This is a genomic window from Rhodoferax sp., from assembly GCF_013297935.1.
GTDB lineage: Bacteria > Pseudomonadota > Gammaproteobacteria > Burkholderiales > Burkholderiaceae_C > Allorhodoferax.
The window spans coordinates 400,375-456,960 of the sequence record NZ_JAAFIX010000002.1; the positions used below are offsets into that span (position 1 = coordinate 400,375).

Consider the following 56,586-nt stretch of genomic DNA (forward strand, 5'->3'; position numbering starts at 1 on the left):
ACTGGCGCAAGTGATTTTTTCCAAAGGCCCCATCGGTTACGACAAGTGGGCCGGCATTTTTTCCTCGCAATGGATGAAGTTTTTGACCTTCGCGGTCATCGTTGCCATGCTCTACCACGTGTGGGTGGGCGTGCGCGACATCTGGATGGACTACGTCAAACCGGTCTCCATCCGCTTGTCTTTGCAAGTCTTCTCCATCGTTTGGCTGGTTGGCTGCGCCGGCTGGGCTATCCAGGTTCTGTGGCGTCTTTGATCCCCTCCAACAGGCACTAATTCATGTCTTACTCCGTTTCTAAACGTAAATTCGACGTCGTCATCGTGGGAGCCGGCGGCTCCGGCATGCGCGCATCTCTCCAACTGGCCCGCGCCGGTTTGAACGTGGCTGTGTTGTCCAAAGTGTTCCCCACCCGCTCGCACACTGTGGCAGCGCAAGGCGGGATCGGCGCCTCCTTGGGCAACATGAACGACGACAACTGGCACTACCACTTCTACGACACCGTCAAGGGCTCCGACTGGCTCGGCGACCAAGACGCTATCGAGTTCATGTGCCGGGAAGCCCCCAAGGTCGTGTACGACCTGGAGCACATGGGCATGCCGTTCGACCGCAACCCAGATGGCACCATTTACCAGCGCCCCTTCGGCGGCCACACCGCCAATTACGGCGAGAAGGCTGTGGAGCGTGCTTGCGCGGCAGCCGACCGCACAGGCCACGCCATGTTGCACACGCTGTACCAGCAGAACGTAGCAGCGAAAACCAGTTTCTTCGTGGAGTGGATGGCGCTCGACCTGATCCGCGACGCTGAAGGCGACGTGGTCGGCGTGACCGCACTGGAAATGGAAACCGGCGACATCCACATTCTGGAAGCCAAGACCACTTTGCTGGCCACCGGTGGCGCAGGCCGCATTTTTGCCGCTTCCACCAACGCCTTCATCAACACCGGCGACGGCTTGGGCATGGCAGCGCGCGCTGGCATCCCGCTGGAAGACATGGAGTTCTGGCAGTTCCACCCCACCGGCGTGGCCGGTGCCGGCGTGCTGCTGACTGAAGGCTGCCGTGGCGAAGGTGCCATTTTGCTCAACAGCAATGGCGAACGCTTCATGGAGCGCTATGCGCCCACCTTGAAAGACTTGGCACCGCGCGACTTCGTGTCCCGCTCCATGGACCAGGAAATCAAGGAAGGCCGTGGCTGCGGCCCTAACAAGGATTACGTGCTCTTGAAGCTGGACCACTTGGGTGCTGAAACCATCCACAAGCGCCTGCCATCGGTGTACGAAATCGGCGTGAACTTCGCCAACGTGGACATCACCAAAGAGCCTATCCCCGTGGTGCCGACCATTCATTACCAGATGGGCGGAATCCCCACCAACGTGAACGGCCAAGTCGTCATCCAGAATGGCGACGTCCACAACCAGGTGGTGAACGGCCTCTACGCTGTGGGCGAATGCTCCTGCGTGTCGGTACACGGTGCGAACCGCTTGGGCACCAACTCCCTGTTGGACTTGCTGGTGTTCGGCCGCGCGGCTGGCAACCACATCGTCAACTACATCAAAGGCAGCAAAGAGCACAAGCCTCTGCCCAAAGACGCTGCAGACCGCACGCTGGAGCGCGTGTCCCGTCTGGACAACGCCAAGAGCGGCGAGTACGCTCAAGACGTTGCCAATGACATGCGCGCCTCTATGCAGCAACACGCCGGCGTGTTCCGCACCCAGAAGAGCATGGACGAAGGTGTGGTCAAGATCGCTGCACTGCGCGAGCGCGTCAATGCCATCAACCTCAAAGACAAGTCCAAGGTCTTCAACACCGCGCGCATCGAAGCGCTGGAAGTAGAAAACCTGATCGAAGCTGCCCAAGCCACCATCGTGTCCGCTGCCGCGCGCCACGAGAGCCGCGGCGCCCACACGGTGGACGACTATGGCGATACAGCTGAGAACCCCAATGGCCGTAACGACAAAGAGTGGCACAAGCACACGCTGTGGTACAGCGAAGGCAACCGCTTGTCCTACAAGCCCGTGCAGATGAAGCCTTTGACTGTGGACTCCGTGCCACTCAAGGTTCGTACGTTCTAAAGCGAGATCCAGATCATGACCAAACGCACTTTCTCCATCTACCGCTACGATCCGGACAAGGACGCCAAGCCTTACATGCAGGACATCGAGGTCGAACTTGATGGTTCCGAACGCATGTTGTTGGACGCCCTGATGAAGCTCAAGGCCATCGACCCGACCATCTCCTTCCGCCGCTCCTGCCGCGAAGGTGTTTGCGGCTCTGACGCCATGAACATCAATGGCAAAAACGGTCTGGCTTGCCTGACCAACATGTTGACGCTGCCGGGCAAGATTGTGCTCAAGCCACTGCCGGGCCTGCCAGTCATTCGCGACCTGATCGTCGACATGACCCAGTTCTTCAAGCAGTACAACTCGATCAAGCCTTACTTGATCAATGACACCGTGCCGCCTGAAAAAGAGCGCCTGCAGTCGCCCGAAGAGCGCGAAGAGCTCAACGGCCTGTACGAGTGCATCTTGTGCGCCAGCTGCTCCACTAGCTGCCCGAGCTTCTGGTGGAACCCCGATAAGTTCGTCGGCCCTGCCGGCTTGCTGCAGGCCTACCGCTTCATTGCGGACAGCCGCGACCAAGCCACCGGCGAACGTCTGGACAACTTGGAAGATCCTTACCGTTTGTTCCGCTGCCACACCATCATGAACTGTGTTGACGTCTGTCCTAAGGGATTGAATCCCACCAAAGCCATCGGCAAGATCAAGGAAATGATGGTCCTGCGTGCTGTTTAACGCAGACCACGGTACACGCGCATGACTGAAGAAAAAATCGATGAGCGGGGTCTCAGCAAGCTGCAATGGCGTTGCCGGCGTGGCCTGCTGGAGAACGACTTGTTCATCGAGCGCTTTTTTCGCCGGCACAGCGAGACCTTGACGGTCCGCCATGCCGACGCCCTGTCTGCGCTCATGGACCTGAGCGACAACGACCTGCTCGATGTACACCTGGCACGAAAAACGCTGTCACAAGTGGACGCTGCACTCGACCGTGCGGATGTCCATGAAGTTTTGAAAATGTTGAGAGAACCTCTCTGAAAGGCGAAAGATGAAACTAGCTGATAACAAAGCCACCCTGTCGTTCAGTAACGGCAGTCCTAGCGTGGAAATGCCCGTGTACCAGGGCAACATCGGACCGGATGTGATCGACATCCGCAAGCTTTACGCCCAGACCGGCATGTTCACTTATGACCCCGGTTTTCTCTCCACAGCATCCTGCCAATCCGGTATCACTTACATCGACGGCGACAAGGGCGAACTGCTGTACCGCGGCTACCCCATTGAGCAGTTGGCCACCAACGTCGACTACCTCGACACTTGCCACCTGTTGCTGAAGGGCGAACTGCCCAACGCTACCGAGCGCGTGGATTTCCACAAACTCGTGACCAACCACACCATGGTCAACGAGCAGATGCAGTTCTTCCTGCGTGGCTTCCGCCGCGACGCGCACCCTATGGCCGTGTTGACCGGCTTGGTGGGCGCTCTGTCTGCGTTCTATCACGACAGCACCGACATCAACAATCCTGAGCACCGCGATATTTCTGCGATCCGTCTGATCGCCAAAATGCCAACGCTGGTCGCTATGGCCTACAAGTACGGCGTGGGTCAGCCCTTCATGTACCCGCAGAACGACCTGAGCTACTCCGGCAACTTCCTGCGCATGATGTTCGGCACACCGTGCGAAGAGTACAAGGTCAACCCCGTGATCGAACGTGCGATGGACCGCATCTTCATCCTGCACGCTGACCACGAGCAAAACGCTTCGACCTCCACCGTACGCCTGTGCGGTTCTTCCGGCACCAACCCGTTTGCAGCGATTGCAGCCGGCGTGGCCTGCTTGTGGGGCCCGGCACACGGCGGCGCGAACGAAGCCTGCCTGAACATGCTGGAAGACATTCAGCGCCAAGGCGGTGTGTCCAAGGTCGGTCAGTTCATGGAACAGGTCAAGGACAAAAACTCCGGCGTCAAGCTCATGGGCTTCGGTCACCGCGTTTACAAGAACTACGACCCCCGCGCCAAGCTCATGCAGGAAACCTGCAACGAAGTGCTGGAAGCCCTCGGCTTGCAGAACGACCCCCTGTTCAAGCTCGCCAAGGAACTCGAGAAAATTGCACTGGAAGACGACTACTTCGTCCAGCGCAAGCTCTACCCCAACGTGGACTTCTACTCCGGTATCGTGCAGCGCGCTATCGGCATCCCTGTGAACCTGTTCACCGGTATCTTCGCTTTGGCCCGTACCGTGGGCTGGATTGCCCAGCTGAACGAAATGATCAGTGACTCCGAGTACAAGATCGGCCGCCCACGCCAGTTGTTCACCGGTTCCGTCAAGCGTGACGTCAAGCCTCTGAACCAGCGCTAAGCCCTCCCCGGCTGGCCCCGAAACCCCGCCGCCTGCAAAGGCCGCGGGGTTTTTTAATGAAATAGCACTCCAGCCCAAGCGCCATCTGCGCCAGACGCTACTGATTTCATAGCACTCTGCAACTCTAGGCCCATGAGCGTTAGCCCTGTGGCCTTCATCGGCCAAGAAACATGGCATCGCTAATTGCGATGGCGCAATCATCAATAAGTGGGAAAATTGCACCATCACATCGTATTTAACGATGTAGCTGCTCAATGACGCCCACCGACCGCCCCCTTACCCGCCGCATGGACCTGACATCGCTTCAGATGTTTGTGGCCGTCTGTGAAACCGGCAGTATCGGCAAGGCGGCAGAGCGCGAATTCATTGCACCGTCCGCGCTCAGCAAGCGACTCAGCGACTTGGAATTGGCATTGGGCAGCCCGCTGCTCCAACGCCATTCCCGCGGAGTGCACCCCACGCCGGCGGGCCAAAGTTTGTTGCACCATGCGCGCAGCGTGCTGTTCAGTCTGGAGCGCATGCACTCCGAGTTGAACGAATACGCCGATGGCGCGCGCGGCCAGGTGCGCATCCACGCCAGCATCTCGGCCACCGTGCAGTTTCTGCCGGAGGACTTGGGGGCTTTCATCCACGCACATCAAGGCATCCGGATTGACCTGGAAGAACACCTGAGCACCGAAGTCATCCGGGCCGTGCAAGAGGGTGCTGCCGACCTCGGAATATGCAACACCGCCGATGGCGTGGGGGAGCTGCAAACCCGGCCCTACCGCCATGACCAGTTGGTCCTCATCGTGCCCAGCCCCCATGCCTTGGCGCGCGAATCCGCGGTAGCGTTTGCGGACACGCTCGCGCTGGACCATGTGGGGCTGCACTCCAACAGCTCTATCTATGTGGCCATGCGGCAAGCAGCCGCCCAGCTGGGCCAAAGCATCAAGCTGCGAATTCAGGTCACTGGGCTGGACGCCATGTGCCGCATGATCCACAACGGACTGGGCGTGGGCGTCATGCCCCTGCGCGCATTCACCCTCATGCACAACACCGGCGCACTGACTGCCGTGCCTCTCTCGGACTCTTGGGCCCACCGCCGTATCGAGCTGGTGGCCCGCGACTTCTCGACCCTGCCGCGCAGTGCGCGGCTGCTGGTCGACCACCTAAAATCGTCTCTCTAAAGGAAGCACACCCATGGCCACTGGTTCACGCACGCTCTACGACAAACTCTGGGACGACCACGTCGTCCACACCGAAGACGATGGCACCTCCATCCTCTATATCGACCGCCATTTGGTCCACGAAGTCACCAGCCCCCAAGCGTTTGAAGGCTTGCGCGAAACCAAGCGCAAGGTCTGGCGTGTGAGCTCCATCGTGGCCACCGCGGACCACAACACCCCGACCACCGGCTGGGAACTGGGTTACGACGGCATCACCGACCCCACCAGCAAAGAACAGGTCACCACGCTGGACAGCAACATCAAAGAGTTTGGTGCTGCGGCGTTTTTCCCCTTCTTGTCCAAGCGCCAAGGCATCGTGCACGTCATGGGGCCTGAGAACGGTGCCACCCTGCCCGGTATGACCGTGGTGTGCGGCGACTCCCACACCTCCACCCACGGTGCCTTCGGGGCGCTGGCCCACGGTATCGGCACCAGCGAGGTCGAGCACGTCATGGCCACGCAAACCCTGCTGGCCAAAAAAGCCAAGAACATGCTGGTGAAGGTGGAAGGCACTGTCGCCCCCGGCATTACCGGTAAAGACATTGTGCTGGCCATCATCGGCAAAATCGGGACCGCAGGCGGCACCGGCTACACCATGGAGTTCGGCGGCTCCGCCATCCGTGCGCTCAGCATGGAAGGCCGCATGACCGTGTGCAACATGGCCATTGAAGCCGGCGCCCGCGCTGGCCTGGTGGCAGTGGACCAAAAGACCATCGATTACGTCAAAGGCCGCCCCCTGGCCCCCGGCGCTAATGCAGCCACACCTGAAGCTGCTGCGGTGGAATGGAACCAAGCGGTTGAGTTCTGGAAGACGCTGCACTCCGACGCTGGCGCCCATTTCGACACCGTGGTCGAGCTGGATGCCACGCAAATCGTGCCGCAAGTCACCTGGGGCACCTCGCCTGAAATGGTGCTCGGGGTGGACGCCTCGGTGCCCGACCCCGACAAAGAAAAAGACGCCAACAAGCGTGGCGCCATTGAACGGGCTCTCACCTACATGGGCCTGGAGCCCGGCAAGGCGCTGAACGATTTGTTCGTCGACAAAGTCTTCATCGGCTCCTGCACCAACAGCCGTATCGAAGACATGCGCGAAGCCGCTGACGTGGTGAAGAAGCTGGGCCAGAAAGTGGCCAAGAACATCAAGCTGGCCATGGTCGTGCCCGGCTCCGGCTTGGTAAAAGAGCAGGCCGAGCGCGAGGGTCTGCACGAGATCTTCAAGGCGGCCGGCTTTGAATGGCGCGAACCCGGCTGCTCCATGTGCCTGGCTATGAACGCCGATCGGCTGGAGCCCGGCGAGCGATGCGCATCCACCAGCAACCGCAACTTCGAAGGCCGCCAAGGCGCCGGTGGTCGCACCCACCTGGTGAGCCCTGCCATGGCGGCCGCTGCTGCCATTCATGGCCATTTTGTTGATATCCGCAAGTTCGCCTGACCCATTGAAAGGACTGAATATGAAAACCGCACTGATCGCCGCCTGCGCCGCTACCCTGCTGTTGCTGTCGGCCTGCAACACCGTCAAAGGCATGGGACAGGACCTGCAAAAAGCGGGCGAAAAAATTGAAGGCGCTGCCAAGAAATGAAAAACTTTACCGTTCACCAAGGGCTGGTTGCGCCCATGGACCGCGAAAACGTGGACACCGACGCGATCATCCCCAAGCAATTTCTGAAATCCATCCGCAAAACCGGATTCGGCCAAAACCTGTTTGACGAGTGGCGCTACCTGGACGCGGGCTACCCCGGCCAGGACCCCGCCAGCCGCAAACCCAACCCGGACTTTGTGCTCAACCAGCCCCGCTATGCAGGTGCCTCGGTGCTGCTGGCCCGCAAGAACTTCGGCTGCGGCTCCAGCCGCGAGCACGCGCCGTGGGCGATTGACCAATTCGGCTTTCGCGCCATCATCGCGCCGAGCTACGCTGACATTTTTTTTAACAACTGCTTCAAGAACGGCCTGCTGCCTATCGTGTTGAGCGAAGCCCAGGTGGACCAGCTTTTCAACGAAGCGCTGGCATTCCCCGGCTACCAGCTCACCATCGATCTGGAGCGCCAGGTCATCGTGAAGCCCCAGGGCGAAGAAATCCCGTTTGAGGTGCAGGCCTTCCGCAAATACTGTCTGCTCAACGGTTTTGATGACATCGGCCTCACCCTGCGCCACGCCGACAAGATCAAGGCCTTCGAAGCCCAACGTTTGGCACAAAAACCGTGGCTAGCCCATACCATGACTGCGTGAGCAGCTATCAAATTCATAGTATTCAAAGGACATCATGAAAATTGCAGTCTTGCCGGGTGACGGCATCGGTACCGAAATCGTGGCGGAAGCCGTCAAAGTGTTGAAGGCGCTGGACCTGAAGCTGGAAATGGAAACCGCCCTGGTAGGCGGCGTGGCCTACGACGCCCACGGCCACCCCCTGCCCGAAGCCACTCTCAAGCTCGCCAAAGAAGCCGACGCCGTCTTGTTCGGCGCCGTGGGCGACTGGAAGTACGACAAACTGGAGCGCCAATTCCGCCCCGAGCAGGCCATTCTGGGCTTGCGCAAAAACCTGGGCCTGTTTGCCAACTTCCGCCCCGCCATCTGCTACGAGCAGCTCGTGGGCGCCTCCAGCCTCAAGCCCGAGCTGATTGCGGGCCTGGACATCCTCATCATCCGCGAACTGACCGGTGATATTTATTTCGGTAAACCGCGCGGCCGCCGCATTGCCACCGATGGCCATTTCCCCGGTGCTGAAGAAGCGTTTGACACCATGCGCTACAGCCGCCCCGAAATCGAGCGTATTGCGCACGTGGCTTTCCAAGCAGCCCAAAAGCGCAACAAGCGCGTGACCAGCGTCGACAAAAACAACGTGCTGGAAACCTCGCAACTTTGGAAAGACGTGATGGTCGAAATCGGCCAGCAGTACCCCGACGTGGAGCTGGACCACATGTTGGTCGACAACGCCGCCATGCAACTGGTCAAGGCGCCCAAGAAGTTTGACGTGCTGGTCACCGGCAATATGTTTGGCGACATCCTCTCCGACGAAGCCTCCATGCTGACCGGCTCCATTGGCATGCTGCCTTCGGCCAGCCTGAACAGCAGCAACCAGGGCCTGTACGAGCCGAGCCACGGTAGCGCACCCGACATCGCCGGCAAAGGCATTGCCAACCCGCTGGCCACCATCCTGAGCGCGGCCATGATGCTGCGCTTCAGCCTGAACCAGGAAGCTGCGGCCCAGCGCATTGAAGCGGCTGTGCAAAAAGTGCTGGCGCAGGGCTACCGCACCGCCGACATTTACAGTGAAGGCACCACCCGCGTCAGCACCAAAGAGATGGGCGACGCGGTTTTGAAGGCATTGGCGTAATCGCCAAACGCGAGGCGATCTCACGCAATATCGCCTCGCGCATCAAAAGCATTTCAGTCCGCGCGGAGCAAAAAATTCTTGTTTTGCGCTACAATAAAACCCATGTTTGCCGCCCGCTCTCTCTTTCCGAGCTTGTTGACTGCCCCTCCGGCAGGCAAGGCTACGCGCGCAATCATCTCCAAAACCACGACCATTAAGGGCTGATCCAGCTCCGGCTTCGTCGTGCGCCCCCGGCCAGACGAGCCGGAGCAAACAGCCCGCAATACATCGTGTGGCGGCATCGTTTGTTTTACTTTTACAGAGGGCGTTGATATGAGCAAGTTGGTAGGTTTGGTCGGCTGGCGCGGCATGGTCGGCTCGGTGTTGATGGATCGCATGGAGCAGGAAAAAGACTTCGACTTAATCGAGCCTTTGTTCTTCTCCACCTCCAACTCGGGCGGCAAAGCCCCCGCTTGGGCCAAGAACGAAACCACGCTGCAAGACGCCTTCAACATCGACGCACTCAAGCGCTGCGAGATCATAATCTCTGCGCAAGGCGGCGACTACACCACCGAGGTGTTCCCCAAGTTACGCGCGGCCGGCTGGGACGGCCACTGGATTGATGCCGCATCCACCCTGCGCATGGAAAAAGACGCCGTCATCATTCTGGATCCGGTCAACATGCCCGTTATTCAAGACGCGCTGGCCAAGGGCGGCAGGAACTGGGTGGGCGGCAACTGCACGGTGAGCTGCATGCTGATGGGCGTGGGCGCACTGTACAAAGCCGGCCTCGTCGAGTGGATGAGCACCCAGACTTACCAGGCAGCTTCCGGCGGCGGCGCTCAGCACATGCGCGAGTTGTTGACCCAATACGGCACGCTGAACGCCGAAGTCAAAGCGCTGCTGGACGACCCCAAGAGCGCCATTCTCGAAATCGACCGCAAAGTCATCGCCAAACAACGCGCCCTCACCGGTGCGGAAACTGCCAACTTTGGTGTGCCATTGGGCGGCTCGCTCATACCCTGGATCGACAAAGACCTGGGCAACGGCATGTCCAAAGAAGAGTGGAAAGGCATGGCCGAAACCAACAAGATTCTGGGCATGGGTGAAGGCTTTAACAGCTCCGCCATTCCCGTCGATGGTTTCTGTGTTCGCGTGGGAGCCATGCGCTGCCACAGCCAAGCACTGACTTTCAAACTGAAGAAAGACGTGCCCGTCGCCGACTTGGAGGCCATGATCGCCGCCGACAACCAATGGGTCAAAGTGGTGCCCAACACCCGCGAAGCCACCATCCAGGACCTGACTCCTGTCGCCGTGACCGGCACCATGACCATCCCCGTCGGTCGCATCCGCAAACTGGCCATGGGACCTGAATATGTAGGCGCATTCACCATCGGCGACCAGTTGCTGTGGGGCGCTGCTGAGCCATTGCGCCGCATGTTGCGCATTTTGCTGGACGCGTAACAGAGAGTTACACGTCGTTGCCCCGAGGCAACAAGACTGAAGGTGACAATAGGCCTCTGAGGCAAGCTTTGGAAGTTAAGCGCTTTCTTAGCTTGTCTGCCTAAGATATTGATGTTATGGTACTTTTTACGTTTTAAGAGTCGGGCCCGTTCGCCCGAAAAAGACTAGTACATTGCCGCTCGCCTGAGCACCGGAGGCCTGAAAATTGATCGCAAAGACACATCGTTGGCAAAGGACGGCTGTAGCGGCTGCAACTATCGCACTGCTTGGCCTCTCAGGCACCGGTGCCTACGCGCTTTCGCTTGGTCGGCTGACCGTGCAATCTGCGCTAGGCGAACCCCTGCGGGCTGAAGTTGAAATCCCCGAGATCACGGCAGATGAGGCTGCATCCCTGAAAGCAGGCGTGGCCCAGCCGGAGGCCTTCACCGCGGCCGGCTTGGAGTACAGCCCTGCCTTGAGCAGCTTACAGGCCAGCGTGCAACGCAGGCCGGACGGTCGGGCGTATTTGCGATTGACCAGCGACCGGGCAGTGAACGATCCCTTTGTGGACTTGATTCTGGAAGCGTCTTGGGCGTCAGGACGTATTGTTCGGGACTACACCTTGTTGCTGGATCCGCCCAGCCTCAAGAAGACAAGCCCTGCACCGACCTTGGCCCAGATAGCCCCGGCCCCCAGCACATCGACACCTGCCCAGACTCCCGCCGCTTTTAGCACTCCGAAAGCAAGCGCAGAGCCCTCTCCGCGTCCAAGCCCTGCAGCCCGTGCTCCGGCACCGCTCCCTGCACCCCAAGCATCCGCCAGCGCCAAGGCCGCCGCAGGCGAAGGAACCCGTGTCACGGTCAAGCCCGGTGACACCGCAAGCAAGATTGCAGGCGCCAATGCGGGTGCCGGCGTGTCATTGGACCAAATGCTGGTTGCGTTGCTCCGCTCGAACCCGGACGCATTCGTCAACGACAACCTCAACCGACTCCGTGCAGGTGCGGTTTTAACCGTCCCCACAGCGGAGAGTGCCACCAGCGTTCCGGCCGCAGAAGCATCCAAGATCGTCGTAGCCCAGAGCAAGGACTTCAGCGACTTCCGTCGCAACCTTGCAGGCAATGCACCCCAGGCCTCCGTCGGCACTGCCGATCGCCAAGCCAGTGGTTCTATCGACACCAAGGTCGAAGAAAAGAAAGCCGCCTCGCCCACCCCTGACAAGCTCACCCTGTCCAAGGGATCGATGTCCGCCAAGCTCGATGAAGCAAAGGTTGCAAAAGAGCGCGAAGCGAAGGACGCAGCGGACCGCGCCGCAGAGCTGAATAAAACCATCAGCGACCTGAACAAACTCAAAGACAAGGCCGCCGAGCCGGTTGCCGCCACACCTGCGCCTGCAGCGAGCAAGCCAGCCCCTGCGGTGGCACCTGCCGTTCCTGTGACAGCGGTTACCGCGCCTGAGCCTGTGGCGCCTGCCAGCGCGCCCGCGCCAGCCGCCTCTGCGCCTGAAGTCGCAGCAGCAACGCAACCAGCCGCATCCGAAGCGGTTGCACCCCCACCTGCACCCAAGATTGCAGCACCGGCCCCTGTACCCCCAATGGAAGAGCCGGGACTCTTAGACACGCTTCTGGAAGACCCGCTGGTACCTGCTGGCGCAGCCGGCTTACTGGCACTCCTTGGCGGACTGGGCATCTACCGTTTGCGGCAGCGAAAGAAAAATGCCTCCCAAGTCGATAGCGCTTTCCTCGAAAGCCGTTTGCAACCCGATTCATTTTTTGGAGCCAGTGGCGGCCAGCGAGTTGATACCAACCAGAATGGCCCGGTCAGTGCGTCGTCCATGGTCTATTCGGCCAGCCAGCTCGATGCAGCAGACGATGTAGACCCGGTCGCCGAAGCGGATGTTTACCTCGCCTATGGCCGCGACCTGCAAGCCGAAGAAATTCTGAAAGAGGCCGTGCGCTCCAACCCCGGGCGCCTGGCTATCCACACCAAGCTTTTGGAGATTTTTGCTAAGCGTCGCGACACACGGAGTTTCGAAAGCACTGCAACGCAAGCCTTCAAACTGACAGGCTCCACCAGCCCGGACTGGACCCGCATTTGCGACATGGGCTTGTCGATCGACCCTGGCAACGCCCTGTACCAACCCGGCGGTAGCCCCTCGGCACCTGGTGAAGCCGCAGCAGCCGGCCCGATTTCCGGTTTTGGCAGCAGCACAGTAGCCCAATCAGCCCATGCGGAATTGGACACTGAAGGCAGTGGCGTGGACTTGGATCTGGACCTCGATTTCTCCTTGGACGACGAGCCCGCAGCCAGCGCGATCAGCGATGTCACTGGCGGAACCATCCAAAACAGCGCAGAAGATACCCTGAAGATGGCGGCGTCTGATGCCAGCAATGCTTTGGACATGGATTTCGATCTCGGTGACGACCTCGCAACCACCTCCGCTCCCGCACCGAGCTTTGAGCCAGTGTCGCAAATGCCGGAGATTTCGCTGTCCCTGGACGACCTGGAAGTCCCCTTGGACACCGGCAGCTCCGCCCCTTTGCGATTTGAGGCGACCAGCCCCGCACCGGTTGATGCCCCCGCCACACCGACTCCCGTCGCACAAGAAGGCATGATGGAGTTTGATCTGAGCTCCCTGTCCATGGAGCTCGACAGCCCTGCCGAAGCCCCCACGGCCGCCCCGGACAACTTGAGCGATGACCCTCTGGGAACCAAGCTTGCGTTGGCTGAGGAATTTATTTCCATCGGTGATGAAGACGGCGCGCGCGCCCTCATTGAAGAAGTGATGTCTGAAGCCACTGGCGACATGCGCGCCAAAGCCCAGCTGGCTCTGGCCCAGCTCAGCTGATCCCCATTGAGTAACTACGTTTTCACGTCAGGGATTTGTGCGGATTGTTTTAGGCGTTAGCTACAACGGCCAAGGTTACCAAGGCTGGCAAAGCCAGTCCTCCGGCCTCACGATACAGGACAAGCTTGAACACGCGCTGGGCACGTTTACCGCCCAACGCGTGTCCACGCTGTGCGCAGGACGCACGGATGCGGGCGTGCATGGGCTCATGCAGGTGGTTCACTTTGACACCACGCTGGAGCGGGACACTTACTCCTGGATACGCGGCACCAACGCCAACCTTCCCAAAGATATATCGGTCCAGTGGGCAGTCAAAACCACCGCGGACTTTCATTGCCGGGCCTCAGCGCTGTCGCGCCGCTATGCCTATGTGCTGCTGGAGTCCCAAATCCGGCCCAGTATCGAAACAGGGCGGGTGGGCTGGACATTCAATACGCTCGATGAAGCTGCGATGCGCCAAGCTGCCGACCTGCTTTTGGGCCAACACGATTTCAGCTCATTCCGGGCGGCCCAATGCCAGGCTCTCAGCCCCGTGAAAAACTTGATGCGTATTGATTTTCACAAGCGTGGGGCTTACTGGCGAATCGAATTTGAAGCTAACGCTTTTTTGCACCACATGATCCGCAACATCATGGGCTGCCTGGTGCAAATCGGCCAAGGAAAAAAGCCACCGGAATGGATGGCAGAGGTGCTGGCTGCCCGTAACCGCAAGGTAGCTGCGCCCACCTTTTCACCGGATGGTCTGTATTTTCTAGGGCCCCGCTATGACCCCCGGTGGGGCATGCCGGACCGTACGCCTGCGTATGATGCGTTGCCATGAACGCACGCACCACGAATACCGACACCTCCCCCCGTACCCGAATCAAAATTTGCGGCCTGACCCGCGAGCAGGACGTTGATGCTGCCGTAGCCGCCGGTGCCGACGCTATTGGTTTCGTACTTTATGCCCCGAGCCCGCGCGCAGTAACTGCCGAACGCGCCGCAGAACTCGCCAAACGCTTGCCGCCCTTTGTGACACCGGTGCTTTTGTTTGTGAATGCATCCGCTACAGAAATAGGAGCTGCTTGCACACTATTGGCGGGGGCTACAGTGCAATTTCATGGTGATGAGTCACCGCATGACTGCTTGGACGCTACGCTCAACGCAGCTCGCCCCTATATGCGCGCCGCACGTATTCCCCTCGGTGACGACGCCCCGACGTTCGACCTCGTACAATTTGCGCAGGATTACTCGAACGCCCAAGCTATTCTGTTAGACGCCCATGTGGACGGCTACGGTGGCGGGGGCAAAACATTCAATTGGTCACTTCTTCCTCCAAGCGTCAACGCTCACCTCGTCTTGAGTGGTGGACTCACCAGTGCAAACGTGGGCGATGGCATCACGCAGGTCCGGCCGCGCTGTAAGTCGCTGGCTGTAGACGTGAGCTCCGGCGTCGAAGCCGAGGACGCTCACGGCAAGCCCCAAAAGGGCATCAAAGATCCCGAAAAAATTCGCCAGTTCGTTGCCGCCGTGCGCGCGGCGGACCGGCACCTTGCAGGAATGTAAACACCATGTTCGATTACCAACAACCCGACGCCAAAGGTCACTTCGGCCAGTACGGCGGCAGCTTTGTCTCCGAGACACTGACGCACGCCATCAACGAGCTCAAAGACGCCTACGCCAAGTACCAGCACGACCCTGAGTTCCTGGCGGAATTCCAGTCCGAGCTGGCGCACTTTGTCGGTCGCCCCTCCCCCATGTACCACGCGGCCCGCATGAGCCGTGAAATGGGCGGCGCACAAATATTTTTGAAGCGCGAAGACCTGAACCACACCGGCGCGCACAAGGTCAACAACACCATCGGCCAGGCCATGTTGGCCAAGCGCATGGGCAAGCCCCGTGTGATTGCCGAAACCGGTGCCGGCCAGCATGGCGTGGCCACGGCCACTATTTGCGCCCGCTACGGGCTGGAATGCGTGGTCTACATGGGCAGCGAAGACGTAAAGCGCCAAAGCCCCAACGTCTACCGCATGAAGCTGCTGGGCGCCACCGTGGTGCCGGTAGAGAGCGGTAGCAAGACGCTCAAAGACGCCCTGAACGAAGCCATGCGCGACTGGGTTGCCAATGTGGACAACACCTTCTACATCATCGGCACCGTGGCAGGCCCGCACCCCTACCCGATGATGGTGCGCGACTTCCAGAGCGTGATCGGCAACGAGTGCCTGGTGCAAATGCCCGAAATGCTGGCCGCTGCCGGCTGCAAGACAGCCCAACCCGACGCGGTGATTGCCTGTGTGGGTGGCGGCTCCAACGCAATGGGCATCTTCCACCCCTACATCCAGCACGACGCGACCCGCCTGATCGGCGTGGAAGCGGCGGGGGAAGGGCTGGAGAGCGGCAAGCACTCCGCGTCCATCCAGAAAGGCAGCCCCGGTGTGCTGCACGGCAACCGCACCTATGTGCTGCAAGACGACAACGGCCAAGTCACCGAAACCCACAGCGTGAGCGCGGGCTTGGACTACCCCGGCGTGGGCCCTGAGCATGCGTTCTTAGCCGACATAGGCCGCGCAGAATACGTGGGAATTACTGACAAGGAGGCGTTGGACGCCTTCCACTACCTGTGCCGCACGGAGGGCATCATCCCCGCGCTGGAATCCAGCCATGCCGTGGCCTACGCCATGAAGCTTGCCAAAACCATGCGCACCGACCAGAGCATTCTGGTCAACCTGTCCGGGCGGGGTGACAAGGACATCGGCACTGTGGCGGACTTGAGCAATGCCGACTTCTACTGCCGCCCCAGCTGCCGTGGCCAATCGGTCAAAGGTGGCGAGCAACCCGTCAACGTGGTGAAAGGAGCCGCAGCATGAGCCGTATCGACACTACCTTTGCCGCCCTCAAGACCCAGGGTCGCCAAGCACTGATTCCCTTTGTGACGGCCGGCTACCCCTACGCCGATGTGACCCCCGAACTGATGCATGCCATGGTGGCGGGCGGTGCGGACGTGATCGAGCTGGGTGTGCCCTTCTCGGACCCCAGCGCGGACGGCCCGGTCATCCAAAAGGCGGGCGACAAGGCTTTGGCCTTCGGCATCGGCATGGTGCAAATCATTGCCATGGTGCGCGAGTTCCGCAAGACCAATGCCACCACCCCCGTGGTGCTGATGGGTTACGCCAACCCTGTCGAGCGCTACGACCAGAAACATGCACGCGCCGGAGTGGCGAGTGCGTTTGTCCAAGACGCTTCCGAGGCCGGTGTAGACGGTGTGCTGATCGTGGACTACCCGCCGGAAGAGTGCGAAGACTTCGCAGCCGACCTGCGCGCCCACCATATGGACCTGATCTTTTTGCTGGCCCCTACCAGCACGGAAGAGCGCATGCAGCAGGTGGCCCGCGTGGCCAGCGGCTATGTGTATTACGTGTCGCTCAAAGGGGTGACCGGCTCCGGCGCCCTGGACGTGGGTGCCGTCGAAGCGATGCTGCCCCGTATCCGCCAGCACATCAGCACGCCGGTCGGTGTGGGCTTCGGCATCCGCGATGCGGCAACCGCCCGGACCATCGCCAAGGTGTCGGACGCGGTGGTAATCGGCAGCAAGATCATTCAGCTGCTGGAGAACGCTCCCCGCGAGGAAGTTGGCCCAGTGGCACAGGCGTTTTTGCAAGAGATCCGAACGGCCATGGACATGCCCTGAACGGGAATTGGAACCGGGGGCGGTTTCGCGGATAATCGCCCCCTGTCTGTTGGACGCCCCGACGGGCACTGCACTGGAGAAATCCCATGAGTTGGCTAGAAAAACTGCTACCCCCCAAGATTCAACACACCGACCCCACGGAGCGCCGAAGCGTGCCCGAAGGCCTGTGGATCAAGTGCCCCAGCTGCGAATCGGTGCTCTACAAAACCGACCTTGAGCAAAACCAGAACGTCTGCCCTAGCTGTGGCCACCACCACCGTATCGGTGCCCGTGCACGCTTGAACGCGTTTCTGGACAACGAAGGCCGCTTCGAGATCGGACAGGAAGTGTTGCCTGTCGACGCCCTGAAGTTCAAAGACAGCCGCAAGTACCCCGAGCGGCTCAAAGAAGCCCTGGAAAACACCGGCGAGACCGATGCCCTGATCGTCATGGGCGGCGCCGTGCACGGGGTCAGCCTCGTTGCAGCGTGCTTTGAGTTCGAATTCATGGGCGGCTCCATGGGCTCTGTGGTGGGCGAGCGCTTTGTGCGCGGCGTTGAGACCGCGATTGAGCAAAAGGTCCCGTTCCTGTGCTTTACCGCAACCGGCGGTGCCCGCATGCAAGAGGGCCTTTTGAGCCTGATGCAAATGGCAAAAACCAACGCGGCCCTGACCCGCTTGGCTAAGAAGGGCCTGCCTTACATCAGCGTGCTCACCGACCCGACCATGGGCGGCGTGAGTGCCGGCTTTGCATTTTTGGGTGATGTGGTGATTGCCGAGCCCAAAGCACTGATCGGCTTTGCCGGCCCCCGCGTGATTGAATCGACCGTGCGGGTTACCCTGCCCGAAGGCTTCCAGCGTGCTGAGTTCTTGCAGACCAAGGGCGCTGTAGACTTTATCTGTGACCGCCGCGAGCTGCGCAAAACCGTGGCCGACACATTGGCCATGTTGCAGCGCCAGCCGGCAGATGCGGTAATCTGAGGCTGCCGATCACCCCAAAAAAAGAGGCCCTTGAGGCCTCTTTTTTTATCCGGCTACGGCAGCCAACATGCCGTACTGCAGGTCGCCCAGCACGATGGTCAGTATCTGCAACAACACCAGCAAAACCAGCGGCGACAAATCCACACCTCCCACCAAGGGCACCAGCTTGCGGATGGGGGCCAGCACCGGCGTGACCAACCGGCCGATCAGCTCCGAAAAGAACGATTGCGTCTGCACCCAGCTCAGCACCGCGTACACCAGTACCAAGGCGGTCAAGCCGGAGAGACTGAGGCGAACCAGCCCCAACAACGCCAACACCACCACCGACAGCGGCGTTACCCCAAAGCCATTGAGGGACCACAGAATACCGAAGTGCGCCAGCTGGATCAGAAAGGCCGCCACCAAGCTGGCCATGTCCCACGGGCCCAAAGCCGGCACAACGCGGCGCAGGGGCAGCACGATCCAATCGGTCAAGGCAAACACGAATCGCCCCAGCGGGTTGCCCGAGCGGGCCGAGAGCGGAATACGCTGTTGCTGCATGTATAGGCGCAGCAGGCAGGTGGTGGTCAACAAGCCGGAGACCACTTCCAACAACAGAACAATGATTTTGTAGAGCATGGGCGATCCAAGTGAAGTGCGAGCGCATCATAGCGGCAGGCCGCCCTCTTACAATGGAGGGTTACGGCCAAAGCCCCTCAGGGCTTGCCGATTTCCCACCTGAACCCACAAGTCACTCCATGTCTGACCAAAACCAAGCCGCTCCCCCACCGCAAGACGAAAACCAGTTGATCCAAGAGCGCCGCGAAAAGCTCAAGGTACTGCGCGAGCAGCAGGCAGCGGGCCAGGGCGTGGCGTTCCCCAACGATTTCCAGCCTGACGACAAAGCCGAAGCGCTGTTTGCAGCTCACAACGACAAAACCGCCGAAGAGTTGGTGGCGTTGGGTGCCACCGCCAAGGTCGCCGGCCGCATGATGCTCAAACGCGTCATGGGCAAAGCCAGCTTCTGCACCTTGCAAGACTCTTCGTTCGGCCCCAGCGGCGGCCGTATTCAGCTCTATGTGCGCGGTGAAGACGTGGGCGTGGACCTGTACGCCGCTTTCAAGCACTGGGATTTGGGCGACATCGTGGCCGCCGAGGGCACGCTGTTCAAAACCAAAACCGGCGAACTGTCCATCCACGCCACCAGCATCCGCCTGCTGACCAAGAGCCTGCGCCCCATGCCGGACAAGTTCCACGGCATGGCCGACCAGGAAACCAAGTACCGCCAGCGCTATGTGGACCTGATGACCGATGTGGAGTCACGCAAGCGTTTCGTGGCCCGGAGCAAGGCCGTGAGCGCCCTGCGCGAGTTCATGGTGGAGCACGACTTCCTGGAAGTCGAAACCCCGATGCTGCACCCCATTCCCGGTGGGGCAAACGCCAAACCGTTCAAGACCCACCACAACGCGCTGGACCAAGAAATGTTCTTGCGCATTGCGCCTGAGCTGTACCTCAAGCGCTTGATTGTGGGTGGCTTTGACCGTGTGTTCGAGATCAACCGCAGCTACCGCAACGAAGGCATCTCGGTGCGCCACAACCCCGAGTTCACCATGATGGAGTTCTACGCCTCGTACTGGAACTACCAGGACTTGATGAACTACACCGAAAAGCTGATCCGCGACGCGGCCCAAAAAGCCACCGGCAGCTTGCAACTCAGCTACGCCGGTAAGCCGGTGAATCTGGAGCAACCGTTCGAGCGCTTGACGATTGTGCAGGCCATCCAGAAATACACCGACGCGGGCGACAACGTGTTTGACGCCACGTGGCTCACCAACGCAGTCAAAAAGCTGGGCCTCACCGAAGCCAAGAACCGCTTGGAAGGCCGCAGCCTGGCCAGCCTGCAGGTGCTGTACTTTGAAGAGACCGTGGAAGAGAAGCTGTGGAACCCCACCTTCATCATGGAGCACCCGACCGAAATTTCGCCGCTGGCACGCGCCAACGACGACCGCCCTGAAGTGACCGAGCGCTTTGAGCTCTACATCACCGGCCGTGAGTTCGGCAACGGCTTTAGCGAGCTGAACGACGCCGAAGACCAAGCCGCCCGCTTCCACGCCCAAGTGGCCGCCAAAGACAGCGGCGACGACGAAGCCATGCACTTCGACCACGACTTCGTGCGCGCCCTGGAATACGGCATGCCCCCCACCGGCGGCTGCGGTATCGGCATTGACCGCTTGATGATGTTGTTGACCGACAGCGCCAGCATCCGCGACGTGATTCTGTTCCCCGCGCTGCGCCGCGAGGTTTGATCGCCCCCACGCTCCACCGTTGCACGGGTCGCTGCCCCCCGAGGGGGCTAAGTCCGCTCGGGGCGGCCTTGCGCGAATTTCCACATCTTTTTGATGCTTGGCCCCCGCAGAATCTGCGCAAGCAGCTATAAAAATGGTAGCAACTCCCGTGCTGCGCTACCTGAATGGCTACCCCGCCGACACCTTGGCCCAAGTGCAGCGCATGCTCACCGAAGGCCGGGTGGGCGAGTGGATGCTGCAGCGCCACCCGCAGGCCCATGGCGTGCGGACCGACAAGGTGCTGTACGACTACGTGCAAGACCTCAAGGCCGACTACCTGCGCAGCACCGAGCCGCTCAGCAAGGTCGCGTTTGACAGCAAGCTGCATGTCGTGAAAAACGCGCTGGGCACGCACACCACCGTGTCGCGCGTGCAGGGCAGCAAGCTCAAAAGCAAACGTGAGATCCGCGTGGCCAGCCTGTTCAAGGACACGCCTGAGGCATTCCTCAAAATGATCGTGGTGCATGAGCTGGCCCACTTGCGCGAGCGCGAGCACGACAAGGCTTTTTACAAGCTCTGCACCCACATGGAGCCGGCCTACCACCAGCTGGAGTTTGAGGTACGCATCTACCTCACGCACCTGGAAGCCACGGGCGAGCGCTTGTGGGCCGCCGCGGAGTAGCCGATGGCCACACCAGCATCCCGACTGATTTGTTTTAACAAGCCCTATGGCGTGCTCAGCCAGTTCACGCCCGAGGGGCGCTGGCGCGGGCTCAAAGACTTTATCGAGATACCCGGGGTGTATGTCGCCGGCCGCCTGGACGCTGACAGCGAAGGCCTGCTGCTGCTCACCAACGATGGGCGGCTACAGGCCCGCATCAGCGACCCGCGCTTCAAGATGGAAAAGACCTACTGGGTACAGGTCGAGGGCCGCCCCGATGAAGCGGCACTCGACGCTTTGCGCCATGGTGTGCAGCTCAACGATGGCCCTACCCTGCCTGCGCGGGCTCGGCTCATGGATGAACCCAGCAGCCTCTGGCCCCGGGACCCCCCAGTGCGCTTCCGGCAGGTCATCCCCACCGGGTGGATAGAGCTGGTCATCCGTGAGGGCCGCAATCGCCAGGTGCGCCGCATGACTGCTGCAGTGGGCTACCCGACACTGCGCTTGGTGCGCGCTGCCATAGGGTCCTACAGCCTCGATGCACTGACACCCGGCCAGTGGCAAGACGTGGCGCCCGCGTTCCCCTAGCGAAGCCAAATAAATACCGATTGGTATTTTTTTATCCAAAGCAGTTGCACTTTTCACGCAAAGCGCTAAAAATAGCGCCATGCACACACCCGACACGCCCCGCTTCCTTGGTCTTGCGCCCTCCCGAATGCTGAGCCGGCGTGCGCTGATGGTCTGCGTGGCAGCTGCGGGACTGGGAAGTCCTGCTATTGCACAGGAGTCTGCCGGCAACCGCGCGTCTGCCGTTTTGTTGCCCTATGGCGCCGACTGGCTGCCCAAGGGCAGTGGCACTCTCAAGTTTTTTGGATTCAAGGCCTACGACGCAACCCTATGGCTACCGGGTGCCAGCGGGGGCACTTTTAGTTTCGGGCGTGCCTTTGCGCTGGATATTCTCTACAACACCTCTGTGAAGGCGAGCGATATCAACAACACCTCGCTGATCGAAATGTCGCGCATCAGCGCTGCCACCCCTGAGCAAGTGCAGGCGTGGGCTGCGTTCATGGCATCCATGTTTGTCGACGTGAAGTCCGGGGACCGGCTGATCGGCGTCCATGTGCCGGGCGCTGGCGCCCGCTTCTTCCTGAATGGCAAACTCATCGGCGAGACGCCCGATAGCGGCTTCAGCGAAGCCTTTTTCAAAATCTGGTTAGACCCTAAAGCCCGCAAGCCGGAATTGCGGGCGGCACTGCTAGGCCAATAAGCGGGCCTAGCGCGGGCTCCGCAAGGGGGTGAGCAGGTCGCTCAGGCCATTGTGGTCAATCTCATGCATGAGCTGCAACAAGCGACCGATTTCGTTACGGGGGAAGCCCTCACGGGCGAACCAGTTCAAATAATCGCCCGGTAAGTCCGCAATCAAGCGCCCCTGGTACTTGCCGAAAGGCATGGTGCGCTCTACCAGCTTTTGCAGGTCTTCAGCTTGCATGGTTGCCTGAAATGGCGACGCAGGTCATCCACCGGCCCGCTTGACCGTGAAGCCTTGTGCAACGAGCGAGGCCATGACCTTGTCGACATGGTCGCCTTGCACCTCGATCACCCCCTCTTTGACCGTGCCACCGGAGCCACAGGCCGCTTTGAGCTTTTTGCCCAATGCGATCAAGGCTTCATCATCCAGCGGGACGCCCCGCACCAAGGTCACGCCTTTGCCGGCCCGGCCTTTGGTTTCGCGGGACACACGCACAATTCCATCGCCCGCCGGGCGCTTGATCTGGTGGCAGGTGCAGGCCGCGATGGCAAAGCGGCAAGTCGGGCAGGTACGGCCCACTTCCGTGGAGTACACCAGCCCGCCCAAATCAGAGAGGGTTTTTTTCATACGCGTCGGCCGCCCGGAATCAGCGAATGATGATTTCCGCGCGCCGGTTGCGGGGTTCGTTCACATTGGCCTCTGTGGGTACAACGGGCTCGCGCTCACCCCGTCCGATTGCCACTACCAAGTCCGGCGAAAAGCCCCGCTCGATGAGCAAGGCCCGCACGGCCTGTGCGCGTTGCAAGGAGAGTGCATCGTTGGCAGCCGGACTGCCGGTACGGTCGGTGTGACCTACAACCTGAATTTCTCCGCCGCTACGGGCTTTGGCTTGTTCCAGAATCTGGGGCAATTGCGCTTCAGACTCCGCGGTGAGCCGCGAGGTGCCGGGCTCAAACTGCAAGGCCAGCCGCGTTGCAACCGGCAAAGGAAGGGCCAGCAACTGTCCATGCGCCGCCTGCACGGCCTCCGCGCTGGACTGCTCTGTTTGCAAGCGACCATCGCGCTGCTGGGCAGCCGTTTGATAGGGGCGCACCAAATCCGCCACACCCGCAGATCCCGTTACCTGTACTGCTGTGTTGCGCCCCTCGCTATCCGGTAGCAAAGTGACCCGACTGATGGGGGTACAGGCCTGTAGCGCAACCGACAGCCCAAGCACTACGAGACGCCGGCTCATAGCACCTCCACGATGAAATCTGTACCACGCACACTCACGGTGGACGTGGGTGTAATCACCTTGACATTCTCGGGTTGCACCTTACCCAACAGGCCTGTCACCATGCGGATGGAGCCTTGCAATAAGCGCACCATCAAACTGCCCTCTTGCGTGACGCCATTGAACTGAAACCGTGACAGATCGACCGTCGTGCCGGGCCCGATTGAGATGGTGGTTCCATCCCTCAACATGAGCACCGCAGCGCCTTGTGCATCGGTTTGCACCCGGTCGGCTTCATTCAAAGGACTCCCGGAGGTCGCTACCCGCTTCGCCTCCCCCTGAAGCACACTCACGCCCCCTTGCACAGTCTTGAAAGTGCCACTGCGGGCGTCTTGAGCCCATGCGGAATGGCTATGCAAAGCCAGCAGACAAACGCCCGCCAACAGGGCATGACGCAGCAGGGCCGGGGAATAAAAGTACGGGTTAGTCATAGCCTGTGATGTTAGCGGATGGTTCCACGATGCGCCTTGGGGTTGCCAGTGCCAAAGCTCAACACATAAAACACTATCATTTTCATAGCAGCCTGCGCAACCAAATCAAGCGTGGTGTGCGAAAATGGCGCACAACCACTACAGGCACCCTCAAGAACCATGTCCCGTCCCAGCGTTTGGGCCACCAAAGTGGCAGCACTCATCAAAGGCAACAACAGCCAGGCTGCGCTTGCACAAATCAAAGTCGCCCCCACGGTCAAAGACTTGCAACAACTGCGCGCCCTGATGACCGCCGACGGCAGCCTACTCAAACACCGCCTCATTGACGAGGCCACCCGCGACCAGATCGTGGCACTCTCCGCCCCCCGCCTGCACCGCTCGCCCTGATGTCTTTTGGTTCGTTTTCGCCCGGCTCAGAGGGCGGTCTTGTCCTGCGCGGCCCGGACATGCCAGAGCTGTTGCGCCCGGAAATTCTGGCCGACCTGTTTGAAGCCAGCGCACTGCGCTCACCTCACGTCATCGCCCTGACCGATGGAGTGACCAGCCTCACCTACGAAGAACTGAATACGCAGGCTGACCGCGCCGCGAACCACCTGCTGGCAAACGGCATTGGTGGCGGCGACATGGTGGGCTTGTGGCTGCCCCGGGGCATTCCGCTGTTGGTAATGCAACTGGCCATTGCCAAAACCGGTGCCGCTTGGCTCCCTATGGATGCCGACACCCCTGCCGAGCGGGTGTGGACCTGCCTGGAAGATGCCGCAGCCAAAGGATTGATCAGCAGCCTCGACAGGGCAGCGCCATTCGCCCCAAATATGGAGGCAAAAGGCATTCCCCTGTGGACCCTGGAAAACCTCAGCGCCGAGGCCCCGCCCCGTCGACGCACGCGCTACAGCCCAGACCATCCGGCCTATGTGATTTACACCTCCGGCTCCACCGGCAAGCCCAAGGGCATCAGCATCACCCAAGGCAGCATTTGCCACTTTTTGCGCAGTGAGAACGTGCGATTGGGCGTTCGGGCGTCAGACCTCGTGTACCAAGGCTTCTCGGTGGCATTTGACATGTCGTTCGAGGAAATCTGGATCAGCTACCTCGTCGGGGCCACTCTCTTTGTCGCTACCAAGGAAGTCGCCAGCGATATCGAGAGCTTGCCCGGCGTGTTGGAGCGCCATGGCATCACCGTGCTGCACGCCGTGCCGACCTTGTTGGGCTTGCTCAACCGCGACATTCCGGGGCTGCGCATCATCAACCTCGGTGGCGAAATGTGTCCACCTGCCCTAGTGGACCGCTGGGCGCGCGCCGGACGGCAGGTGTTCAACACTTATGGGCCTACAGAGGCGACCGTGTCTGCCAGCCTCGCCGAGTTACATGCGGGCGAGCCGGTGACCATCGGCCAGCCCCTGCCGAACTATGGCCTGATGGTGCTGGATGTGAATAGCACTGGGGACCTGCAATTGGTGCCCCATGGCGCGACCGGCGAGCTGTGCATTACCGGCCCGGGTGTGGCTGCCGGTTATCTGGGCCGCCCGGATTTGACAGCCGAAAAATTCCTGCCCAACCCCTGGTCCACTGGCACCCACGACCAGCGGCTGTACCGCACCGGGGACTTGGCCTGCATCACGCCGGAGGGACAGGTGCAGTGTCTTGGCCGCACGGACGACCAGGTCAAGATCCGCGGCTTCCGGGTAGAGCTGGGCGAGATTGAGTCCGCGCTGTGTGACCAGCACGGCGTGGCGGCAGCCGCCGTCATCCTGCGAGTGGAAGATGGCGTGGAGCAGCTGATCGCCTTTCTGGTGGGCGACGAGGTGCATGCACCCGCATTGCGCCATGCGCTGACGGAACGTTTGCCCGCCTACATGGTGCCCGGCCACTTCGAAGTACTGCCGGCCATGCCGCGGCTGGCCTCGGGCAAAATCGATCGCAAGCAGCTCAAGGCGCTAGCGCTGAGTCAGCCGGCTGTGGCCGACACCGGGTCCGACACACCGCACACACCTGCGGAGCACGTACTGTTTGCCGCGCTAAGCCATCTGTTCGCCGGGCAGGCTATCCGGCGCACTGCGGACTTCTTTACCGACCTGGGTGGGCACTCGCTGTTCGCTGCACGTCTGGCCTCGCGCCTGCGGCAACAACCGGGCTACGCCCATGTGACGGTGCGTGACATCTACCAACACCGCACGGTGGGCGCGATTGCACAAGCCATGGACGCGCCACGGGCTGATGCCATCAATGTCGACACCACATGGGCACCACCCGGCACCTGGCAACGTTGGCGCTGCGGCATCGCGCAGGCGGCGGCGACTCCGTGGCTGGTTGCCATGCGCATGGGCCAGTGGCTGGCGCCTTTCTTCACCTACCACTTCTTCACGGGTGAGCCGGAGGACTCTATTCCTGTGGCGATTGCCGCCTCCGTACTGGCCTATCTGATCGCCACTATTTTGGAGTTCGCGGTAGCGATCGCCGGTAAGTGGTTACTCATGGGGCGCATGAAGCCCGGTAGCTACCCGCTGTGGGGGCTCACCTACTACCGCTGGTGGCTGGCGGACCGGCTGCTGGAGGCAGCACCGGTGTATTTGCTCAGCGGCTCGTCCATGTATGGCTGGTGGCTGCGTGCCTTGGGGGCCAAGGTGGGGCATGATGTAGTGATCGGCTCCATCACGCTGCGCGTGCCTCACTTGCTGACCATTGGGGATGGTTGCAGCATCGGCAATGCGGCGAATTTCGAAAACGCGCGGGTGGAACATGGTTTGCTACGTATCGGCACCATCACCCTAGAAGCGAACAGCGCAGTGAATTCCTACGCCGTGCTGGAGGGCAACACCCGCTTGCAAGCATGGGCCCATTTGGAAGGCCAGTCCGCGCTTCGCGATGGACAGACCATTCCCGCCGAGCGCGTGTGGGCGGGCTCACCGGCAAGGGATGTGGGCCGCTTTGAGCGTGAGGCACAAAAGCCCCGGCCGGTGCTGACGCGTACCACCCAGTGGCTTGAAGGTATGTACTTCGTGGTTGGTGCCTTGCTGATTACCACGCTGTTTTTCCTGCCCGTGTTTCCCAGCTTTGTGCTGATCGATTGGATCGATGAAAACGAGCTGTTTCCGTGGATGGCCTCGAACGAGCTGGGTTGGCAACTCTTGAAGTATTTTGTGTTGGCTTTTCCGGCAGCCGCTGTGCTGCTGGTGTGCACGGCACTGCTGTCGGCAGGCATAAGGTGGACGGTGCTCCCCCGGATGCGCCCCGGCAGCTGGCCGGTGCACAGCCCGCTCTACTGCGCCAAGTGGCTGGTGAACCAGATTCAGGAATCCAGCCTGCAGGTGGTGCACGGCGTGTATGCGACGCTCTACGCGCCCTGGTGGTACCGCCTGCTAGGTGCCAAAGTGGGCCGCGATGCCGAAATTTCATCGGCTCTGGGCCTGGTGCCTGACATGCTGACCTTGGGCGACGAGACCTTTATCGCCGACGCGGTGATGTTGGGCGATGAGCACATCGACGGCGGCTGGATGAGCATGCAGCCCACGGTCATTTCCAAACGCAGTTTCGTGGGCAATGGCTCCTATATTCCGGATGGAACGGTGTTGCCGGAGAACGTGCTGATCGGTGTGCACTCCACTGCCCCGGCCAACGCGCACATGAAGAACGGGGACACCTGGTTGGGTTCCCCGCCCTTGCACTTGCCAGCACGGGAAGAGACTGCTGTATTCCCCGAATCACTCACTTTCAAGCCGTCACCGGGTCGCCGTTTGGCGCGGGGGCTGATTGAAGGCTTCCGCATCGTGGCGCCCCATGCCATTGTGATTTCCGTGGGCTACACCATCGTTCTCAAAGTGATGCCGTATGCGGGTGAAGGGCTGTGGTGGACGGTGATCGGCTACCTGACTATTTCCGGCCTGCTGTACGGTCTAGGAACCTACCTTTTTGTGGTCGCACTCAAGTGGCTGCTGATGGGCCGCTACCGCAAGCGCAGCACCCCGATGTGGACACCCTTCGTCTGGCTGTCTGAAGGTGTGACCAACTTGTTTGAAGGCATTGCCGTGCCGAATTTCATGCGCTACCTGCGCGGCACGCCCTGGCTCCCGGTGGCGTTCAACTTGCTGGGTTGCCACATCGGTAAAGGCGTGTATTTGGACACCACCGACATCACCGAATTTGATTGTGTGTATATCGGCGACTACAGCGAACTCAACGCCCTCACCTGCCCGCAAACTCACTTGTTTGAAGACCGGGTGATGAAGATCGACGATGTGCGCATTGCCGATCGCGTGTACCTCGCACCGCGCAGCGCGGTGCTCTACAGCGCAGAGGTAGGCTCCGGAGCGTGGCTCGGCCCTCTCACCCTGGTGATGAAGGGGGAAAGCATTCCTGCCGCCAGCAAGTGGAGTGGTTGCCCGGCGGCACCCACAGCAGCCTGATCCCAGCGAAGCCGTGATGCAGCCTGTGCGCGTCCATAACCAGTTCAGTGATGAAGCTGCGCAGGACTTGCGCGAACAGGAACTCGTGCTTTTCACTTTAGCGCTGCGCCCCGGCCTCCCGCGCGCAGAAGCGCGCCAGCTAGCCAGGGCAACATTGCAGCATGCTTTGCAACGCCATCTCGGACGCGAAGCCCATGCTATCTCGATCGAAACGGTGCCGGGCAATGCGCCAGTCGTTATGGTTGGAGGCCGACGAGTCCATGTGTCATTGAGCTATGAATCAGACAGGGCATTCATTGCCATCGACATGCACGGGCCCATCGGTATTGATGCGGCGGCTGTCGGGCACCAAGCAGAATGGTTTGAAGAATGCGTCGGGGTGGCCAATGAGTATTTGCCGCCCTCCATATCGCAAAAAATTAAAGCCTTGGCAGGCCTTGAGCGTGCCACTGCCTTTGCCGCAGCGTGGGCCCTGCACGAAGCTCGACTTAAATGCTTGGGCTTGCCACTCCAAGAATGGACCAATGAACTCGACACACAGTTGGCTGCGACGCGAGGGGGCTCCATCTGTGACCACGAAGGCTTCATGGCGGCCTATGCGCGGAAGGACAGAAAGAATTCGCAGATGGCAGGCTAAACTGCCTCCTTATGAGGTCTCCACGACGCATTTTTTGCATTTTTCTTGTTCCCATTTTTTTGGGAACCATGGGAATTGCCGCTTCGGGATCAGCAAATGACATTGATCTGCGGTCCCGCACACGCTCGGGCGAGAGTTTGCAGTCCAGTGCACTGCGACCCCAGGAACAGCTCCAACGCATTTTGGTGACGTTCAAAGACAATTCTGCGCCCCGGAGTTCACGTCAGGCACCGGTGGAGCAACGGATGAAGGAGCGCATGGCCTCTGCCGCGTCTGAAGCCAGCGCTGGCAAGGTCAAGGGGCTCTCTCACCTCCGAGCGGTTTCCGGCGACAGCCATGTGTACCTCACGGACAGGGCGCTGGACCGGTCCTCCATGCAGACCGTGATTCAAGCGCTCGCCAGTGATCCGGCGATTGAGAGCGTCTCTATAGATGAGCGCATGGTGCCTCATGCATTCAGCCCGGATGACACGGCCTACGTGAACAACACCCAGTGGCAACTGAAGGCCCCGACCACCGATTTAGGCGCCGCGAATTTCGCAGGAGCTTGGAATCGCGTGACCTCCGCATCCGTCGCCGTCAGTGGTGAGAATGTGGTCGTAGCGGTATTGGATTCCGGCTATCGACCGCATACAGATTTGGTCGCCAATCTTCTGACCGGATATGACTTTATTTCTGCAGACCCAGCGGGCACCTTCAGCAGCACGCTCGTTACCGCAAATGATGGCGACGGCAGAGACAACAGCGCTTTAGACCCAGGTGACGGAAACACCAACTCTGCCAATTGCGATCTCAGCAGCTCCAGTTGGCATGGCACGCGTGTGGCGGGTATAGTGAGCGCGGTGACAAACAATGCCAGTGGTATGGTGGGTGCAGCCTACAAAGCCAAGGTGCTGCCCGTCCGAGTGCTTGGGGTGTGTGGTGGCTATGTCTCAGACGTAGTCGATGCGATGCGCTGGGCCGCGGGCATTACGGTGAATGGCCTCACCAACGCCAATCCAGCCAAAGTAATCAACGTGAGCTTGGGCGGCAATGGCACTTGCGATTCACGATACCAATCGGCAATCAACGACCTACGCAACACGAAGAACGCGACGGTGATTGTCTCTACCGGAAACGAGTCGAGTAACTCCACCATCACTCAGCCTGCTAACTGCAAAAACGTGATTGCGGTAACCGCCCATCGCGCCGATGGAACCAGCCCCACTTTCGCCAACGTGGGGGCAGGCACCTCATTCAGTGCCCCGGGCGTCGGCATTTACAGCACCAGTAACTCGGGCGCGCAAGCTCCCGCGTCAGACACATTTGAAAGCGCGAATGGAACCAGTTTTTCTGCGCCCATGGTGAGTAGCGTGGCCGCCATGCTGTACCAGATCAAACCGGGTATCACACCTGACGAGGTCGCCTCCAGACTCATCAACAGCGTTCGCAGCTTTCCCGTCAGCACGTTCTGCAGCGGCAACTACCTGTGCGGAGCGGGTTTGCTGGATGCGGATGCCGCGGTAGCGCAGACCTTAGACAACGATGCGCCCTACGCCAACGCCTATGCGAGCCAGAGCAGTAATGTGGCGCGGGGCGTTTCCGTAACGTTAACGGGCGTGGCCGGTGCAGGCACCAGCGGGGCGGGCTTGGCAAGCGTACAGTGGACCCAAGTCTCGGGCCCGGCAGTCAGCATTTCCAACGCTGCTGGCAACGTTGCAACCATCCTCACCCCGGCAAGTTCCAACGACAACAACCTCGTTTTCCGCTTCAGGGCGACTACACAAACAAGCGCTGCAAAAACAGCAGACAGTTTCGTGACTGTCAGCATGGTCTCCGCGCCGGTTGCCGTGTCCAGCGGTGGCGGCGGTGGCGGCGGTGGCGGTGGCGGCGGTGGCAGTTTGGAGGGCCGCAGCCTATGGGCTTTGGCTGCGCTAGCCCTTTTGTCTGTGCTTATCAGACCTCGGGGACGCGCCCAGGTAAGCTAAGGCGGCAAGAAGCCCGCCAAGGGCTCCGGCCACATGCGCCGGATAGTAGACCGCAAAACCCCACACCGCAGGATTCGTTTTCAAGCCTAGCGCTAACAACAGTTTGATTGTCAGGCCTGCTAACAACGCAAACGCTATCCAAACGGCCACTCGCGATGTGCGGAAGTGCCGCATCACCATGAGCAAGGCTCCGCCAACAGCCCATCCGTGCAAGGCACCGGAAGCCCCGGCGTAGTAAGCGCAATCTGCGTCCCACACGAGGACCCAAGCGACACCCGACATCCCTCCAGCCATCGCAAGGGCTTGCTCTTGCCAGCGTAGCCATGGACGAAACAGGCTGCACAAAAGTACGGAACCTGTCAGGTTAGCCAAGGCATGCGCAAGATTGAAGTGAACCAGCTGCGCCGTGAGGGGCAGCCACCACTGCCCATCCAGAAATGCCTCGCGGTAGTAGATCAGCGCGGCCAAATCCATGGGCTGTGCCGCCTCGGGCGGGTCAGGCGATCCAGTCGAGCGCTTGCATGTAGTCGGGGTGCACCATGAGGTCGTCCCACGCCATCGCAGGGCTGGTGGGCAGCAGCGCGCGGCGGCGGGCTTCGCTGGCTTCCAGCGCCTGCCACTGGCCCTTGAGCTGGGCTTCGGTGAGGCCGTCAATCAGCGCATCCACCGCTTTGCCACCGCCCTCGGCATTGGCCATGGACTGGTTGCACAAGAGCACCAGATCGCAACCGGCGTTGAGGGCCACCAAGGCTGCCTCGGTGTAGCTCACGGTTTTGCCGTCTATCAGGCGGGCCCCGGCCATGGACAAATCGTCGCTGAAGATGGCGCCGGTGAAGCCCAGCTGCCCGCGCAGAATGTCGTTGAGCCACGTGCTGGAGAAGCCCGCAGGGCGGCTGTCTACCTTGGGGTAGATCACATGGGCGGGCATGACGCTGCTGGTCACGGTGTTGAGCCAACGGTAAGGCGCAGCATCGTCCGCCAGAATGGCTTTGAGGCTGCGCTTGTCCACCGGGATGTCGATGTGCGAGTCGGCTTTCACAAAGCCGTGGCCGGGGAAGTGCTTGCCGCAGTTGGCCATGCCACTTTTTTGCAGGCCGTGCATCAGGCTCTTGGCGAGCATGCTCACCACGCGCGGGTCGCGCGCAAACGCGCGGTCGCCGATGACGCTGCTTTCGCCGTAGTCGAGGTCGAGCACGGGCGTGAAGCTCATGTCCACCCCGCAGGCGCGGAGCTCGGCGCCCAATACGTAGCCGGTCGCCGTGGCGGCGTTGGTCGCATCCAGCGCGCCGGCTTTTTTAGCGGAGGTGGTGGGTACGATGTCGCGCATCCACATCTCGCCCAGTGCGCGCATGGGCGGCAGGTGGGTGAAACCATCGGTCTTGAAACGCTGCACCCGGCCGCCTTCGTGGTCCACGCAGATCAGCAAATCAGCGCGCACTTTTTTGATGTCGCGGCACAGCGCGGTCAGTTGCTCGCGGTTCTGCCAGTTGCGGGCAAACAAAATCATGCCGCCCACCAAGGGGTGCTTGAGGCGCTTGCGGTCCGTGGCAGTGAGGCTGGTGCCGGCGATATCGATGATGAGGGGGGCGTGGAATATCATGGTATTTGCTATCAATTCAGGAGCTACTTGCGCATATTTTACGAGGGCTAGCTGCCAATTTGGCTCTTATTTTCGCGGGTTTCGACCACGCAGAAGCTGGCGGCGTAGTCGGTTTCGTCAGTCACCGTAATGTGCGCCTGCAGCCCCTGGGCTTCAAACCAGGCTTTGAGTTCGCCATGCAGCACGATGACCGGTTTGCCGCTACGCTCATTGGCAATTTCGCACAGCTTCCAGGTCATGGGCATGCGCATGCCTAAGCCAATGGCTTTGCTGAACGCCTCTTTCGCGCTGAAGCGGGTGGCTAAGTAGCGCAAGCCCCGTTCGGGCCAGCGGGCGCTGCGGGTCTGCCAGGTCTTCAGCTCCGCATCCGACAAAACCTTGGCCGCGAAACGCTCGCCATGGCGCTCCACGCTGGCGCGGATGCGGCGCACATCGCAGATGTCGGTGCCGATGCCGTAGATCACCGTTTACCTCTATTGCCCGAGGCAGGCCAGATAGGCCTTGATGGTCTCGGCGTAGCCGAGCTCCAGAGCATCGGCAATCAGGGCGTGGCCGATGGAAACCTCTTGCAAGCCGGGCACCTGCTGCGCAAATGCAGCCAGGTTGTCGCGGTTCAAATCATGACCGGCATTCACGCCCAGGCCCGCATCCAGCGCGGCCTGTGCAGCCGCTGCAAAACGATCCAACTGCACTTGCTGGCCGGCAGTGCCCCACGCAGCTGCAAAGGGCTCAGTGTAGAGCTCAACACGATCGGCGCCCACGGCCTTGGCAGCCGCCATGGCGGCGGGCTCGGCATCCATAAAAAGGCTGACCCGCAAGTCCAAGGCATGTGCCTCCGCAATCAAGGGCTGCAAGCGAGCGGCATCGGCCGGAAACACCCAACCGTGGTCGCTGGTGAACTGCCCTTCCGAGTCCGGCACAAACGTAACCTGGTGCACCGGCAAGCCGCGTGCCCGCAGGTCGCGCACGCAGTCCATCAGGTTGTGAAAAGGGTTGCCCTCGACGTTGAACTCCCGGTCAGGCCAAGCCTTCAACAGGTCTGCCAGATCGAGCACGTCCTGCGCACGGATGTGCCTCGCATCCGGCCGCGGGTGCACGGTGATGCCGGCGGCGCCGGCCTGCAGGCACAAAGTCGCCGCACGGGTGACGCTGGGGATGCCCAGATGGCGGGTGTTGCGGACCAGCGCCACTTTGTTGAGGTTGACGGAGAGATGGGTTTTCATAGGCTTTGAATATCAATCATCATCTGCCGCGTGCGCAGCGTTTTAACGCCGCAATGGTAGTGCAGCAAGGCTCTCAGCTGAGGCTTGAGCTCGGACATGACCCCGGCACAGGTGCGCAACGTCGAGGTGAACGGAGTGTGGTCTGCCACGGCCTCCTGCAGCGCCAACCACTGGGCGCCCGACAAGCTGACACGGTCTTCCGGACCCGCTTGGCGCAGCCCACCTTCAGGAACCAGCACATAGGGCGCATCCGCCCGCAAGGGCGCGAGGGTCATGGTCTGGGCATCCAAAGGGGGCAGGTAGCCCACTTCCCGCAGCAAAAGCAATTCGAAGGTGCGCAGAGCGGCTTGGAGCACTTCGCCATGTTCGCTGGCAATCACGCGGACCACGTGGGCATAAATATCAAAAAGCTCGGCATGGGGATCGTCCCGCGCCAGCAGGGTGATCAGGAGCTCATTGAGGTAGTAACCCGAGAGCAGCGCGTCGCCTGTCGGCATGACATGGCCGCCCTGCCACTCCGCACTGCGCAGGGTGCGGATTTCTGCATCGCCACCAAAAGCCACATGCAGTGGCTGGAGCGGCAACAATATGGGGCGAAAGCTCGACGTGGGCTTTTTGGCGCCCTTGGCTACCAGCGCCACCCGGCCATAGTGGCGGGTGAACACCTCCAGAATCAGGCTGCTCTCGCTCCAGTCGTAGCGGTGCAACACAAACGCAGGCTCATCCGCAATCCGCTTGGTTGCCATGATTCGTCGGGGTGCGAGGGCTTAAGCCCCGCAAGCGCCGCGGGTGACCTTACTCATAACCGAAAGAACGGACGCGCGCCTCGTCGTCGGCCCAGCCGGAGCGCACCTTGACCCAGAGCTCCAGAAACACTTTGGCATCTGCCAGTTTTTCCAGCTCGACCCGGGTTTCCATGCCGATGCGCTTGATGCGTTCGCCTTTGTCACCGATCACCATGGCTTTGTGCCCATCGCGCTCCACCACGATGGTGGCTGCTATGCGCAGCAAACGCTTCTGGCCTTTTTTCTGGGGCGGCTCTTCTTCGAACTTGTCGATTACCACTGTCGAGGTGTAAGGGAGCTCGTCGCCGGTCAGGCGGAACAGCTTCTCGCGCACCAACTCACTGGCCAGAAACTTTTCGCTGCGGTCGGTCAACTCGTCTTCGGAGTACCACCACGCTTGTTCGGGCAAGAATTTTTCGCAAATACCCAGCAGGCGATCAATGTCCTTGGCATTCTTGGCCGAAAGAGGAATCATCTCGGTAAATTTGGCACGGGCTTGCATGGCTTGCAACCATGGCGCCAAGCCCGCACGTTCCTTCACGTTGTCGAGCTTGTTGGCCACCAGAACCACAGGGATTCCGTCACCCAAGAGCTTGAGCACCTTCTCATCGGCGGAGGTGAAGCTACCCGCCTCCACCACAAACAGCACCAAATCCACATCCGACACAGCGCCCTGCACCGCTTTGTTCAGGGACTTGTTGAGCGCGTTGCCGTGGATGGTCTGGAAACCGGGGGTATCCACAAACACAAACTGGGTCTGCCCCTCGGTGCGCATGCCGGTGATACGGTGACGGGTCGTCTGCGCCTTGCGGGACGTAATGCTGATCTTCTGGCCCACCAAAGCGTTGAGCAAGGTGGATTTACCTACGTTGGGCTTGCCCACAATCGCCACCAGACCGCAACGCTGGTCACCGCCATCGGCCCCCGGGCTGGCCAGTTTGGGCGTGCTCTTGAGCAGCCCCTGCAGCATCGCGTCCAGATCCTCCTGAACCTCGACGACCTCGGGTGCGGACTGAGCATCTTTTTGCCCCTTAGCCTTCTTGGAATCTGCGTTACCAGCTATATTTTTAGGAGCATTCATGATTTGACCTTTGCTTTAATCGTTTGCAGCATGGCTGCGGCTGCGGCTTGTTCTCCGGCACGGCGGGAACCACCGATGCCGCGTTCCGACAAGCGCAGTTCAGGCACCTCGCACTCCACGTCAAAACTTTGTTTGTGGGCGGCGCCTATCGTACCCACGACGGTGTAGACGGGCACCTTCATTTTGCGACCCTGCAACCACTCCTGCAACTCAGTCTTGGCATCCTTGCTGATGGCCTGCATTTGAGGATTGATCTCGACCGCCTCAAACAGCCGGTGCACCAGCGCCTGCGCAGTGTTGAAGCCAGCGTCCAAGTAAACCGCTCCGATGATGGCCTCCAGCGCATCCGCCAAAATGGAAGCCCGCTTGGGCCCGCCGGAGCGCATTTCGCCCTCGCCGAGTTTGAGTACGTCGGGCAAACCGAGCTTCAAGGCCAGCTCGTGCAGGGTCTCCTGACGAACCAGGTTGGCCCTCACGCGGGACAAGTCTCCCTCGGGCAGACACGCTAAGCGGGTGTAGAGTAAATCGGAGATTGCCAACCCCAAGACCGAGTCGCCAAGAAACTCAAGGCGCTCGTAGTGGTCAGCGGAGAAGCTGCGATGGGTCAATGCCCTCGACAGCAAAGAAACATTCGAAAACTGGTGCTGCAGCCGTTGCTGCAGCGCGGTCAAACCATCTGCCACTTATTTGGATCGTCCTGCGTATTTGAGGGTGAGGTAGGCGGGGCCGGCCAAGTGGATTTCCCGCTCGTAGGCAAAGGCCACCACGACTTTGTCGCCCACCTTGGTAACTTCCAGGTCTTTACCGGAAATGGACTTGATGGTGTCCACCTCAGCTTGCTTGTCAAACAAGGAGCGGACTTCCGCCACCGACTGCCCGGTTGAAGCCCGCTGTGCCGCCTTTTCAACGGCAAAGTACTCGATCACCGTGGGAAACGCCTGCGCGGCAATCACGCCGGACATGGCAAGAATGGCCCCCACAAACAAGAGACCGATGAACGAGATTCCGCGCTGTTGAGCTTTGCTTGGCATAGTGAATATTCCGGACGCTAGTTAATGAAACACTTAGTGGAATGCGCCAATACGCTTCAGATTGGTGAAATTCATCCACACAAAAAACGCTTTGCCGACAATGTTTTTATCAGGCACAAACCCCCAATAACGGGAGTCCAGCGAATTGTCGCGATTGTCACCCATCATGAAGTACTGGCCTTCAGGCACTTTGCACGTGACGCCTTCGACCGTGTAGCTGCAGTTTTCCATACCATCGAATTTCTCGATGCCCGCCACGAAGGCCGGGCGACGTGCGTCATTCAGCAAACGGTGGGGCTTTTCACCCAGCGTTTCTTCGAACTGCTTGAAATACTGGCTGGCGTCCTCGTCAAAGAAGTCGGGCAATGCATTGGTGTCGAGCGGTTTTCCATTGATCGTCAGGCGCTTATTCAAATACGCCACGGTGTCGCCCGGCACACCAACCACTCGCTTGATGTAGTCCAAGCTGGGCTTGGGCGGGTAGCGAAACACCATCACATCGCCGCGCTGGGGCTTGTTACCCTCGGTGATCTTGAGGTTGATCACTGGCAAGCGCACTCCGTAGGTGAATTTATTCACCAGGATCAGGTCGCCCACCAGCAACGTCGGGATCATGGAGCCCGAAGGAATCTTGAACGGCTCAAACAGAAACGAGCGCAGCAAGAACACCACAATGATCACCGGGAACAAACCGGCAGTCCAGTCCAGCCACCAGGGCTGCATCAAGAGCTTGACTTTGGCCTCTTGGATATCGCCATCCACTTGGGTAATACCCATTTGGGTGAGGCTTTCACGGCGCTTGATGTCTTGCGCCTCCAGCTCAGCGACCGCACGCTGCCGCTGGGGTAGAAAGTAAAAACGTTCTGCCAACCAATAGACACCGGTTACCACACTGGCCAGAAATAGGAGCAGCGCAAAGTTGCCATCGACCAAACCAAAATACCAGGACGCACCATAGCCCACAAAGGCTGCCAGTACTGCTGCTGTGAATGCTTGCATTAATCTTCCACTTGGAGAATGGCGAGGAAGGCTTCTTGCGGAACCTCCACAGAGCCGATTTGTTTCATGCGCTTTTTACCGGCTTTCTGTTTTTCGAGCAGTTTGCGTTTGCGGGAGATGTCGCCGCCGTAGCACTTAGCCAGCACGTTTTTGCGCAGGGCTTTGATTGTCTCACGCGCAATAATGTTCGCACCGATAGCGGCCTGGATCGCCACGTCGTACATCTGGCGGGAGATGATTTCGCGCATCTTCCCGACCACTGCGCGACCACGGTATGCCGACTGGCTGCGGTGAACAATGATGGACAGCGCGTCGACCTTCTCGCCGTTGAGCAAAATATCGACCTTCACGACATCCGACACGCGGAACTCTTTGAACTCGTAGTCCATGGACGCATAGCCACGGCTCACACTCTTGAGCTTGTCGAAGAAGTCGAGCACGATTTCGCCCAAAGGCATCTCGTAGGTCAGCACCACTTGTCGGCCTTTATAGGCCATGTTCATCTGAACACCACGCTTCTGGTTCGCCAGGGTCATGACCACACCCACATACTCCTGGGGCATGTACAGGTGCACGGTCACAATAGGCTCGCGAATCTCGGCGGTCTTGCCCACTTCGGGCATTTTCGAGGGGTTCTCGACCTTGATGACTTCGCCATCGTTCTTCATCACTTCGTACACCACGCTTGGTGCAGTCGTAATCAAATCCTGATCAAACTCGCGCTCCAAGCGTTCTTGCACAATTTCCATGTGCAACAAGCCCAAAAAGCCGCAGCGGAATCCGAAGCCGAGCGCCTGTGACACCTCAGGCTCGTAGTGCAGGGATGCATCGTTGAGTTTGAGTTTCTCCAGCGCGTCGCGCAACGAGTCATATTCGCTGGCTTCGGTGGGGTACAAGCCCGCAAACACCTGGGGTTGAATTTCCTTGAAGCCGGGCAAGGCTTCGGTGGCGGTAAAGGCTGCGCCGCCGGTGCCCTGTTTCACCAGGGTCACGGTGTCCCCCACCTTCGCGGCCTGCAGCTCTTTGATGCCAGCGATGATGTAGCCCACTTCACCCGCTTCCAGCGAGCTACGAGGTTGGTTGGCGGGGGTGAAGACACCCAGGTTGTCGGCGTTGTACATCGCGCCGGATGCCATCATCTTGATGCGCTCGCCCTTACCCAGACGACCATCAACCACGCGAACCAGCATCACCACGCCCACATAGGGGTCGAACCAGCTGTCGATGATCATCGCGCGCAAAGGTCCGTCAGGGTTGCCTTTGGGCGAAGGGATTTTGGCGACGATGGTTTCCAGAATGTCTTCAATGCCCAAGCCGGTTTTCGCTGAACAGGCAATCGCATCGCTGGCGTCGATGCCAATCACATCTTCAATTTCGCTCTTGGCGTTGTCGGGGTCTGCATTCGGCAAGTCGATCTTGTTGAGGACTGGCAGCACCTCAACATTCAGATCCAACGCGGTGTAGCAGTTGGCCACTGTTTGCGCCTCGACCCCTTGCGAAGCATCGACCACCAGCAGTGCGCCCTCGCACGCAGACAGCGAGCGGGAAACCTCGTACGAGAAGTCCACATGTCCGGGCGTATCAATCAGGTTCAGGTTGTAGACCTGCCCACTTTTGGCTTTGTACTGCAGAGCAGCAGTCTGGGCCTTGATGGTTATCCCACGCTCTTTCTCGATGTCCATCGAGTCCAGAACCTGAGCTTCCATTTCGCGGGCTTCGAGCCCGCCACAGTACTGAATCAAGCGGTCGGCCAGCGTTGACTTCCCGTGGTCAATGTGGGCAATGATCGAAAAATTTCGGATGTGATTCATCAACGACGCGCTTCAAGTAATTGAATTAAAAGGATCAGCCATGAAAAAAGGGCGCGTCATGGTGAGACGCGCCCCGAACCAACAATCTTTTGGCAACTGCGATAGTTGGACGTTCATTGTAGGCAAAAAGTCCAAAAAACACAGCCGAAAAAATCCGGTCCGGGGGTCGTTGCGACTTGGCAACATCAACCTTAATCACAAGTTATCCACAAGATTCAAACAAAACAACTGAACAACTTGTGAGAGAGCTGTGGAAGGCCTGTGGGGCAAACCTTTGCTTCCCACATCATGGATTATCGCAAGTCCTATATACCTGCTTTGATCCATACTCAGCCCGTATTCTAACCAACGCTTTAAAACAAGCGCTGAATTTAGGCACTGGCCTCCAAAGAGCCGAGACCCAAAATCTTCTTGTGAATGCTTTTGGGGCCCTGCAAACAACCCCATAGCCTGCTGTGCTTTAGGGTTGATCGGGTCAGCGTCCAGCGCGAATAACCGCGTATTGGGTCCAGTCGCCCCGACGGAACAAGACATTAAGAGCTTTGGTCTTGTCGTGCTTGGCGATCACCGCATCAAACTCCTTAAGGGTCAACACCTCCGAGTTCGCCACCTGCAAAACAATATCCCCTTCCCGCAGACCCGCGCGTGCGGCAGCGTCAGTCGCGGCTTCCACACGCACACCGCCCCGCACGCCGGCTTCTTTCTTCTGGGCCTCGGTCAAAGCCGATACCGTCAAACCATAGACTTGGGTGGAAAGCGATGTGGCAGGACGCTCCTCTTTAGCCGGCGCCTTGGCTACAGGTTTGTCTGCCTCAATTTCGGCAATTACCACCTGCAGTTCTTTGCTGCCGCCACGACGGAATACCGTCAAGCTGCTCTTGGTACCGGGCTTGGTTCCACCCACAATCCGGGGCAGGTCACTGGACTTTTCGATGACCTTGCCATCAAAACGCGTAATGATGTCCCCTGCTTCTACACCCGCTTTTTCAGCGGGCGAGCCGGACTCGACGCCTCTTACCAGTGCACCAGTCGGTTTGCCCAGACCGATGGATTCGGCAACTTCTTTGCTGACTTGATCAATCTGTACACCGATACGACCACGTGAAACCCGACCCGAGGCCCGCAATTGATCGCTCACCCGGACGGCTTCATCCATGGGAATCGAAAAGGAAATTCCCATAAAGCCACCGGAGCGTGAGTAAATCTGGCTGTTGATGCCCACGACCTCCCCGCGCATATTGATCAACGGGCCACCTGAGTTGCCGGGGTTGATCGCGACATCTGTCTGAATAAAGGGCAGAAAGTCACCGGTATCGCGCTGCTTGGCACTCACAATGCCCGCGGTGACGGTGTTTTCCAGGCCGAACGGCGAGCCGATGGCCATCACCCACTCCCCTACCCGCAGGCGATTGACATCGCCCACCTTGACGGCAGGAATCCCGGTGGCCTCAATTTTCACGACCGCAACGTCCGAGCGCTTGTCAGCACCGAGGATCTTGGCCTTGAATTCACGCTTGTCCGTGAGCGTGACAATGACTTCGTCTGCGCCTTCGACCACATGCGCATTGGTCATGATGACACCGTCGCTGGTCAAAATAAAGCCGGATCCGACCCCCCTGGGCTGCTCTTCTTCCTGCTGCTGCGGACGATTCTGCCGAGGGGCTTGTTTTGGAATGTTGGGAATCGGCAATCCGAAGCGTCGAAAGAACTCCAACATCTCTTCTTCGTTGGCACCACCACCCTGCGAACTGCGGGCTGCGACTTTCTCGAGGGTTCTGATGTTGACCACCGAGGGGCCGACCTGATCCACAAGATCCGTGAAGTCAGGGAGCGCACGAACCTGCGCACTCACCGTGGATACAGGAAGAAATGTGGCTGCCGTAGCAAACAACATGGCCGCAATACCCCAACGCCGAATTGAAAAGGTGTGATGTGTCATCTGCAACATGTCCTGAAAGAGAAGGAGATAGAGACTTATTTCTTGCGTTCAAGAGACTGGGCAAATACGGCAAGGGTGTTCGTTGGCACCTCGCCGACTGCCGTGATCCACCATGTACCCAGCTTGCGGGTTTGGGTCCGGGTGGCCCCGCCCAGTTCGGCGGCACCCACTTGAAGATGGCGGGTCGGGTCGAATCGCTCCACAAATAAGGAGACGGTTGCCAACCCGTCGGAAAACATCCACTGCATCGACGACTCGGTCTTGCCTGAAGCACCGGCCAGGAGCGCTACGGGACGGACATAACACCCTGCGGCCTTGAAACCCGGAACGCCTCCCGCCATGGCCCATCCTTGTGCAGCAGCGGTCGTTTTTTCCGTGGTGCGCCGCTCAATGCGGTAGCCATCGGTCTGACCCATCATCTGGTTCAGCTTGGAGGAGCTGACAGGAGCATCTAACTGCAGCTCCGAAAACGCAGACTGCTCCAGTGTTTTGCCATCAACGTCCAGCGTTTGTAACTGAATCACCAGGCCCGATTTTTTCTCACTCCACACCCGGTAGCCATAGCGCAGGTTATCTTTGGGCTGGATAAAAACCACATCCGTGTCCACCCCCGCCAGGCGCTCGGGTGGCATGGACTTCAGAAGATAAAACTCATCCAGCGCAACACCCTGCGACTTCAGAAGCCCCGGGAACAAACTAGTAGCCTCGCGGGTTTCTGCGATACCGACTTTCGCGGTCGGAAACAGCGTCAATACCTCTGAATTGCGACGGAACGTGGTCCTCGGAGTGCCACTGAGGGGCTCAATGCGCTCCAGTTGCTGCTCACCCTCGCACACATGCCAGATTTTGGCGCTAGCCATCTGCGTACCCGCGGACACGACGAAGGTGCCGGTGTAGGTGCGATGTTTCGATGCTTCATGCAAACGGGTGAGCCATGCACTCACCGAAGGTTCTTGCGCCGCCGCTGGCAGCGCAGCCATCACACACACAACGGTGGAGAGCGCCAGTCGCGCAACATTGGAAACTATTCGCCGCGTTGAAATCACCGGGCTGGCCTCTCATAGGTCGCATTGCGCAGAAAGCCGGATGGGCCTTGCCATGCAGAATGACCGCCCATTTGTTGATGGGCTGCCATCAGGGCATCTAGTTGGGGATCGCGCAGCATGACGCCGGCTTCAGTATTTGCGCCGGTCAAAACTGGCGGCACTTGGTTGGCGCTCAGCTCCATCTGCCCCGTGCCCGCACCGGGCCACAAAATAGCGCCCATCCCGCCCACGGCCAGCACTAGCGCGACAGACGCCAGACGGCGCGCCTTCCAGAATGAATCATTCGCAGGCACTGCCGCACGCGCAATCAAAGGCAATGCCTCCTTGCTAGCCGCCTCAACCGGCAGGCTTGATTCCAGCGCAAGCTGGCCTTGGAGCGCTTGCCAGAAGGCCAGATCGCCGGAAGCCCCGGAGACCGACTCACCCCGAGCCACTGCCGCCTGTGTGTGCAGCCCGGTCCACACGGCGTAGTGCTCAGGGTTGCGCTCCAGGGTGTCCAGCAAGGCACCGATGTCCGAAGGCTGCAGCTCACCGTCTGCCAGCGCAGACAGCTGCTCCTGAACGGAAGATTGATTGCGGTGAAGGCTATCCATAATGTTTACCAACGCTTGCCGGTTTGTTTATCCAAAAGTGGTTTCAATTTGGCCGAAATCGCCTCCCGGGCCCGGAATATGCGGGACCTTACGGTGCCTATCGGGCATGCCATGGCAAGCGAAATTTCTTCATAACTGAGCCCTTCTATTTCCCGCAGGACGACGGCTTGCCTGAGTTCTTCAGGCAAGGCCTCCATCGCAGTGTTCACCACGCCTGCAATTTCTTTGGCTGCGAGCACGGTTTCCGGGGTTTCATCACTGCTTGGTTCGTTTTGGCGCACAGAAGTTTCATCTTCTTCGTCACGCGCAAAGAAAGACTCCGAAATAGTCCGGTCCTTCTTCAACTCCAGGAGACTCTTCTTCGCCGTGTTGACGGCAATACGGTACAGCCACGTGTAGAACTGCGCGTCACCGCGGAATTGGTGGAGAGCCCGATACGCCCGAATGAAGGTCTCCTGGGTGATGTCCTCCACCAAGTCGACATCGCGCACCATGCGCCCGACAAGTCGCTGTATCCGCCTCTGATACTTCAGCACCAAGAGGCCGTACGCCCGCTGGTCTCCGGCGATGGTGCGTTGCACCAAAGGCCAATCTGCGTCTGGCGCTGACTCCAATAGATCCGTCATGAAAGCACCTGAACGCTGTGTGTCTCGGCTTGACTTGCATGTGAGCCGACCTCATCGGACCAAACTAAGGCACGCCTCATAGCTCGCCATTGTTCAGGTTGGGCAGTCCCCGCCTCCAGCCAGACCCCGAATTGTGGACCCGACTCAACCCGAACTTGGATCCACATACATTGCTGGAAGTCATATTGAATGCGCACGGCTTGAATGGACTGCGCACTGCCACTCCAGTGCCAGGCCTCGCCATCCCAGCGCAAGCTACCGGAAGGCATGCGGCGCCATGACAGCAGCAAGACGCTACTCAGCAGCAACCAAATGAGGGCTATGGCGCTGCTGCGCCATAAGGCCTGCTCGCTCCACACTGCGTGCAAAGGTGCCAAGGAAAACAAAAAAATCAGGCTGCCAAAAAAGCAGCCCAACCGGTTCGACCGCGAAACCTTGAGGCTTGCCGCTGGTGGTCGTTGCATGAAGCTTCAGTGCAGGCGCTATCGGAGTATCAAACGCGCTTGAACACCAAGGTTCCGTTGGTACCACCAAAGCCAAAATTGTTTTTCACCGCAACTTCAATCTTCATGTCCCGGGCCGTGTTGGCGCAGTAGTCCAAGTCGCACTCCGGGTCTTGGTTGAAGATGTTGATGGTGGGAGGACTCTTTTGATGGTGCAGCGCCAACACGGTGAACACCGACTCCAAGCCGCCTGCCCCCCCTAAGAGATGCCCTGTCATCGACTTGGTCGAGTTCACCACCACGCGCTTCGCGTGGTCGCCCAGCGCGGCCTTGATGGCATTGGTTTCATTCACATCGCCCAATGGGGTCGAAGTGCCGTGGGCATTCAGGTAATCCACCTGATCCGCGTTGACACCTGCATTGCGCATCGCACTGAGCATGGCACGGCGTGGGCCATCCATGTTGGGTGCTGTCATGTGACCTGCGTCTGCACTCATGCCAAAACCGGCCAACTCGGCATAAATTTTGGCGCCTCGGGCTTTGGCGTGTTCGTACTCTTCCAGCACCATGACACCGCCGCCTTCGCCCAGCACAAAGCCGTCACGGTCCTTGTCCCAAGGACGCGAGGCTGTTGCCGGATCGTCATTGCGGGTGCTGAGCGCGCGCATGGCGGCAAAGCCACCGATACCCAATGGAGAAACCGTAGCCTCTGAGCCTCCGGCAATCATGACATCGGCATCGCCGTACTCAATCATGCGCCCCGCCTCGCCGATGCAGTGCAGGCCCGTGGTGCACGCTGTCACGATCGCTATGTTCGGGCCCTTGAAGCCGTAGCGCATGGAGACGTGACCCGCAGTCATGTTGATGATGGAGGCGGGCACAAAAAATGGAGAAATACGTCGCGGGCCGCGGTTGGTGTACTCGGCGTGGGTGTTTTCAATCATCGGCAAGCCGCCGATTCCGGAGCCGATCACGCAGCCAATGCGGGTGGCCTCTTCGTCGTCCAGCGCGTCTCCGGTCTTCAGACCGGAGTCCACCACTGCCTGCATGGCCGCAGCGATGCCGTAGTGGATAAAAGTATCCATGGTGCGGGCTTCTTTGGAGCTGATGTAAGCCTCCAACTCGAAGTTACGCACTTCCCCGGCGATCTTGCAGGCAAAAGCAGACGCATCGAACTTGGAAATGACATCAATGCCGGACTTGCCGGCCAACAGATTGGACCAAGCCTCTGTCACCGTATTACCTACGGGACTGACACAACCTAAACCAGTGACAACAACGCGACGACGGGACATAGAAACCTGGATTTAACAGTTCGTCAAAGAAATACCGCCCGGGGGCGATACAGAGAATACTGGAAGGAACCGGCCGGACACCTTCAGGCGATCATCCTGCGGTTGCCGGCCGGGGGGTGCAATGCGCGTCAACGCATTGCGCAAGGCAATTACGCCTTTTTGTGGGTGTTCGCGTAGTCGATCGCGTTTTGCACGGTAGTGATCTTTTCTGCATCTTCGTCCGGGATTTCAATACCGAACTCATCTTCCAAAGCCATCACCAGTTCCACTGTGTCCAGAGAGTCAGCGCCCAGATCGGCCACAAAGGACTTTTCGCTGGTTACTTGAGACTCTTCCACGCCGAGTTGTTCAGCAATGATTTTTTTGACACGGACTTCGATATCGCTCATGGGTTCCCTCTAAGGGTTGTAAAAGAATCCGAGATTTTACCCGCCCTAGAGACAAGTCTCTAACCGGGTCGCCGTTCGGATAGATCGGCGGTGTTTTTCTTACATGTACATGCCACCGTTCACGTGCATTTCCTGCCCCGTGACGTAGCCCGCTTGCGGAGACGCAAGGTAGCACACCGCGTGTGCAATATCTGCGGGTTTCCCCAAGTGCCCCAACGGAATCTGTCCCAAGAGCGCTTTTTGCTGCTCTTCGGGCAAGCCTGCTGTCATGTCGGTTTCAATAAAGCCAGGCGCTACACAGTTGACTGTGATGTTGCGCGAGCCCAGCTCACGGGCCAGTGCACGGGTCATGCCGGCCACACCCGCCTTGGCGGCCGCGTAGTTGGCCTGCCCCGGGTTGCCGGACGCACCCACGACCGAAGTGATGCTGATGATGCGGCCGTAGCGCTGCTTCATCATGGTCCGCAACACCGAGCGGCTCATCCGGAACACGCCTTTGAGGTTGGTATCCACGACGGCATCCCAATCGTCGTCTTTCATGCGCATCGCCAAGGTGTCCCGCGTGATGCCAGCGTTATTCACCAGAATATGCAAACCACCCTGCTCCTTGACGATGGCATCCACCAGGGCTTCCGCAGCAGCCGCGTCATTCACATCCAACGTGCGTCCATCGCAACCGGGAAAAGCAGACAGTGCCTCGCGGATCTTGGCAGCCCCCGCATCGGAGGTGGCGGTGCCGACAACCTTCACACCCTTGCGGGCCAGTTCCAATGCGATGGAAGCCCCGATACCTCGGGACGCTCCGGTTACCAAGGCCACTTGGCCTTCTAATTTCATTTCACTCATGCCAACAGACCTTTCACTTCTTCCAATGTCACAGGATCAAACAAAGCGGCCCCGGTCATTTCCGCGTCAATTCGCTTGACCATGCCGGCCAGCACCTTGCCCGGCCCACACTCCACCAGTGTCGTAAAGCCCCGGGCTTTGAGCGCCTGCACGCACTCCACCCAGCGCACAGGACCGAACGCCTGACGGTATAGCGCATCACGGATGCGGTCAGCATCCATCTCCACGGCGACGTCGATGTTGTTGATCAGTGCAATCTGCGGGGTCGCGATCTCGATTTCCTCCAGGCGCGCCTTGAGCTTTTCGGCCGCCGGCTTCATCAGGCTGGAGTGAAAAGGTGCCGACACCGGCAGGAGCAACGCGCGCTTGGCGCCCGCCGCCTTCAAAATTTCACACGCCTTGTCCACCGCAGCCTTGCTCCCCGCGATGACCGTCTGACCGGCATCATTGAAGTTCACAGCTTCGACGACTTCAGACTCAAAACCGGCCATAGCCAGCGTAGCCTCTGCGCAGCCTGCTATTACTTTGCTAGCATCCATCCCTAAAACTGCAGCCATGGCACCCACACCCACGGGCACTGCTTCTTGCATAGCCTGAGCGCGCAATCGCACCAAAGGCGCGGCCTGGGCCAATGTCAGGGCACCCGCTGCAACCAGCGCGGAGTACTCGCCCAAGGAGTGGCCGGCCACCGCTTGTGGCGCCACTCCGGTTTCAGACATCCAGACGCGATAAGCCGCCACCGCAGCCACCAACATGACCGGTTGGGTGTTGGTCGTCAATGCCAACGCTTCTTTGGGGCCTTCGTGAATCAGCTTGGCAACATCTTCACCGAGCGCATCCGACGCCTCCTTCAAGGTTTCCAGCACGACGGGGTGCGCACCCCATGCATCCAGCATTCCCACCGATTGAGAGCCCTGGCCGGGAAATACAAAAGCAAATGGTTTCATAAGAAATTAGTAGTCAAATTGAGCCCTAGCCCGCAATCTGCTTGCGGGTAGTGCTACAAAGTCAGGAGCACTGCGCCCCAGGTAAAGCCGCCGCCAACGCCTTCGAGCATCAGGTTCTGACCCGGTTGGACCCGGCCCGCGCGGACGGCAGCGTCGAGCGCCAGGGGAATCGAGGCCGCAGAAGTGTTGCCATGCTGATCCACGGTCACCACCACCTTGTCCATCGGGAGCTTCAGCTTTCTGGCAGTGCTTTGCATGATGCGGATGTTGGCCTGGTGCGGGATCAACCAATCGATATCGGCTTCTGTCTTACCGGCTTTCGCCAAGGTAGCGCGAGCCGCGTCTTCGAGCACGCCCACGGCCAACTTGAAGACGGCCTGACCGTCCATCTTGAGCAAGGGGTCGCCCAAAATATGGCCATTGGACACATGGCCGGGCACGCACAGGATACCGACATGTTTGCCATCAGCATGCAAATCGCTGGCCAGAATGCCGGGCGTGTCTGACGCTTCGAGCACCACGGCACCGGCACCATCGCCAAACAGCACACAGGTGGTCCTGTCGGTGAAATCCAGCAAGCGGGAGAAAACTTCGGCGCCGACGACCAGAGCCTTATTTGCGCCACCGGTGCGGATCAAGGCATCTGCCACGGTCAACGCGTACACAAAGCCGCTGCAGACCGCTTGCACATCAAATGCAGCACCGCCGTTGGCACCCAGCTTGTTTTGCAAGATGCAGGCAGTCGACGGGAAAACCATATCGGGCGTGGAGGTCGCCACAATGATCAGGTCAATATCAGTCGCCTGCAAACCTGCCGAGGCCAAAGCGCTTTTGCAGGCTTCCAAGGCCAGATCGCTGCTGTAGACACCCTCATCCACAAAGTGGCGCGCACGGATTCCGGTGCGCTCGACGATCCACTCATCAGAAGTCTCGACCCCTTGGGCCGCCAACTGGGCGGCAAGATCTGCGTTGGTCAACCGGCGGGGCGGCACATAGCTACCGGTGCCAGTAATTCGGGAATAACGTGTCATGGGTGTTGTAGCGCGCACCCGTTCAGACTAAGCCTCTGCGTCAGCCGGCACGAGCAGCGGTGCAGCCTTGGCAATGCGAACCTGAACGCGGTCCAGCAAGTTGTTTCGGGCTGCATCATACGCGCGGTTCAACGCATTACCGAACGACAAACTGTCGGCAGAGCCGTGACTCTTGAACACCAGACCGCGCAAGCCCAGCAAGGCCGCGCCGTTGTAGCGACGATGATCAAACCGGCTTTTGAAGGCATTTAAGACCGAGTAAGCCGCAATAGCCGCCATTTTTGTCAATATATTGCGCGAGAACTCTGCCTTCAAAAAAGTCCCGAACATGGACGCCAAGCCTTCGCTGGTCTTGAGCGCCACGTTTCCGACAAAACCATCGCACACCACAATGGCGGCAGTGCCTTTGAAGATGTCGTTGCCTTCCACGTTGCCAATAAAGTTCAAATCGCCGGTTTTCGCAGCTGTTCGCAGCAATTCACCTGCTTTTTTGATGACTTCGTTGCCCTTGATCACTTCTTCGCCAATATTAAGCAGCCCGACAGAGGGTGACTCGTCACCGCTCAAAACTGACACCAACGCTGAACCCATCACGGCAAATTGCAACAGATGCTCCGCGGTGCAATCTACGTTCGCACCGAGGTCCAACACGGTGGTGGCGCCACCACGGGCATTCGGGATCTGGCCCGCAATGGCCGGACGCTCGATGCCATCAATGGTTTTCAGGAGATAGCGGGAAATTGCCATCAGCGCCCCGGTGTTGCCGGCGGACACTGCGGCCTGCGCGACACCCTCCTTCACCTGCTGAATCGCGACCCGCATGGACGAGTCTTTTTTCTTGCGCAAGGCGACCTCAAGGGCATCCTCCATCGTGACCACCTCGGTGGTGACCACTACGGTGGCGCGCGGGTGAGAGAAATCCTTCAGTGCGTCCGCCAAGCCCACCATCACCAAAGCGGCATCCGGATGGCGCTCCAGAAACTCGCGGCAGGCAGGGAGCGTCACCTCGGGGCCATGGTCTCCGCCCATGCAATCAACGGCAATCGTAATCATGCGCAAATCAATCCAACAACAATAGAGCGGGAATTATCCGGCCCCAAAATGACAAAAGCCCGTCGCTACAGAAACTGTAGCTTCGGGCTTTGCGGGATTCAGATGAATCAGGCTTCAGATTTAGTCTTCAGCACCTTGCGACCACGGTAGAAACCAGTGGGGCTGATGTGGTGACGCAAGTGGATTTCACCAGTGGTGGGTTCCACAGCGATGCCAGGCACATTCAGTGCGTTGTGCGAACGGTGCATACCGCGCTTGGAAGGGGACTTTTTGTTTTGTTGAACTGCCATGATCGGCTCCTGGGCAAAGGTGCTGCACAGGCGGCAACACGGTTGGGGTTAGTAAAAACGCGGCAGGTCTGGCGCGCGAAGCCTTAGATTATAGCCCAAACTCCGCGCGACTTCCAAACCCTACTTTTTGAGTTGCTGCAAAACCGCAAAAGGGTTCGGCTTTTCGGCAGGCGAGATGTCAAAGTCTGCGTCCACCGCTTCGAGTTTAACGGGCGCCGGGCATTCCTCGTGCTTGGGCACAGCGGGAATGGCCATCAACAGCTCATCCTCCACCAACTCCAGCAGGTTGAACTCCCGGCTCAGCACCAACACATCCTCCTCAGACTCTTCATCTTCCACTTCTGCGAGCGCTTCGCTGGCCACAAAACGGAAAGACCGCTCAAATTCAATCTCGGTCGCGACCGGTGTGAGGCAACGCTGGCAGGTCATGACCAGTGTAGTCGCGCCGGAGAGGTGAATCCAAGGCTCTAGCTGTCCTGCAGCATCTTCCTGCATCTCGCCTTCGGCGGAAAAGCTCACCTCGGCGGTATCAGCCGGCTCTAAGGACTCGCTGTGCAAACGCTCCATCTCGGCCAAGGGCACGCTGCCACTCAATTCGCCGTCGGCTTGCGCAAACGCTTTGACAGGCAGGCTGCGGGGTACGTATTCATGTTTCATGCGCGCAGTGTAAGAGAATCCCCCCATGCACAGCACCCCACAAAGAAAACTCATACTCGGCTCCACCTCGGTCTACCGGCGGGAGCTTCTCGAGCGGCTACGCCTGCCTTTCACGGTCTCCGCACCCCATGTAGATGAAACACCGCAGCCCGGCGAGGCCCCTGCCGCACTTGCACGACGGCTGGCGCTCGCCAAAGCTGTTGCAGTGGCGGAGCAGCACCCTGACTGCATCGTGATCGGCTCGGACCAAGTTGCTGACCTGAATGGCCAACCCCTGGGAAAGCCCGGCACCCACGAGCGGGCCGTGGCGCAGCTGAGGGCTATGCGGGGTCAGACGGTGATTTTCCAGACGGCTGTTGCGGTGGTTTGCAAAGCCAGCGGTTTTGCGCAAGAGGATCTGGCTCCAGTGCGGGTGCAGTTCAGAGACCTGAGCGATGCTGAAATTGAAAGCTACCTCCGTGCAGAGACCCCCTATGACTGCGCCGGCAGCGCCAAGAGCGAGGGCTTGGGGATCAGCCTGCTCGACGCCATTGACAACGACGACCCCACAGCACTCGTGGGCCTGCCGCTGATACGCACTTGCCGCATGCTGCGCAACGCAGGCCTCAACCTTTGGGAATCCGCCGTATGACTGGAACCTTGTATTTAGTCCCGGCCCCGCTAGATTTCGGCTGTGCCAGCCAAAGCCCCCTGTCCGACAGCATGCCCCAGCAGACACTGCAGCGGGCTGCCGGCTTGCGCCACTGGATTTGCGAAAACGCAAAAAGCACCCGCGCCTACCTCAAGCGCGTCGGGGAATCGCACCCCTTGATCACCACACTCCAAGACATGCAGCTCCAGGAGCTACCCCGCGAGGTTCACAAAAAAGGCGACCACTTTGGAGGCTTCGACGCCAAGCCTTTATTGGCCGCGGCACTGCAGGGCCATGATGTCGGCTTGGTCAGCGAAGCGGGCATGCCCGCCATTGCCGACCCCGGCTCCTCCGTCGTTCGTGCTGCCCATGAGTTGGGTATTCCGGTCGTCCCGCTGGTGGGGCCGGTATCACTCCTGCTGGCCTTGGCCGCCAGCGGCCTGAACGGCCAGAACTTTGCGTTTGTGGGCTATGTGCCCGCCGAACCTTCGGAGCGGGTGAAGCGCATCAAAGAACTAGAGTCTTTGGCGCTCAAGACCGGTCAGACCCAGATTTTTATTGAAACGCCGTACCGCAACCAGGCACTACTACAGAGCTTGGTGCAAACCCTGCAAGCCAACACCCGCCTGGCCACCTCCAGCGGTCTGACGCTGGAAACTGCCTGCACCCACAGCCAACTCGTCAAACTCTGGAAACAAAAAGGGTGGACCTTGGACAACGCCACCCCGACCGTATTCGCTTTGGGCCGATAAGCAGAAACCTAGTGGAGCGCGGGAAGTGAGCGCAAGGCTTTGACGGCACCGTCGCCGATTGATGCGCCGAATCGCTTGACTAGGCGCTCCGCCACGTTTTCTTTGCGTGTGTAGTCCACAATCTCTTCGGCCTTCACCACTTCGCGCGCCACGTAATCGATATTGCCCAGCTTGTCGGCTAAGCCCAGGTCAATCGCCTGCTGGCCCGTCCAGAACAAACCACTGAACATCTCGGGCGTGTCTTTCAGGCGCTTGCCCCGCCCCTCTTTCACCACTGCAATGAACTGCTGGTGGATCTGGTCTAGCATGGCTTGGGCAAAAGCCCGTTGCTTTTCAGTCTGCGGGCTGAACGGATCGAGAAATCCCTTGTTTTCTCCCGCTGTCATCAAACGCCGCTCGACCCCGAGCTTGTCCATGAGCCCGGTGAATCCGAAGCCATCCATCAACACCCCGATGCTGCCGACGATGCTGGCCTTGTCCACAAAAATCTCGTCGGCGGCCACCGCGATGTAGTAGGCCGCAGAGGCGCAGGTTTCTTCTACCACGGCGTACACCGGTTTGTTGTGCAGCGCCTTGAGGCGGCGGATTTCATCATTGATGATGCCCGCCTGCACCGGGCTGCCACCGGGGGAGTTGATCAGTAAAACCACCGCTTTGGCACCTTGGTCTTGAAACGCCGACCGCATAGACGCCACCACCACTTCAGCACTGGCCTCGTTGCCGGAGGCAATCTCCCCTTGGATACTCACCACCGCCGTGTGGGGGGTCGCGATATCGGCCGGCGCACCGCTCTGCTGCAAGCCCATCCACACCACCGCCGACAAAAACACCAGCCAGGCGATCCGGATGCCGTTTCGCCAGCGGCGGGCGCTGCGCTGCTCGACCAGTGTCGCCGTAGCCAGCTTTTCCAAGGTCGCACGCTCCCAGCCGGCGTCAGCCTTCGGCGCTGCGCTTGCTATCTTTTCAGGAGCTGCTTGCGCAGACTCCGTGCCGGCTAGAGGCGTATTTTTATCTTCAGACACTTCTGTCGACATATGGGATTCCGTCATTTAAAACACTACCGATTGCAGATGGGGAGAAGTATGCCAGTGGACCACACCATCTGACTCGGTCAAGGCGATCGATACCAGGCCACCGCGACAAGGCCCGGTGCGGCACATCCCCGTCTGCGGGCTGTACATGGCACCGTGCGTGGCGCAAATCAGCCAGTGCCCGGTCAAGTCAAAGAAGCGGTTGGGCTGGTAGTCCATTTCCATGGGCACATGCGAACAGCGATTGAGGTAGGCATACGCCTTACCCGCATAGCGGATGGCAAAGGCGTAGCAGGTCTGGCCGCAATAGATCACATCGAAAGGCACGGCCAGCCCGCTGTCCAGCAAATCCGTGGAGTTGCACAAGGCAATGCCGGGGGTGTCGGGGACAGGGATTTGCATGAGGCTTCCTTCCAAGAGTGGCTGCGTCAGGCGTTGGCTTGCAACCAAGCGTCCAATTCCGCCACAGAATGGGCAATTGTCAGGGGGCCCAGCGCGCCAAAACTATCCGGCTCATGGGCGCCATAGCTCACGGCCACACTGGCGCAGCCGGCGTTCACCGCCATTTGCAGGTCGTGGGTGGTGTCCCCGATCATCAGCACCCGCTCAGCAGGCACCCCGAACTCCGCCATCAACTCCTGCAGCATCAAGGGGTGCGGCTTGCCCGCCGTTTCATCCGCCGTGCGGGAACCGTCAAAAATGCCTTGCAAGTCCACATCGCGCAAAGCCTCGTTCAAGCCCCCGCGGCTCTTGCCGGTGGCAACAGTCAGCAGGTGCTGGCGCTGCTTGAGGCGGTCCAGCATCCCCAAGACACCGTCGAATAGCGTGATGTCGTTCTGATGCACTCCGTAGTGGTGTTTGTAGCGCGCCCCCAGCAAGGGGTATTTGTCAGCAGGCACGTCCGGCGCCGCATGGGCAAGTGCCTGCATCAAGCCCATACCAATCACGTAGGACGCATCTTTGTCTCTCGGCACCGTGCCGCCTACGTCTTTCACTGCCAGTTGAATACAACGGGTGATCAACGCAGTGGAGTCAAACAGGGTGCCATCCCAGTCGAAGGCTATCAAATCAAAACGGCGGGGGCGGAAGGTAGGGAGTGTCATGCTGCTATTTAATCTTGAACCGGTGTCATTGCGCCGCTGGCTTGCGGAATGGCCCGCACCAGAAAACGGGCAAGCTCTGTCGGCAAGTCGGTCTGCAAGACCACCCGCTCTCCGGTCGCCGGGTGTTTGCACTGGAACCGCCAGGCATGCAAAAACATGCGCTTGAGCGGCGCAGCACTATCGTCGCGGGCCAAGGCCTTGTTGAGCTCAAAGTCACCATACTTGTCGTCGCCCGCAATCCCCATCCCCTCGGAGGCGAGATGCACGCGGATCTGGTGGGTGCGCCCCGTCTTGATGGTGACTTCCAGCAAAGAAAAGGGCCGCTGCTGCGGAACCTGCGCCACGCTGGCCGGTGGAGTGACCGAGTGCACCTTGACCAGACTCAAAGACGGCATGGCGTCCGGGTGGTCTTTAGCCACCACGCGCACACGGCGCTCGCCATCCGGCAGCAGGTACTTTTGCAAAGACTTGTCGAGCACCTTCTTGTTAGAGGGCCAAGCTCCCGCCACCAGCGCCAGATAGGTTTTACCGGTCTCCCGCTCCCGGAACTGGTCTTGCAAATTTTTGAGCGCACTCCGCTTCTTGGCTACCAGCAGAATTCCACTGGTTTCGCGGTCCAGCCGGTGCACCAACTCCAGAAAAGTCGCCTGAGGGCGGGCCATCCGCAGCTGCTCAATCACCCCGAAGCTGACCCCGGAGCCGCCATGCACCGCCACACCGGCCGGCTTGTCGACGACTAGAAAGTGATCATCTTCAAACAGAACCGGAAAGTCTTTAGCCGGCACAAACCGACCCGCCTGCTCCGCCATGGCGGCTGTTTTCTGCTCGGCCCGCTCCGAAGTCCGCACGGGCGGCAGGCGGACCACGTCACCCACCGCAATGCGCGTATCCGCACTCGCCCGCCCTTTATTGACCCGGACTTCGCCGCTGCGAATGATGCGATAGACGTGCGTTTTGGGGACGCCCTTGAGCTCCCGCATCAAAAAATTGTCCAAGCGCTGGCCTGCGCTGTCCTCATCGACCGTCACAGACTTGACTTGGGAGTTGGAAGAAGGGACGACCGAGGGAATATTGCCCCCTATAATGTGTTTCACTAGCGACGCGCCGTAAGTGGTTGATTTATCTGGAGTTTAGTCCACACCCCACTGAACGCAGCGCTGGAAGGTCGAAGCCCCCGCCGGGAACCACCTGTAAATCACACGCCATTTGCCTGTGATGGCAGGGACACCCGATGGGCAAGCCGACGAATTGAAACCCTGATACGGAATACCCCAAGTCTGCCAACCCACGGTTGGCGGGCGGAATGAAACGAGATGTTTGTGTTGCTAAGCCTGATGACCATGTGCCTGCGGAGCGTATACGCTCCGTTTGTTGGCACAAATCGGCCTGCAGCCCCGGTACCACCTGCGCAATCAGCTATCATTTTGATAGCGAATTCACGAACGCATTCCCTCGTCCCCATCCACGCGCCTACGCTTCGACACCTCGTGTGACCTGAAGTTCTCCGGCAATTCCTCCTCACTTCAATTCGTCAGTCCGGCTTCGTGAGCCCCCACAGGGCATGTACTTATTGAAGAAGGATGCAATCCATGAAACGGATGCTGATTAACGCCACGCAGGCTGAAGAACGCCGCTTGGCCATCGTCGACGGACAAAAACTCCTCGACTACGAAATCGAAATCGAAGGCCGCGAACAACGCAAGGGCAATATCTACAAAGCGGTCGTAACCCGCGTAGAGCCCTCCCTGGAAGCCTGCTTTGTAGACTACGGCGAAGACCGCCATGGTTTCCTACCCTTCAAAGAAATCTCGAAGCAGTATTTCCAGCAAGGCGTGTCTGCGAGCAATGCCCGCATCCAGGACGCGATCCGCGAAGGCCAGGAACTGCTGGTGCAAGTGGAAAAAGAAGAGCGTGGCAACAAGGGCGCAGCCCTGACCACCTTTATCTCCCTGGCCGGCCGCTACGTGGTGCTCATGCCCAACAACCCCCGTGGTGGTGGCGTCAGCCGTCGCATCGAGGGTGACGACCGTGCCGAGCTCAAAGAAAACATGGACCAGTTGGAATACCCCAACGGCATGTCCATCATCGCCCGCACCGCCGGTATCGGCCGCAGCGCGCCAGAGTTGCAGTGGGACCTGAACTACCTCTTGAAACTCTGGGGCGCCATTGACGGCGCCTCCAAGGGTGGCAAGGGCGCTTTCCTGATTTATCAGGAATCCAGCCTCGTGATCCGCGCGATCCGCGACTACTTCAACAACGACATTGGCGACATCCTGATCGACACCGACGACGTGTACGAGCAGGCCCAGCAGTTCATGGCCCACGTCATGCCCGAGCACGCAGCCCGTGTGAAGCGCTACCGTGACGACGCCCCGCTGTTCAGCCGCTTCCAGATCGAACACCAGATCGAGTCCGCCTACGCCCGCACCGTGACCCTGCCATCCGGCGGCGCCATTGTGATTGACCACACCGAAGCTTTGGTGTCAGTGGACGTGAACTCGGCCCGCGCTATCAAGGGCGGCGACATCGAAGAAACCGCCACCCGCACCAACCTGGAAGCTGCTGACGAAGTGGCCCGCCAGATGCGCTTGCGCGACTTGGGCGGCTTGATCGTGATCGACTTTATCGACATGGAAGAGTCCCGCAACCGCCGCGAAGTGG

59 protein-coding genes (2 of these 59 cut by a window edge) are annotated in these 56,586 nt (G+C 59.6%); 28 read left to right on the forward strand and 31 right to left on the reverse strand.

The features are described 5' to 3' along the window. The 17 genes from sdhD to accD all read left to right on the forward strand — a co-directional run. Positions 1-253 carry the 3' portion of a succinate dehydrogenase, hydrophobic membrane anchor protein gene (sdhD, locus tag QZW03_RS05140; RefSeq protein ID WP_296508891.1) on the forward strand. Its footprint begins 113 nt before the window's first position, so only the last 253 of its 366 coding nucleotides appear in the window; its start codon lies off the left edge, out of view; it ends in the stop codon at positions 251-253. A 23-nt stretch (positions 254-276) separates the two neighbouring features. Beyond that, a complete protein-coding gene (gene sdhA / locus QZW03_RS05145; protein ID WP_296508892.1) occupies positions 277-2,067 on the forward strand; it encodes a succinate dehydrogenase flavoprotein subunit in 1,791 nt (596 codons plus the stop codon). Between the two features lie 15 nt (positions 2,068-2,082). Then, positions 2,083-2,787, forward strand: a complete 705-nt coding sequence (locus QZW03_RS05150) for a succinate dehydrogenase iron-sulfur subunit (RefSeq protein ID WP_296508893.1) — start codon at positions 2,083-2,085, stop codon at positions 2,785-2,787. Positions 2,788-2,808: 21 nt separating this feature from the next. Then, positions 2,809-3,087 carry a succinate dehydrogenase assembly factor 2 gene (locus tag QZW03_RS05155; RefSeq protein ID WP_296508894.1) on the forward strand — a complete coding sequence of 93 codons (279 nt, stop codon included), beginning with the start codon at positions 2,809-2,811 and terminating at the stop codon, positions 3,085-3,087. 10 nt (positions 3,088-3,097) lie between these two features. Beyond that, a complete protein-coding gene (locus QZW03_RS05160; RefSeq protein WP_296508895.1) occupies positions 3,098-4,408 on the forward strand; it encodes a citrate synthase in 1,311 nt (436 codons plus the stop codon). Positions 4,409-4,662: 254 nt separating this feature from the next. Continuing rightward, positions 4,663-5,577 carry a LysR family transcriptional regulator gene (locus QZW03_RS05165; RefSeq protein WP_296508896.1) on the forward strand — a complete coding sequence of 305 codons (915 nt, stop codon included), beginning with the start codon at positions 4,663-4,665 and terminating at the stop codon, positions 5,575-5,577. A 13-nt stretch (positions 5,578-5,590) separates the two neighbouring features. Next, positions 5,591-7,048 (forward strand): 3-isopropylmalate dehydratase large subunit, encoded by a 1,458-nt coding sequence (gene leuC / locus QZW03_RS05170; protein WP_296508897.1) that lies wholly within the window; start codon positions 5,591-5,593, stop codon positions 7,046-7,048. 19 nt (positions 7,049-7,067) lie between these two features. After that, on the forward strand, positions 7,068-7,196 hold the full coding sequence (locus QZW03_RS05175; RefSeq protein ID WP_296508898.1) for an entericidin A/B family lipoprotein: 129 nt from the start codon (positions 7,068-7,070) through the stop codon (positions 7,194-7,196). After that, a complete protein-coding gene (gene leuD, locus QZW03_RS05180; RefSeq protein WP_296508899.1) occupies positions 7,193-7,843 on the forward strand; it encodes a 3-isopropylmalate dehydratase small subunit in 651 nt (216 codons plus the stop codon). The genes QZW03_RS05175 and leuD overlap by 4 nt, the downstream gene beginning before the upstream one ends. Before the next feature lie 34 nt (positions 7,844-7,877). After that, on the forward strand, positions 7,878-8,948 hold the full coding sequence (gene leuB, locus QZW03_RS05185) for a 3-isopropylmalate dehydrogenase (protein ID WP_296508900.1): 1,071 nt from the start codon (positions 7,878-7,880) through the stop codon (positions 8,946-8,948). Between the two features lie 312 nt (positions 8,949-9,260). Further along, positions 9,261-10,391 carry an aspartate-semialdehyde dehydrogenase gene (asd, locus tag QZW03_RS05190; RefSeq protein ID WP_296508901.1) on the forward strand — a complete coding sequence of 377 codons (1,131 nt, stop codon included), beginning with the start codon at positions 9,261-9,263 and terminating at the stop codon, positions 10,389-10,391. Between the two features lie 316 nt (positions 10,392-10,707). After that, positions 10,708-13,215 carry a FimV/HubP family polar landmark protein gene (locus QZW03_RS05195; RefSeq protein WP_296508902.1) on the forward strand — a complete coding sequence of 836 codons (2,508 nt, stop codon included), beginning with the start codon at positions 10,708-10,710 and terminating at the stop codon, positions 13,213-13,215. A gap of 37 nt (positions 13,216-13,252) precedes the next feature. After that, entirely contained in the window at positions 13,253-14,035 is a 783-nt protein-coding gene (gene truA, locus QZW03_RS05200) for a tRNA pseudouridine(38-40) synthase TruA (RefSeq protein ID WP_296508903.1), read from the forward strand. Continuing rightward, complete coding sequence (locus QZW03_RS05205; protein WP_296508904.1) at positions 14,032-14,760, forward strand: phosphoribosylanthranilate isomerase; 729 nt, start codon at positions 14,032-14,034, stop codon at positions 14,758-14,760. Before truA ends, QZW03_RS05205 begins: the two co-directional genes overlap by 4 nt. Before the next feature lie 5 nt (positions 14,761-14,765). After that, positions 14,766-16,061, forward strand: a complete 1,296-nt coding sequence (gene trpB, locus QZW03_RS05210) for a tryptophan synthase subunit beta (protein ID WP_296508905.1) — start codon at positions 14,766-14,768, stop codon at positions 16,059-16,061. Continuing rightward, the gene (trpA, locus tag QZW03_RS05215; protein WP_296508906.1) at positions 16,058-16,882 is read left to right on the forward strand and encodes a tryptophan synthase subunit alpha; all 825 of its coding nucleotides are present in this window, start codon (positions 16,058-16,060) and stop codon (positions 16,880-16,882) included. Before trpB ends, trpA begins: the two co-directional genes overlap by 4 nt. An 86-nt stretch (positions 16,883-16,968) precedes the next feature. Continuing rightward, a complete protein-coding gene (gene accD / locus QZW03_RS05220; RefSeq protein ID WP_296508907.1) occupies positions 16,969-17,841 on the forward strand; it encodes an acetyl-CoA carboxylase, carboxyltransferase subunit beta in 873 nt (290 codons plus the stop codon). A gap of 45 nt (positions 17,842-17,886) precedes the next feature. On the opposite strand, the gene QZW03_RS05225 is transcribed toward accD, so the two are convergent. Then, complete coding sequence (locus QZW03_RS05225) at positions 17,887-18,459, reverse strand: YggT family protein (protein WP_296508908.1); 573 nt, start codon at positions 18,457-18,459, stop codon at positions 17,887-17,889. Between the two features lie 119 nt (positions 18,460-18,578). Between QZW03_RS05225 and lysS the strand changes: the two genes are divergently transcribed. The 4 genes from lysS to QZW03_RS05245 all read left to right on the forward strand — a co-directional run bounded on the left by lysS (position 18,579) and on the right by QZW03_RS05245 (position 22,033). Further along, complete coding sequence (lysS, locus tag QZW03_RS05230) at positions 18,579-20,126, forward strand: lysine--tRNA ligase (protein ID WP_296508909.1); 1,548 nt, start codon at positions 18,579-18,581, stop codon at positions 20,124-20,126. A 133-nt stretch (positions 20,127-20,259) separates the two neighbouring features. Then, positions 20,260-20,787, forward strand: a complete 528-nt coding sequence (locus tag QZW03_RS05235; protein WP_296508910.1) for a YgjP-like metallopeptidase domain-containing protein — start codon at positions 20,260-20,262, stop codon at positions 20,785-20,787. A gap of 3 nt (positions 20,788-20,790) precedes the next feature. Further along, positions 20,791-21,354, forward strand: a complete 564-nt coding sequence (locus tag QZW03_RS05240; RefSeq protein ID WP_296508911.1) for an rRNA large subunit pseudouridine synthase E — start codon at positions 20,791-20,793, stop codon at positions 21,352-21,354. 79 nt (positions 21,355-21,433) lie between these two features. Then, entirely contained in the window at positions 21,434-22,033 is a 600-nt protein-coding gene (locus QZW03_RS05245; RefSeq protein ID WP_296508912.1) for a chalcone isomerase family protein, read from the forward strand. 6 nt (positions 22,034-22,039) lie between these two features. Here QZW03_RS05245 and QZW03_RS05250 read toward each other — a convergent pair whose 3' ends face one another. The 4 genes from QZW03_RS05250 to QZW03_RS05265 are packed head-to-tail and all read right to left on the reverse strand — an operon-like array spanning position 22,040 to position 23,719. After that, entirely contained in the window at positions 22,040-22,255 is a 216-nt protein-coding gene (locus QZW03_RS05250; protein WP_296508913.1) for a DUF3820 family protein, read from the reverse strand. A 24-nt stretch (positions 22,256-22,279) separates the two neighbouring features. Further along, on the reverse strand, positions 22,280-22,642 hold the full coding sequence (locus tag QZW03_RS05255; protein WP_296508914.1) for a translation initiation factor Sui1: 363 nt from the start codon (positions 22,640-22,642) through the stop codon (positions 22,280-22,282). Between the two features lie 19 nt (positions 22,643-22,661). Then, positions 22,662-23,249: an OmpA family protein gene (locus tag QZW03_RS05260; protein WP_296508915.1), complete on the reverse strand. Its 588-nt coding sequence runs from the start codon at positions 23,247-23,249 to the stop codon at positions 22,662-22,664. Next, positions 23,246-23,719: a FecR domain-containing protein gene (locus QZW03_RS05265; RefSeq protein WP_296508916.1), complete on the reverse strand. Its 474-nt coding sequence runs from the start codon at positions 23,717-23,719 to the stop codon at positions 23,246-23,248. Before QZW03_RS05265 ends, QZW03_RS05260 begins: the two co-directional genes overlap by 4 nt. A gap of 159 nt (positions 23,720-23,878) precedes the next feature. Here QZW03_RS05265 and QZW03_RS05270 point away from each other — a divergent pair, with 159 nt between their 5' ends. The 4 genes from QZW03_RS05270 to QZW03_RS05285 all read left to right on the forward strand — a co-directional run bounded on the left by QZW03_RS05270 (position 23,879) and on the right by QZW03_RS05285 (position 30,723). Then, positions 23,879-24,106 (forward strand): hypothetical protein, encoded by a 228-nt coding sequence (locus tag QZW03_RS05270; RefSeq protein WP_296508917.1) that lies wholly within the window; start codon positions 23,879-23,881, stop codon positions 24,104-24,106. Next, on the forward strand, positions 24,106-28,119 hold the full coding sequence (locus tag QZW03_RS05275; RefSeq protein ID WP_296508918.1) for a Pls/PosA family non-ribosomal peptide synthetase: 4,014 nt from the start codon (positions 24,106-24,108) through the stop codon (positions 28,117-28,119). The genes QZW03_RS05270 and QZW03_RS05275 overlap by 1 nt, the downstream gene beginning before the upstream one ends. A gap of 16 nt (positions 28,120-28,135) precedes the next feature. Next, the gene (locus QZW03_RS05280) at positions 28,136-28,756 is read left to right on the forward strand and encodes a 4'-phosphopantetheinyl transferase superfamily protein (protein ID WP_296508976.1); all 621 of its coding nucleotides are present in this window, start codon (positions 28,136-28,138) and stop codon (positions 28,754-28,756) included. 245 nt (positions 28,757-29,001) lie between these two features. Further along, the gene (locus QZW03_RS05285) at positions 29,002-30,723 is read left to right on the forward strand and encodes a S8 family serine peptidase (protein ID WP_296508919.1); all 1,722 of its coding nucleotides are present in this window, start codon (positions 29,002-29,004) and stop codon (positions 30,721-30,723) included. Here QZW03_RS05285 and QZW03_RS05290 read toward each other — a convergent pair. The 22 genes from QZW03_RS05290 to QZW03_RS05395 form a co-directional block, all read right to left on the reverse strand. Then, entirely contained in the window at positions 30,670-31,197 is a 528-nt protein-coding gene (locus QZW03_RS05290) for a rhomboid family intramembrane serine protease (RefSeq protein WP_296508920.1), read from the reverse strand. The two genes, QZW03_RS05285 and QZW03_RS05290, sit on opposite strands and share 54 nt — an antisense overlap. A gap of 22 nt (positions 31,198-31,219) precedes the next feature. Further along, positions 31,220-32,323 carry a beta-N-acetylhexosaminidase gene (gene nagZ, locus QZW03_RS05295; protein ID WP_296508921.1) on the reverse strand — a complete coding sequence of 368 codons (1,104 nt, stop codon included), beginning with the start codon at positions 32,321-32,323 and terminating at the stop codon, positions 31,220-31,222. A 47-nt stretch (positions 32,324-32,370) separates the two neighbouring features. Further along, on the reverse strand, positions 32,371-32,787 hold the full coding sequence (gene acpS, locus QZW03_RS05300; RefSeq protein ID WP_296508922.1) for a holo-ACP synthase: 417 nt from the start codon (positions 32,785-32,787) through the stop codon (positions 32,371-32,373). Between the two features lie 9 nt (positions 32,788-32,796). Next, on the reverse strand, positions 32,797-33,546 hold the full coding sequence (locus QZW03_RS05305; protein WP_296508923.1) for a pyridoxine 5'-phosphate synthase: 750 nt from the start codon (positions 33,544-33,546) through the stop codon (positions 32,797-32,799). Further along, positions 33,543-34,292: a DNA repair protein RecO gene (recO, locus tag QZW03_RS05310; protein ID WP_296508924.1), complete on the reverse strand. Its 750-nt coding sequence runs from the start codon at positions 34,290-34,292 to the stop codon at positions 33,543-33,545. The genes QZW03_RS05305 and recO overlap by 4 nt, the downstream gene beginning before the upstream one ends. A 49-nt stretch (positions 34,293-34,341) precedes the next feature. Next, a complete protein-coding gene (gene era, locus QZW03_RS05315; protein WP_296508925.1) occupies positions 34,342-35,412 on the reverse strand; it encodes a GTPase Era in 1,071 nt (356 codons plus the stop codon). Continuing rightward, positions 35,409-36,095, reverse strand: coding sequence for a ribonuclease III (rnc, locus tag QZW03_RS05320; protein ID WP_296508926.1), 687 nt, complete (start codon positions 36,093-36,095; stop codon positions 35,409-35,411). The genes era and rnc overlap by 4 nt, the downstream gene beginning before the upstream one ends. Then, the gene (locus QZW03_RS05325; RefSeq protein ID WP_296508927.1) at positions 36,096-36,443 is read right to left on the reverse strand and encodes a DUF4845 domain-containing protein; all 348 of its coding nucleotides are present in this window, start codon (positions 36,441-36,443) and stop codon (positions 36,096-36,098) included. 33 nt (positions 36,444-36,476) lie between these two features. Then, positions 36,477-37,442, reverse strand: a complete 966-nt coding sequence (gene lepB / locus QZW03_RS05330; protein WP_296508928.1) for a signal peptidase I — start codon at positions 37,440-37,442, stop codon at positions 36,477-36,479. Then, positions 37,442-39,253, reverse strand: coding sequence for a translation elongation factor 4 (gene lepA / locus QZW03_RS05335; protein WP_296508929.1), 1,812 nt, complete (start codon positions 39,251-39,253; stop codon positions 37,442-37,444). The genes lepB and lepA overlap by 1 nt, the downstream gene beginning before the upstream one ends. Positions 39,254-39,728: 475 nt before the next feature. Then, positions 39,729-41,147 carry a Do family serine endopeptidase gene (locus QZW03_RS05340; RefSeq protein WP_296508977.1) on the reverse strand — a complete coding sequence of 473 codons (1,419 nt, stop codon included), beginning with the start codon at positions 41,145-41,147 and terminating at the stop codon, positions 39,729-39,731. An 80-nt stretch (positions 41,148-41,227) separates the two neighbouring features. Continuing rightward, positions 41,228-42,172 carry a MucB/RseB C-terminal domain-containing protein gene (locus QZW03_RS05345; RefSeq protein ID WP_296508930.1) on the reverse strand — a complete coding sequence of 315 codons (945 nt, stop codon included), beginning with the start codon at positions 42,170-42,172 and terminating at the stop codon, positions 41,228-41,230. 62 nt (positions 42,173-42,234) lie between these two features. After that, positions 42,235-42,831, reverse strand: coding sequence for an RseA family anti-sigma factor (locus QZW03_RS05350; RefSeq protein ID WP_296508931.1), 597 nt, complete (start codon positions 42,829-42,831; stop codon positions 42,235-42,237). Between the two features lie 5 nt (positions 42,832-42,836). Next, on the reverse strand, positions 42,837-43,457 hold the full coding sequence (gene rpoE / locus QZW03_RS05355) for an RNA polymerase sigma factor RpoE (protein ID WP_296508932.1): 621 nt from the start codon (positions 43,455-43,457) through the stop codon (positions 42,837-42,839). Between the two features lie 493 nt (positions 43,458-43,950). Continuing rightward, entirely contained in the window at positions 43,951-45,195 is a 1,245-nt protein-coding gene (gene fabF, locus QZW03_RS05360; RefSeq protein ID WP_296508933.1) for a beta-ketoacyl-ACP synthase II, read from the reverse strand. A gap of 149 nt (positions 45,196-45,344) precedes the next feature. Next, positions 45,345-45,584, reverse strand: a complete 240-nt coding sequence (acpP, locus tag QZW03_RS05365; RefSeq protein ID WP_296508934.1) for an acyl carrier protein — start codon at positions 45,582-45,584, stop codon at positions 45,345-45,347. 99 nt (positions 45,585-45,683) lie between these two features. Next, positions 45,684-46,430 (reverse strand): 3-oxoacyl-ACP reductase FabG, encoded by a 747-nt coding sequence (gene fabG, locus QZW03_RS05370; RefSeq protein WP_296508935.1) that lies wholly within the window; start codon positions 46,428-46,430, stop codon positions 45,684-45,686. Continuing rightward, on the reverse strand, positions 46,427-47,377 hold the full coding sequence (fabD, locus tag QZW03_RS05375) for an ACP S-malonyltransferase (RefSeq protein ID WP_296508936.1): 951 nt from the start codon (positions 47,375-47,377) through the stop codon (positions 46,427-46,429). Before fabD ends, fabG begins: the two co-directional genes overlap by 4 nt. A gap of 53 nt (positions 47,378-47,430) precedes the next feature. Then, the gene (locus tag QZW03_RS05380; protein WP_296508937.1) at positions 47,431-48,408 is read right to left on the reverse strand and encodes a beta-ketoacyl-ACP synthase III; all 978 of its coding nucleotides are present in this window, start codon (positions 48,406-48,408) and stop codon (positions 47,431-47,433) included. 27 nt (positions 48,409-48,435) lie between these two features. Beyond that, positions 48,436-49,461 (reverse strand): phosphate acyltransferase PlsX, encoded by a 1,026-nt coding sequence (gene plsX / locus QZW03_RS05385; protein WP_296508938.1) that lies wholly within the window; start codon positions 49,459-49,461, stop codon positions 48,436-48,438. 107 nt (positions 49,462-49,568) lie between these two features. Next, positions 49,569-49,751 (reverse strand): 50S ribosomal protein L32, encoded by a 183-nt coding sequence (rpmF, locus tag QZW03_RS05390; protein WP_293662562.1) that lies wholly within the window; start codon positions 49,749-49,751, stop codon positions 49,569-49,571. A 120-nt stretch (positions 49,752-49,871) separates the two neighbouring features. Next, positions 49,872-50,408 (reverse strand): YceD family protein, encoded by a 537-nt coding sequence (locus tag QZW03_RS05395; protein ID WP_296508939.1) that lies wholly within the window; start codon positions 50,406-50,408, stop codon positions 49,872-49,874. A gap of 25 nt (positions 50,409-50,433) precedes the next feature. Between QZW03_RS05395 and QZW03_RS05400 the strand changes: the two genes are divergently transcribed. Both QZW03_RS05400 and QZW03_RS05405 read left to right on the forward strand, forming a co-directional pair. After that, positions 50,434-51,039 (forward strand): Maf family nucleotide pyrophosphatase, encoded by a 606-nt coding sequence (locus tag QZW03_RS05400; protein WP_296508940.1) that lies wholly within the window; start codon positions 50,434-50,436, stop codon positions 51,037-51,039. After that, positions 51,036-51,791, forward strand: a complete 756-nt coding sequence (locus QZW03_RS05405) for an SAM-dependent methyltransferase (protein WP_296508941.1) — start codon at positions 51,036-51,038, stop codon at positions 51,789-51,791. Before QZW03_RS05400 ends, QZW03_RS05405 begins: the two co-directional genes overlap by 4 nt. 8 nt (positions 51,792-51,799) lie before the next feature. Here the strand turns inward: QZW03_RS05405 and QZW03_RS05410 are convergent, their stop codons facing one another. From QZW03_RS05410 to QZW03_RS05425, 4 genes are read right to left on the reverse strand one after another with little or no spacing between them, the layout of a single operon-like run. Continuing rightward, a complete protein-coding gene (locus QZW03_RS05410; RefSeq protein WP_296508978.1) occupies positions 51,800-52,825 on the reverse strand; it encodes a S49 family peptidase in 1,026 nt (341 codons plus the stop codon). Between the two features lie 15 nt (positions 52,826-52,840). Next, positions 52,841-53,224, reverse strand: a complete 384-nt coding sequence (locus tag QZW03_RS05415) for a Rieske 2Fe-2S domain-containing protein (RefSeq protein ID WP_296508942.1) — start codon at positions 53,222-53,224, stop codon at positions 52,841-52,843. A 26-nt stretch (positions 53,225-53,250) separates the two neighbouring features. After that, positions 53,251-53,925 carry an HAD-IA family hydrolase gene (locus QZW03_RS05420; RefSeq protein ID WP_296508943.1) on the reverse strand — a complete coding sequence of 225 codons (675 nt, stop codon included), beginning with the start codon at positions 53,923-53,925 and terminating at the stop codon, positions 53,251-53,253. Between the two features lie 8 nt (positions 53,926-53,933). Beyond that, a complete protein-coding gene (locus QZW03_RS05425) occupies positions 53,934-55,007 on the reverse strand; it encodes an RluA family pseudouridine synthase (RefSeq protein WP_366481384.1) in 1,074 nt (357 codons plus the stop codon). 507 nt (positions 55,008-55,514) lie between these two features. Here QZW03_RS05425 and QZW03_RS05430 point away from each other — a divergent pair. After that, positions 55,515-56,586, forward strand: partial view of an Rne/Rng family ribonuclease gene (locus tag QZW03_RS05430; protein WP_296508944.1) — the 5' end (the start) only. Its footprint extends 1,931 nt past the window's final position; only the first 1,072 of its 3,003 coding nucleotides appear in the window; the start codon lies at positions 55,515-55,517; its stop codon lies beyond the right edge, outside the window.

Bases quoted from the DNA above. Each gene is read 5' to 3' on its own strand.
- lysS (WP_296508909.1), top strand. From the start codon at position 18,579: ATGTCTGACCAAAACCAAGCCGCTCCCCCACCGCAAGACGAAAACCAG.
- QZW03_RS05345 (WP_296508930.1), bottom strand. From the start codon at position 42,172: ATGGCTGCGCTGCCAGCGGCGGCGCAAGAACCTTCGGTGAGTGCATGG.
- lepA (WP_296508929.1), bottom strand. From the start codon at position 39,253: ATGAATCACATCCGAAATTTTTCGATCATTGCCCACATTGACCACGGG.
- QZW03_RS05305 (WP_296508923.1), bottom strand. From the start codon at position 33,546: ATGAAAACCCATCTCTCCGTCAACCTCAACAAAGTGGCGCTGGTCCGC.
- QZW03_RS05240 (WP_296508911.1), top strand. From the start codon at position 20,791: ATGGCCACACCAGCATCCCGACTGATTTGTTTTAACAAGCCCTATGGC.
- QZW03_RS05290 (WP_296508920.1), bottom strand. From the start codon at position 31,197: ATGGATTTGGCCGCGCTGATCTACTACCGCGAGGCATTTCTGGATGGG.
- asd (WP_296508901.1), top strand. From the start codon at position 9,261: ATGAGCAAGTTGGTAGGTTTGGTCGGCTGGCGCGGCATGGTCGGCTCG.
- leuD (WP_296508899.1), top strand. From the start codon at position 7,193: ATGAAAAACTTTACCGTTCACCAAGGGCTGGTTGCGCCCATGGACCGC.
- accD (WP_296508907.1), top strand. From the start codon at position 16,969: ATGAGTTGGCTAGAAAAACTGCTACCCCCCAAGATTCAACACACCGAC.
- QZW03_RS05400 (WP_296508940.1), top strand. From the start codon at position 50,434: ATGCACAGCACCCCACAAAGAAAACTCATACTCGGCTCCACCTCGGTC.
- QZW03_RS05250 (WP_296508913.1), bottom strand. From the start codon at position 22,255: ATGCAAGCTGAAGACCTGCAAAAGCTGGTAGAGCGCACCATGCCTTTC.
- QZW03_RS05285 (WP_296508919.1), top strand. From the start codon at position 29,002: ATGAAGGAGCGCATGGCCTCTGCCGCGTCTGAAGCCAGCGCTGGCAAG.
- QZW03_RS05410 (WP_296508978.1), bottom strand. From the start codon at position 52,825: ATGTCGACAGAAGTGTCTGAAGATAAAAATACGCCTCTAGCCGGCACG.
- QZW03_RS05225 (WP_296508908.1), bottom strand. From the start codon at position 18,459: ATGCTCTACAAAATCATTGTTCTGTTGTTGGAAGTGGTCTCCGGCTTG.
- plsX (WP_296508938.1), bottom strand. From the start codon at position 49,461: ATGATTACGATTGCCGTTGATTGCATGGGCGGAGACCATGGCCCCGAG.
- nagZ (WP_296508921.1), bottom strand. From the start codon at position 32,323: ATGATATTCCACGCCCCCCTCATCATCGATATCGCCGGCACCAGCCTC.
- QZW03_RS05340 (WP_296508977.1), bottom strand. From the start codon at position 41,147: ATGTTGTTTGCTACGGCAGCCACATTTCTTCCTGTATCCACGGTGAGT.
- QZW03_RS05245 (WP_296508912.1), top strand. From the start codon at position 21,434: ATGCACACACCCGACACGCCCCGCTTCCTTGGTCTTGCGCCCTCCCGA.
- QZW03_RS05165 (WP_296508896.1), top strand. From the start codon at position 4,663: ATGACGCCCACCGACCGCCCCCTTACCCGCCGCATGGACCTGACATCG.
- QZW03_RS05275 (WP_296508918.1), top strand. From the start codon at position 24,106: ATGTCTTTTGGTTCGTTTTCGCCCGGCTCAGAGGGCGGTCTTGTCCTG.
- rpmF (WP_293662562.1), bottom strand. From the start codon at position 49,751: ATGGCAGTTCAACAAAACAAAAAGTCCCCTTCCAAGCGCGGTATGCAC.
- QZW03_RS05175 (WP_296508898.1), top strand. From the start codon at position 7,068: ATGAAAACCGCACTGATCGCCGCCTGCGCCGCTACCCTGCTGTTGCTG.
- leuB (WP_296508900.1), top strand. From the start codon at position 7,878: ATGAAAATTGCAGTCTTGCCGGGTGACGGCATCGGTACCGAAATCGTG.
- QZW03_RS05405 (WP_296508941.1), top strand. From the start codon at position 51,036: ATGACTGGAACCTTGTATTTAGTCCCGGCCCCGCTAGATTTCGGCTGT.
- QZW03_RS05235 (WP_296508910.1), top strand. From the start codon at position 20,260: ATGGTAGCAACTCCCGTGCTGCGCTACCTGAATGGCTACCCCGCCGAC.
- QZW03_RS05280 (WP_296508976.1), top strand. From the start codon at position 28,136: ATGCAGCCTGTGCGCGTCCATAACCAGTTCAGTGATGAAGCTGCGCAG.
- QZW03_RS05205 (WP_296508904.1), top strand. From the start codon at position 14,032: ATGAACGCACGCACCACGAATACCGACACCTCCCCCCGTACCCGAATC.
- QZW03_RS05420 (WP_296508943.1), bottom strand. From the start codon at position 53,925: ATGACACTCCCTACCTTCCGCCCCCGCCGTTTTGATTTGATAGCCTTC.
- era (WP_296508925.1), bottom strand. From the start codon at position 35,412: ATGAATGCTCCTAAAAATATAGCTGGTAACGCAGATTCCAAGAAGGCT.
- lepB (WP_296508928.1), bottom strand. From the start codon at position 37,442: ATGCAAGCATTCACAGCAGCAGTACTGGCAGCCTTTGTGGGCTATGGT.
- QZW03_RS05325 (WP_296508927.1), bottom strand. From the start codon at position 36,443: ATGCCAAGCAAAGCTCAACAGCGCGGAATCTCGTTCATCGGTCTCTTG.
- QZW03_RS05380 (WP_296508937.1), bottom strand. From the start codon at position 48,408: ATGACACGTTATTCCCGAATTACTGGCACCGGTAGCTATGTGCCGCCC.
- fabF (WP_296508933.1), bottom strand. From the start codon at position 45,195: ATGTCCCGTCGTCGCGTTGTTGTCACTGGTTTAGGTTGTGTCAGTCCC.
- acpP (WP_296508934.1), bottom strand. From the start codon at position 45,584: ATGAGCGATATCGAAGTCCGTGTCAAAAAAATCATTGCTGAACAACTC.
- leuC (WP_296508897.1), top strand. From the start codon at position 5,591: ATGGCCACTGGTTCACGCACGCTCTACGACAAACTCTGGGACGACCAC.
- QZW03_RS05415 (WP_296508942.1), bottom strand. From the start codon at position 53,224: ATGCAAATCCCTGTCCCCGACACCCCCGGCATTGCCTTGTGCAACTCC.
- trpB (WP_296508905.1), top strand. From the start codon at position 14,766: ATGTTCGATTACCAACAACCCGACGCCAAAGGTCACTTCGGCCAGTAC.
- QZW03_RS05395 (WP_296508939.1), bottom strand. From the start codon at position 50,408: ATGAAACATGAATACGTACCCCGCAGCCTGCCTGTCAAAGCGTTTGCG.
- trpA (WP_296508906.1), top strand. From the start codon at position 16,058: ATGAGCCGTATCGACACTACCTTTGCCGCCCTCAAGACCCAGGGTCGC.
- QZW03_RS05155 (WP_296508894.1), top strand. From the start codon at position 2,809: ATGACTGAAGAAAAAATCGATGAGCGGGGTCTCAGCAAGCTGCAATGG.
- QZW03_RS05255 (WP_296508914.1), bottom strand. From the start codon at position 22,642: ATGAAAAAAACCCTCTCTGATTTGGGCGGGCTGGTGTACTCCACGGAA.
- QZW03_RS05270 (WP_296508917.1), top strand. From the start codon at position 23,879: ATGTCCCGTCCCAGCGTTTGGGCCACCAAAGTGGCAGCACTCATCAAA.
- QZW03_RS05260 (WP_296508915.1), bottom strand. From the start codon at position 23,249: ATGAGCCGGCGTCTCGTAGTGCTTGGGCTGTCGGTTGCGCTACAGGCC.
- fabG (WP_296508935.1), bottom strand. From the start codon at position 46,430: ATGAGTGAAATGAAATTAGAAGGCCAAGTGGCCTTGGTAACCGGAGCG.
- QZW03_RS05150 (WP_296508893.1), top strand. From the start codon at position 2,083: ATGACCAAACGCACTTTCTCCATCTACCGCTACGATCCGGACAAGGAC.
- fabD (WP_296508936.1), bottom strand. From the start codon at position 47,377: ATGAAACCATTTGCTTTTGTATTTCCCGGCCAGGGCTCTCAATCGGTG.
- rpoE (WP_296508932.1), bottom strand. From the start codon at position 43,457: ATGACGGATCTATTGGAGTCAGCGCCAGACGCAGATTGGCCTTTGGTG.
- QZW03_RS05350 (WP_296508931.1), bottom strand. From the start codon at position 42,831: ATGGATAGCCTTCACCGCAATCAATCTTCCGTTCAGGAGCAGCTGTCT.
- recO (WP_296508924.1), bottom strand. From the start codon at position 34,292: ATGGCAACCAAGCGGATTGCGGATGAGCCTGCGTTTGTGTTGCACCGC.
- QZW03_RS05265 (WP_296508916.1), bottom strand. From the start codon at position 23,719: ATGACTAACCCGTACTTTTATTCCCCGGCCCTGCTGCGTCATGCCCTG.
- sdhA (WP_296508892.1), top strand. From the start codon at position 277: ATGTCTTACTCCGTTTCTAAACGTAAATTCGACGTCGTCATCGTGGGA.
- QZW03_RS05160 (WP_296508895.1), top strand. From the start codon at position 3,098: ATGAAACTAGCTGATAACAAAGCCACCCTGTCGTTCAGTAACGGCAGT.